General features: G+C 60.0%; 52 protein-coding genes (2 of these 52 only partly in view). 16 read left to right on the top strand and 36 right to left on the bottom strand.

Annotated elements, in window-relative coordinates; all coding sequences use genetic code 11:
* Positions 1-386, top strand: the end of a protein-coding gene (locus ACTJK9_RS07865; protein ID WP_221397883.1) for a GGDEF domain-containing protein. 541 nt of this gene lie to the left of the window's left edge; only the last 386 of its 927 coding nucleotides appear in the window; its start codon lies off the left edge, out of view; it ends in the stop codon at positions 384-386.
* Between the two features lie 61 nt (positions 387-447).
* Here the strand turns inward: ACTJK9_RS07865 and ACTJK9_RS07860 are convergent, their stop codons facing one another.
* Positions 448-1242 (bottom strand): TenA family transcriptional regulator, encoded by a 795-nt coding sequence (locus ACTJK9_RS07860; protein WP_440813205.1) that lies wholly within the window; start codon positions 1240-1242, stop codon positions 448-450.
* A 46-nt stretch (positions 1243-1288) separates the two neighbouring features.
* Complete coding sequence (locus ACTJK9_RS07855; protein ID WP_085612163.1) at positions 1289-3751, bottom strand: EAL domain-containing protein; 2463 nt, start codon at positions 3749-3751, stop codon at positions 1289-1291.
* A gap of 218 nt (positions 3752-3969) precedes the next feature.
* Here ACTJK9_RS07855 and ACTJK9_RS07850 point away from each other — a divergent pair, with 218 nt between their 5' ends.
* A complete protein-coding gene (locus ACTJK9_RS07850; RefSeq protein ID WP_221397885.1) occupies positions 3970-8442 on the top strand; it encodes a hypothetical protein in 4473 nt (1490 codons plus the stop codon).
* A 1-nt stretch (position 8443) separates the two neighbouring features.
* On the opposite strand, the gene ACTJK9_RS07845 is transcribed toward ACTJK9_RS07850, so the two are convergent.
* The 5 genes from ACTJK9_RS07845 to ACTJK9_RS07825 form a co-directional block, all read right to left on the bottom strand.
* Positions 8444-10261, bottom strand: coding sequence for an ABC transporter ATP-binding protein (locus tag ACTJK9_RS07845; RefSeq protein ID WP_440813202.1), 1818 nt, complete (start codon positions 10259-10261; stop codon positions 8444-8446).
* Positions 10254-10856, bottom strand: a complete 603-nt coding sequence (locus tag ACTJK9_RS07840; RefSeq protein ID WP_176504858.1) for a DsbA family protein — start codon at positions 10854-10856, stop codon at positions 10254-10256. The genes ACTJK9_RS07845 and ACTJK9_RS07840 overlap by 8 nt, the downstream gene beginning before the upstream one ends.
* A 35-nt stretch (positions 10857-10891) precedes the next feature.
* Complete coding sequence (gene trhO, locus ACTJK9_RS07835) at positions 10892-11833, bottom strand: oxygen-dependent tRNA uridine(34) hydroxylase TrhO (RefSeq protein ID WP_221397887.1); 942 nt, start codon at positions 11831-11833, stop codon at positions 10892-10894.
* A 117-nt stretch (positions 11834-11950) separates the two neighbouring features.
* Positions 11951-12250, bottom strand: coding sequence for a BolA family protein (locus tag ACTJK9_RS07830; protein ID WP_007950896.1), 300 nt, complete (start codon positions 12248-12250; stop codon positions 11951-11953).
* A gap of 12 nt (positions 12251-12262) precedes the next feature.
* Positions 12263-12781: a DUF2059 domain-containing protein gene (locus tag ACTJK9_RS07825; RefSeq protein WP_007950895.1), complete on the bottom strand. Its 519-nt coding sequence runs from the start codon at positions 12779-12781 to the stop codon at positions 12263-12265.
* Positions 12782-12974: 193 nt separating this feature from the next.
* On the opposite strand from ACTJK9_RS07825, the gene ACTJK9_RS07820 reads away from it, so the two are divergent.
* Positions 12975-14369 carry a class II fumarate hydratase gene (locus ACTJK9_RS07820; protein ID WP_074688044.1) on the top strand — a complete coding sequence of 465 codons (1395 nt, stop codon included), beginning with the start codon at positions 12975-12977 and terminating at the stop codon, positions 14367-14369.
* A gap of 122 nt (positions 14370-14491) precedes the next feature.
* Here ACTJK9_RS07820 and ACTJK9_RS07815 read toward each other — a convergent pair whose 3' ends face one another.
* Positions 14492-15451 carry a DMT family transporter gene (locus tag ACTJK9_RS07815; RefSeq protein WP_085612159.1) on the bottom strand — a complete coding sequence of 320 codons (960 nt, stop codon included), beginning with the start codon at positions 15449-15451 and terminating at the stop codon, positions 14492-14494.
* 214 nt (positions 15452-15665) lie between these two features.
* On the opposite strand from ACTJK9_RS07815, the gene ACTJK9_RS07810 reads away from it, so the two are divergent.
* Positions 15666-15860, top strand: a complete 195-nt coding sequence (locus tag ACTJK9_RS07810) for a DUF6316 family protein (RefSeq protein WP_085647618.1) — start codon at positions 15666-15668, stop codon at positions 15858-15860.
* Positions 15861-15996: 136 nt separating this feature from the next.
* On the opposite strand, the gene ACTJK9_RS07805 is transcribed toward ACTJK9_RS07810, so the two are convergent.
* Both ACTJK9_RS07805 and pap read right to left on the bottom strand, forming a co-directional pair.
* Entirely contained in the window at positions 15997-17181 is a 1185-nt protein-coding gene (locus ACTJK9_RS07805) for a thiolase family protein (protein ID WP_440813199.1), read from the bottom strand.
* A gap of 102 nt (positions 17182-17283) precedes the next feature.
* Entirely contained in the window at positions 17284-18798 is a 1515-nt protein-coding gene (gene pap, locus ACTJK9_RS07800) for a polyphosphate:AMP phosphotransferase (protein ID WP_085612157.1), read from the bottom strand.
* A gap of 172 nt (positions 18799-18970) precedes the next feature.
* Here pap and mnmC point away from each other — a divergent pair, with 172 nt between their 5' ends.
* Positions 18971-20950 carry a bifunctional tRNA (5-methylaminomethyl-2-thiouridine)(34)-methyltransferase MnmD/FAD-dependent 5-carboxymethylaminomethyl-2-thiouridine(34) oxidoreductase MnmC gene (gene mnmC, locus ACTJK9_RS07795; RefSeq protein ID WP_440813196.1) on the top strand — a complete coding sequence of 660 codons (1980 nt, stop codon included), beginning with the start codon at positions 18971-18973 and terminating at the stop codon, positions 20948-20950.
* Between the two features lie 18 nt (positions 20951-20968).
* On the opposite strand, the gene ACTJK9_RS07790 is transcribed toward mnmC, so the two are convergent.
* Positions 20969-25795: an NEL-type E3 ubiquitin ligase domain-containing protein gene (locus ACTJK9_RS07790; protein WP_440813194.1), complete on the bottom strand. Its 4827-nt coding sequence runs from the start codon at positions 25793-25795 to the stop codon at positions 20969-20971.
* A 296-nt stretch (positions 25796-26091) separates the two neighbouring features.
* Here ACTJK9_RS07790 and ACTJK9_RS07785 point away from each other — a divergent pair, with 296 nt between their 5' ends.
* The 4 genes from ACTJK9_RS07785 to ACTJK9_RS07770 all read left to right on the top strand — a co-directional run bounded on the left by ACTJK9_RS07785 (position 26092) and on the right by ACTJK9_RS07770 (position 31152).
* Positions 26092-27864, top strand: coding sequence for an N-acetylglutaminylglutamine amidotransferase (locus tag ACTJK9_RS07785; protein ID WP_440813191.1), 1773 nt, complete (start codon positions 26092-26094; stop codon positions 27862-27864).
* Between the two features lie 3 nt (positions 27865-27867).
* Complete coding sequence (gene ngg / locus ACTJK9_RS07780; RefSeq protein ID WP_085612153.1) at positions 27868-29613, top strand: N-acetylglutaminylglutamine synthetase; 1746 nt, start codon at positions 27868-27870, stop codon at positions 29611-29613.
* A gap of 61 nt (positions 29614-29674) precedes the next feature.
* Positions 29675-30865 (top strand): osmoprotectant NAGGN system M42 family peptidase, encoded by a 1191-nt coding sequence (locus tag ACTJK9_RS07775; protein ID WP_007950879.1) that lies wholly within the window; start codon positions 29675-29677, stop codon positions 30863-30865.
* 59 nt (positions 30866-30924) lie between these two features.
* Positions 30925-31152: a YheU family protein gene (locus ACTJK9_RS07770; RefSeq protein ID WP_003192759.1), complete on the top strand. Its 228-nt coding sequence runs from the start codon at positions 30925-30927 to the stop codon at positions 31150-31152.
* Positions 31153-31158: 6 nt separating this feature from the next.
* Here the strand turns inward: ACTJK9_RS07770 and csrA are convergent, their stop codons facing one another.
* From csrA to ACTJK9_RS07755, 3 genes are all read right to left on the bottom strand, one after another.
* On the bottom strand, positions 31159-31344 hold the full coding sequence (gene csrA / locus ACTJK9_RS07765; protein WP_039770603.1) for a carbon storage regulator CsrA: 186 nt from the start codon (positions 31342-31344) through the stop codon (positions 31159-31161).
* A 138-nt stretch (positions 31345-31482) separates the two neighbouring features.
* Positions 31483-31815, bottom strand: coding sequence for a YnfA family protein (locus tag ACTJK9_RS07760; protein ID WP_007950874.1), 333 nt, complete (start codon positions 31813-31815; stop codon positions 31483-31485).
* A gap of 64 nt (positions 31816-31879) precedes the next feature.
* Entirely contained in the window at positions 31880-32695 is an 816-nt protein-coding gene (locus tag ACTJK9_RS07755; RefSeq protein ID WP_064598482.1) for an SDR family oxidoreductase, read from the bottom strand.
* Between the two features lie 256 nt (positions 32696-32951).
* Between ACTJK9_RS07755 and ACTJK9_RS07750 the strand changes: the two genes are divergently transcribed.
* Positions 32952-33110, top strand: coding sequence for a DUF3309 family protein (locus ACTJK9_RS07750; RefSeq protein WP_169432680.1), 159 nt, complete (start codon positions 32952-32954; stop codon positions 33108-33110).
* Between the two features lie 61 nt (positions 33111-33171).
* On the opposite strand, the gene ACTJK9_RS07745 is transcribed toward ACTJK9_RS07750, so the two are convergent.
* From ACTJK9_RS07745 to ACTJK9_RS07700, 10 genes are all read right to left on the bottom strand, one after another.
* On the bottom strand, positions 33172-35265 hold the full coding sequence (locus ACTJK9_RS07745) for an LTA synthase family protein (RefSeq protein WP_064598484.1): 2094 nt from the start codon (positions 35263-35265) through the stop codon (positions 33172-33174).
* Between the two features lie 313 nt (positions 35266-35578).
* The gene (locus ACTJK9_RS07740) at positions 35579-36184 is read right to left on the bottom strand and encodes an START domain-containing protein (RefSeq protein WP_085612152.1); all 606 of its coding nucleotides are present in this window, start codon (positions 36182-36184) and stop codon (positions 35579-35581) included.
* 41 nt (positions 36185-36225) lie between these two features.
* Positions 36226-36480 (bottom strand): YkgJ family cysteine cluster protein, encoded by a 255-nt coding sequence (locus ACTJK9_RS07735; protein ID WP_007950870.1) that lies wholly within the window; start codon positions 36478-36480, stop codon positions 36226-36228.
* Positions 36481-36646: 166 nt separating this feature from the next.
* Entirely contained in the window at positions 36647-37120 is a 474-nt protein-coding gene (locus ACTJK9_RS07730; RefSeq protein WP_221397891.1) for a translation initiation factor 2, read from the bottom strand.
* Positions 37121-37194: 74 nt separating this feature from the next.
* Complete coding sequence (locus ACTJK9_RS07725; protein WP_039770612.1) at positions 37195-38634, bottom strand: aminotransferase-like domain-containing protein; 1440 nt, start codon at positions 38632-38634, stop codon at positions 37195-37197.
* Between the two features lie 201 nt (positions 38635-38835).
* Entirely contained in the window at positions 38836-39648 is an 813-nt protein-coding gene (locus ACTJK9_RS07720) for an OmpA family protein (RefSeq protein WP_064598489.1), read from the bottom strand.
* Complete coding sequence (locus tag ACTJK9_RS07715) at positions 39645-40001, bottom strand: DUF4398 domain-containing protein (RefSeq protein ID WP_172829501.1); 357 nt, start codon at positions 39999-40001, stop codon at positions 39645-39647. Before ACTJK9_RS07715 ends, ACTJK9_RS07720 begins: the two co-directional genes overlap by 4 nt.
* 9 nt (positions 40002-40010) lie before the next feature.
* Positions 40011-40847, bottom strand: a complete 837-nt coding sequence (locus ACTJK9_RS07710; RefSeq protein ID WP_221397892.1) for a substrate-binding periplasmic protein — start codon at positions 40845-40847, stop codon at positions 40011-40013.
* An 81-nt stretch (positions 40848-40928) separates the two neighbouring features.
* Complete coding sequence (locus tag ACTJK9_RS07705; protein WP_085612148.1) at positions 40929-41873, bottom strand: electron transfer flavoprotein subunit alpha/FixB family protein; 945 nt, start codon at positions 41871-41873, stop codon at positions 40929-40931.
* The gene (locus tag ACTJK9_RS07700) at positions 41874-42623 is read right to left on the bottom strand and encodes an electron transfer flavoprotein subunit beta/FixA family protein (protein ID WP_440813181.1); all 750 of its coding nucleotides are present in this window, start codon (positions 42621-42623) and stop codon (positions 41874-41876) included.
* 525 nt (positions 42624-43148) lie between these two features.
* Here ACTJK9_RS07700 and ACTJK9_RS07695 point away from each other — a divergent pair.
* Entirely contained in the window at positions 43149-44813 is a 1665-nt protein-coding gene (locus tag ACTJK9_RS07695; RefSeq protein WP_064598497.1) for an electron transfer flavoprotein-ubiquinone oxidoreductase, read from the top strand.
* Positions 44814-44879: 66 nt separating this feature from the next.
* Here ACTJK9_RS07695 and ACTJK9_RS07690 read toward each other — a convergent pair whose 3' ends face one another.
* Positions 44880-45770, bottom strand: coding sequence for an AraC family transcriptional regulator (locus ACTJK9_RS07690; RefSeq protein ID WP_085612146.1), 891 nt, complete (start codon positions 45768-45770; stop codon positions 44880-44882).
* A 191-nt stretch (positions 45771-45961) separates the two neighbouring features.
* Here ACTJK9_RS07690 and ACTJK9_RS07685 point away from each other — a divergent pair, with 191 nt between their 5' ends.
* Positions 45962-47014: an NAD(P)-dependent alcohol dehydrogenase gene (locus ACTJK9_RS07685; protein ID WP_011335405.1), complete on the top strand. Its 1053-nt coding sequence runs from the start codon at positions 45962-45964 to the stop codon at positions 47012-47014.
* A gap of 4 nt (positions 47015-47018) precedes the next feature.
* Here the strand turns inward: ACTJK9_RS07685 and ACTJK9_RS07680 are convergent, their stop codons facing one another.
* From ACTJK9_RS07680 to ACTJK9_RS07635, 10 genes are all read right to left on the bottom strand, one after another.
* On the bottom strand, positions 47019-47822 hold the full coding sequence (locus tag ACTJK9_RS07680) for an IclR family transcriptional regulator (protein ID WP_007950852.1): 804 nt from the start codon (positions 47820-47822) through the stop codon (positions 47019-47021).
* Between the two features lie 60 nt (positions 47823-47882).
* Entirely contained in the window at positions 47883-49193 is a 1311-nt protein-coding gene (locus tag ACTJK9_RS07675; protein ID WP_085612145.1) for an MFS transporter, read from the bottom strand.
* 96 nt (positions 49194-49289) lie between these two features.
* A complete protein-coding gene (gene dgoD, locus ACTJK9_RS07670; protein WP_007950849.1) occupies positions 49290-50438 on the bottom strand; it encodes a galactonate dehydratase in 1149 nt (382 codons plus the stop codon).
* Between the two features lie 47 nt (positions 50439-50485).
* Positions 50486-51106: a 2-dehydro-3-deoxy-6-phosphogalactonate aldolase gene (locus ACTJK9_RS07665; RefSeq protein WP_085745040.1), complete on the bottom strand. Its 621-nt coding sequence runs from the start codon at positions 51104-51106 to the stop codon at positions 50486-50488.
* A gap of 19 nt (positions 51107-51125) precedes the next feature.
* The gene (locus tag ACTJK9_RS07660) at positions 51126-52115 is read right to left on the bottom strand and encodes a 2-dehydro-3-deoxygalactonokinase (RefSeq protein WP_221397894.1); all 990 of its coding nucleotides are present in this window, start codon (positions 52113-52115) and stop codon (positions 51126-51128) included.
* A 168-nt stretch (positions 52116-52283) separates the two neighbouring features.
* Positions 52284-52778 (bottom strand): hypothetical protein, encoded by a 495-nt coding sequence (locus tag ACTJK9_RS07655; RefSeq protein WP_143492941.1) that lies wholly within the window; start codon positions 52776-52778, stop codon positions 52284-52286.
* Positions 52771-53511, bottom strand: a complete 741-nt coding sequence (locus ACTJK9_RS07650; RefSeq protein WP_440813175.1) for an alpha/beta hydrolase — start codon at positions 53509-53511, stop codon at positions 52771-52773. The genes ACTJK9_RS07655 and ACTJK9_RS07650 overlap by 8 nt, the downstream gene beginning before the upstream one ends.
* 7 nt (positions 53512-53518) lie before the next feature.
* Entirely contained in the window at positions 53519-54013 is a 495-nt protein-coding gene (locus ACTJK9_RS07645) for a PAAR domain-containing protein (protein WP_085612141.1), read from the bottom strand.
* Positions 54010-54672: a hypothetical protein gene (locus tag ACTJK9_RS07640; RefSeq protein WP_085612140.1), complete on the bottom strand. Its 663-nt coding sequence runs from the start codon at positions 54670-54672 to the stop codon at positions 54010-54012. Before ACTJK9_RS07640 ends, ACTJK9_RS07645 begins: the two co-directional genes overlap by 4 nt.
* A gap of 159 nt (positions 54673-54831) precedes the next feature.
* Entirely contained in the window at positions 54832-55311 is a 480-nt protein-coding gene (locus ACTJK9_RS07635) for a GNAT family N-acetyltransferase (protein WP_041475599.1), read from the bottom strand.
* Positions 55312-55428: 117 nt separating this feature from the next.
* Here ACTJK9_RS07635 and ACTJK9_RS07630 point away from each other — a divergent pair, with 117 nt between their 5' ends.
* The 4 genes from ACTJK9_RS07630 (at position 55429) to ACTJK9_RS07615 (ending at position 57294) form a co-directional block, all read left to right on the top strand.
* The gene (locus tag ACTJK9_RS07630) at positions 55429-56091 is read left to right on the top strand and encodes an HD domain-containing protein (RefSeq protein WP_143491838.1); all 663 of its coding nucleotides are present in this window, start codon (positions 55429-55431) and stop codon (positions 56089-56091) included.
* A gap of 82 nt (positions 56092-56173) precedes the next feature.
* Positions 56174-56518 (top strand): hypothetical protein, encoded by a 345-nt coding sequence (locus ACTJK9_RS07625; protein ID WP_064598512.1) that lies wholly within the window; start codon positions 56174-56176, stop codon positions 56516-56518.
* A gap of 52 nt (positions 56519-56570) precedes the next feature.
* Entirely contained in the window at positions 56571-56825 is a 255-nt protein-coding gene (locus ACTJK9_RS07620; protein WP_011335416.1) for a hypothetical protein, read from the top strand.
* Positions 56826-56913: 88 nt separating this feature from the next.
* Positions 56914-57294, top strand: coding sequence for a Rho termination factor N-terminal domain-containing protein (locus ACTJK9_RS07615; protein ID WP_085607302.1), 381 nt, complete (start codon positions 56914-56916; stop codon positions 57292-57294).
* A gap of 60 nt (positions 57295-57354) precedes the next feature.
* Here ACTJK9_RS07615 and ACTJK9_RS07610 read toward each other — a convergent pair whose 3' ends face one another.
* A protein-coding gene (locus tag ACTJK9_RS07610) for a PfkB family carbohydrate kinase (RefSeq protein WP_085612258.1) crosses the window boundary here: on the bottom strand, positions 57355-57671 show its end. The gene runs 613 nt beyond the window's last position; only the last 317 of its 930 coding nucleotides appear in the window; its start codon lies off the right edge, out of view — the gene reads right to left on this strand; it ends in the stop codon at positions 57355-57357.

Below are 57671 nucleotides of genomic sequence, written 5' to 3'. Positions count from 1 at the left end.
TGCTGATGCTGGATATCGACCACTTCAAACAGGTCAACGACCTTCATGGTCACAGCGCCGGCGATGAGGTCCTCAAAGCCGTGGCCGCGTCAATCAAGGGCCAGTTGCGCAATGTCGACATGGTGTTCCGTTATGGCGGGGAAGAATTTCTGATTCTGCTGTCCAACACCGGTCGCGATGCGGCCGCCATGGTCGGCGAGCGCCTGCGTCAGGCGGCGCAGGCCCAGGATTACTTCGCCAATAATCAATTGATCGAACTGACCGTGAGCCTCGGCTGCTCGACCCTGTTGCCGGGCGAATCCGCCGACAGCCTGTTGCGTCGCGCCGACAGCGCGCTCTATGTCGCCAAGCGCGAAGGCCGCAATCGCCTGACCATGGCAGGCTAGATTTTCTCCGCCAACAAAAAACGGGAGCCAAGGCTCCCGTTTTTTATGGGTGTCGCCGAAATCAGCTCTCGACCAGCGCCCGACGCTCACGCCCGACCAACACCCGCTCCGCCAGCTCAAGCTGCATGCAGCGCTCAAGGAACAGGTACATGTAGTCGTAACTCTTGCAGATGGCCTGTCGCAGTTCCGCCTGCAAGGCTTTGCTCGGGTTTAGCCCGGCGAGGGTGCAGATGATCTCCAGCGCTTCCCACGGGTGGGCGTCATCGTACTGGGCGTGCATCTTCAGCCACTTCATGGCCCGTTTGCGATCTTCTTCAGGGAAAGCGGCGGCATAGACCCCCGTCGAACACACCAGCGCCGACCACTCCCCGGTCGCGCCTTCGATGGCGTAGTTGGTGGCCGCGATGGCCACGATCAGCGAATCCGCCGAACTGGTGTGCCAGCACCAGTGGCTCAGGGCATGCAACTCCGGTGGCACTTGCTGCGCTTGCAGGTCTTCCAGGCTCACCCCATGGGCCCGGCTCCAGTGCATCCAATAATCGGCGTGGTTGAGTTCGACGCGGATGTTGCGCATCAGCCAGCGCCGCGCCATGTCCTCGCCCGGGTGGCGGGCGAATTTGGTTTTGGTCAGGTTCTGCGCCATGTACAACGCGAATTGCTCAACGACGGGCCAGCCCCCGATCAGGTACTGGCGCATGGTTCTGGCGCTGAGCTTGTTATCACGCATGCGCAGATAAAGTTCATGTTCGACAACCCGGCGTTTGCTCTCGCTGCAATCCTGGATCAACTGTTGCGCCCAGGCGGGATAACTTGCAGCTTCCATGAGTGGTCCGGTTCGGTTGAATGTGTCGATCACTGTTCGGCTCCTTTTGATTTGTGATTGTAAGGATCGGCAAGAGACTTCAACGGAATGTGCCAGGCGCCTTGAACAACAACGGCTGCGGTCTGGCGGGCCGACTTTGCAAACTGTCACAGGTAAACAACTGCGGGCGTTCAATAACATAACCCTGAGCGTAATCCACGCCGATTTCAAGCAATGCCTGCTCGATCTGCGCTGTCTCGACAAACTCGGCAATTGTCTGCTTACCCATGACATGCCCGATGTGATTGATCACTTCGACCATAGCGCGGTTAATCGGGTCGTCCAGCATATCCTTTACGAAACTCCCGTCGATCTTCAGGAAGTCTACAGGCAAATGTTTCAGATAAGCGAATGAAGACATTCCGGCGCAAAAATCATCCAGGGAAAAGTAACAACCCAAGCCTTTGAGTTCATTGATAAATCTGATTGCACTACCCAGATTTGCAATGGCACTGGTTTCTGTAATTTCAAAACAAATCATTTCAGGCGGTATGCCGTAGTTATCAAACTGTTCCCGCAGAAAGTGCAAGAACGCGTCATCTCCGATAGTAATGCCTGAAAGATTAATCGCACACATTGCCAGAGGACCCTGACACTTATCGTTAATACATTGGGCAATAACCTTAAATACATTCTGCACAACCCAGCGATCCAGCGATGTCATCAATCCGTAACGCTCGGCCGCCGGTATGAAACTGTCCGGGAGAATCATCCGGCCCGCTTCGTCATGCAGACGCAGCAGAATTTCGATGTGCCCGCGGGCACCACCGGCAACCGAGCCCAATGGCGCGATTTCCTGGGCGTAGAGACAAAAGCGGTTTTCTTCCAGGGCCATGTGCAGACGTTGAACCCAGGCCATCTCGCCGAAGCGCAGGGACAGTTCCGAGTCGTCGGCATGGTAGACCTGCACCCGGTTGCGGCCCTTTTCCTTGGCCATGTAGCAGGCCATGTCGGCAGCCCGCAGCGAGGCTTCGAGGGTGGTCGGCGTCTGCGCCACATGCACCAGGCCAATGCTCACCGTGGTCAGGAACGGTCGCCCCTTCCAGACGAAATGCAGGTTCTGTACGGTCTGGCGCAAACTCTCTGCGATCTTCTCGGCGGCCTCCGGGGCACAGTTCTCCAGCAGGATGCCGAACTCGTCCCCCCCCAGCCGCGCCAGGGTGTCGCCCTCGCGCAAGCCGGATTGCAGCAACGCGCAGATATGCCGCAGCAATTCATCGCCGGCCGCGTGCCCGCAGGTGTCATTGACCAGTTTGAACTGGTCGAGGTCGAGGAACATCAGCGCATGGCGTCCAGCTTGCCGGGTCAGGTTATGCAGGGCCTGTTCGAGGCGGTATTCGAACTCGCGGCGGTTGGCCAGGCCGGTCAGTGCATCGTGGGTCGCCTGCCATGACAGATTGGCGATGTATTGCCGCTCCTGGGTCATGTCATGCAGCACCAGCACGGTGCCGCTGACCTTGTCGGAATTGCGAATCGGTGCCCCGACCAGGGTCACCGACACGGTACTGCCATCGAGCCGCTGGATCAGCTTGGAGTGTTCACTGCCTCCGCTGAGCTGGCCACTGAGAATATGCTCGATCAGGGTCAGTCCTTCGGTCTGGGCGTTGTCGTCCAGCAGATTGAACAGTGCCGCGAGTGGCAACCCGGCCGCCTGCTCGGCTTTCCAGTGGGTCAGGGCTTCGGCGGCCGGGTTCATGTATTCGATGGCCCCGCTCACGTCGGTGGTGATCACCCCGTCGCCAATCGATTGCAACGTGATATGAGCCCGATCCTTTTCCAGCTGCAAGGCCTCGGCGAAGGCATGTCGCTGCTTGAGCAGTTTGCGGGTACGCAGCAATGCCAGCACGATCAGGCCCAGCGCCGTGGCGAGGTTGGTGAACAGCAACAGACGCAGGATCACCCGCGACCCTTCACCCAAGGCATCACTGAAGGCCTTGGCGGCGGGCGTCACGCCGTCGTTGATCGCAAAGATCCGGTCCTTCCAGCGCCGGATATCCGCCTCGGTGGCAGCATTGGCAATGATGGACCGATGCATCTCCCGGGCGACATCATCGAGTTCCACCAGATAGGCGTCACCCAGCGTCCAGCGGTCGATGGCGATTTCCAGATAACTGAAGTGACGGAAATTCAGGTAGAGCCAGATCAGGCTGGAAACATCGTCCGGGTGGTTGCCGCCCTTGAGGATGCCCTCGCGCGCCGATTGCAGATCGGGCGGTTGTCTGTCCAGTGCCAGACGCAACTGATGACCGCCCTGAGGCACGGCGATTGCGTTCTGATATTTGAGGTAAATCGCCTCGTCACGACTGTCGGCATACAAATTGAGGTAATAGATGGCGTCTTTCTGGCCCTTGGACCAGAGACTCTCGCCCGCCACATAACCACGAACGGCCGACAGGACATAGAGGCTCACGCCTCCCAGCAAGGCTTGAAACAACACGACGGCGATAAATGGCCAGACGATGCCCAGCAACCGAGGCGTTCCGAGAGTCCGCTTTTGCTTCATGGGATTCCTTGCGTGAGCACAGTCCGTTCGTCGTCCGGACGAAATCGCTATCACGAGACTAGGTTGGCTTGTGAATCTAGGCAAGCGACAGGCGCTTCAACTCCTTTGCGACAAGACATATGTACCGCCCTTCTGCCTTTTGGAAGCGATCTACTGCAAACCGCCCCCCTGAGGGCTAAAGCCTTACGGATCCCTCCACACCAAAAGGACAATCAAACATGCTGCCCCCTTCGACTTCCAACGCACCGCTCGACGCAGGCTCCTCTTATCCCGCGCGGCATCAGGCCTTACTGGAAGAGTACAGCAGGTTGCTGGAAAAACTGCGAAACACGCCCTCAACCGCTAGTGCCTTGACCAATACCTACCTCAAACCACATCCCGGCTCGCCTCTGGACCTGGATGCAAAAAAACCGTCCATCGCCCGAAAACTGAAACTGACTCTACGCCCGGACGGGCAGTTCAGCCTCGCCCGGATGGCGCTTTATTACGGTATCTCCCCCTGGAATCCTGCCGATAAAGAGGAACACCAAGCCGCATTGCGCGCCCTGGAAGAAAAGCGCGCCCGTCATGGGCTGCAATTGGAACGCGGCATTGACGTCGACTCGCTGGCCTGCACTCCGAACCTCGAGGAACGCCAGGCTTTGCTGAAAAGCCCGAGATTACCACCCAAAGAACGCTTGCCCCTCTCGACCCTGCTGGGCCGTCTGACCGAGAGCAAAATCCGTGAAGCCATCGGACAGTTCTTGCCGGCGTCAGTCAAATCGCTGATCGGCCATCTCGCGAAAAATCTCGCCTCCGATATCACCGCAGCGCGTGTTCGCCAGACCCCCACAGTGTACCTGGAGCAAATCCTTCAATCGGCCGACGCCAGCCAGCTGGCGAAGTCGCTGCTGACAAAACTGGGATGGTACGGCAGCGACACTGAACAAGACGATTCACCGCTCGTTCGCAACAAACTGCTGAGCAGGGCAATCCGCTTGTGGGAGCAACGTGACACTGATGCAGAGAGAGATATCGCAGGGTATCCCTGGCATCAGCGCTCCAACTACGGGAAAAGCTACCAGGCCATATGGAGCGAATTCGAAGACCATCTTCTGAGCAGCAACCGGGTCACTTCGGAGATCGAGGCGGTCCTGCTGGCCTGCCTGTACCGCTGCGAATTTCCAATCGACTTCCATCGCTCCGACATTCCCGTCGACCTGCCTTATAGAAGCTCTCTGGTCTGGGTGAACTTTGTCCATGGACTTCATCTGGCTGACGCCATCGAACCGGACCGTGTGCCTCACATGACATTCCAGCAACTGGTTGACTTTCCTCTGGAGGAATCCACAGAAGCCACTGAACAGGAACTGGCTATTGTCGCCTGGAGCAGGATTGCTCCCGCGATGGACTGGGCTGTCGCCAACGGCATCGTGCAAGAAGACAGATACGCCGAGTACAGCGAGTCCACCAAGGAGCGTGTAATGGAGGCCCTCGACCAGCATACAGAGGTGATGAAAAACACTTTGAAACAACTGGATATCGATCCGCCAAAACGCTGGGAGATCGCAGACCAGGAAATCAAGAAAGTATTCGGTCAACAGGTGTTCACCAGCGATGGTCGAAAACTGGTCAGATATTTTGGGCCCGACACTGGGTCAAGGTTCGTGCCGGATATACGACAGAAAAGCGTGTCCTTTCGCGATGTCTATATGTGGAAGGGACATAAAGACAAAACCTGGCTCATTACCGGAAACGATGGCGAAAGTGTCAGCACCGCCCGTTTCAGCATTCGATCGGACGGGAGCATTGAAACGACCGCCAAATGGATCCCGGAAGCCATCCGGCTCAGGACACTGCCAGACGTCAATGTGTTGTTCGAGAGTCAATACAACAGCTATCTCAACACGACAAAAAGTGCCTACCGGCAATTACTGATCAGCCTGTTCAGCCATCTGCCCAATGATGATCGTCTGGCCATCGAATACGGTGAGACAAAAATCTACACCGTGAGATCGTCGACCAAAGACCTGGAAGCTTCCCAGGAGAAGCCCTCACTCACAATGCCGTTGAGGCTGCGAATGGGCTTTATCCTTTCCATGACCTACAACGACCGGACCTGCTGGTATGAATGCCTGCCGCGCGCCGGAATCATTCGCCAGCGTACCGACTTCACCGCGGACATGCTCAACGGTCGCCTTACAACCGAAGAATGGCGAATGCGCGGCAAGGTGCGGGTAACGGTGCGGCGTGGCAAACCCGTACCACTGGACTGGGATGCCTACGAAAGCGGCCGAGCCCCCAAGAAAGAGGCCACATGCGTCGCTATCATCGAACAACTGGGCGAAGCCTTTTCCCCTCAGGCGCCGACGGGTTATCCCCCTGCCATCACCTCCAGTCGCGCCTCGGAGATCGCTATATTCATCGCACGCGACCACTTTTATGTAGAGGAAGACAAGCTTTACGCCAACGCACGGCAGCAGACGGAACTGGAGAAATCGGAAGATAAGCGTCATACCCTGCTTATCAAGATCGGGAAGTGGGTACCTTTCTTTGGCAACCTCGACGATCTTCATTCCGATGATCCCCGAAAAAGCATTAACGCAATCTTCGGCATGTTGACCGATACACTTTCCTTCGCCCTCCCCCTTGGAAAATTTGTTTCCGGCTCTGCAAGACTGGCCTCCACCGCTGTTCGCCTGGGTTACAAACAAGTACTGCCACAATTTTCCCGCCTGACCCAAAAACTACTGATCACATCCTTACGCAACTTCAACCCAATGGATGGCGCGCCCACTCTGGCGAAAGTACTGGTGCATGGACTTTATGCCGTGAACCGGCTGGCACTGCGGGCCGCCATCAGGCAAATCAACAGGCTGGCCGGGAGAACTGGCTCATACGACTTCGTAAAAGGACTACCGCAAGTCACGGACCCGGGCAGCTACAAGCTGCTTGCCGCTTCTGACAACCTGGTCTCTACCAGAGGGTTCGATGACCTTCCGGTTCGCAGAGTCGACAGCGCGACGCTGCTTGATTATCGAATGCTTGATCCGATGACCGACAAACCCTTTGGACCGCCTCTGGCCGACAAGCTTTACCGGTTGTCGCTGGGCCGCTCTGCCTATCGCCCGATTCAAAAAACCGATCAGCACGTCGTCGTCGAAGTAGCAGAACACGCCAGAATCCGCGAGTTGCCGGAAATCGATGGCCGAATCACCGTTTATATCGACGATGTGCCCTATCGACTGGATGGGGACTGGTTGCGGCGTATCGAACTGATTGATGAAAGCGCGAATATGAAACGTATTCCCTGCCGCAGCAAACGCGCGCCAGGGAGCGACATTTGCGTTAATGAATTCATTACTGGCGATCCCCATCCCGATACCCCGCCGCTTCGCTCATTCGACCCGGACAAAGGTTATGCCCCCTGGTTTGGTGAACGGTTGTGCACGCCAAAAGCGCGGCATTCAGCAGAGGGGGAGTACTTCCTGCGCGATGGCCTGCTCTATCAATTGTTGAATGGCAAACTGAAGAGGTGGACAGGTGATTTCACCCGCTTGGGCTTCCCCAAAAAATGGCCGGTCCCCAAAAGCGCAATCCTGGCCGACCTGCAGTTTCAAAAGGGCATTTATGTACGAATAGAAATCCAGGGAACCTATCAAGGCAGTGATGAACTGCACCGAATAGGCGCGATTGTCGTACCGTCTCTCGTTACCTCCGACAATCTCCTCTTTACTCGCGTAAATACCGATAAATATTACCTGGCGACGTTTCCTGCAGATAAAGACCTGGGCGAGCTGCAGACGCTCACTCTGCAACGACTATTTCAAGCCGATCTCATGGAAGGCAAACAGGGTGCCGAGCTGTTGCGAGCGTATGAAGGCTCACTGACCGCCAACAATCTCGTGGCGGTCTACGGTATAGATGCAGTCGAGCGTGCAATGAAAACCATGAAGCGAATCGCCATCCCCTTGGGCACCCCCCCAAACCCACCCGCCAATATGCAATGGATCAAACTCGATACCAGCCCCGGCGAAGCCCTGATGTTCGATCAAAGGATGAGAATGATCGTCACACAATCGTCCGAAGGCGCAACAACATGGTCACGCAGCCATGAAGCTTCGGAAACATTGCGCCAACGAACAGCCGAAATTTTCGACACATTGTTCATGGAGCAGACGATCCCTCAGAACACAGAAAGCCTGTTCAGGATCGATCGCACGATGAAAAAGCTCAATGACCTGTTGCCTAGATCACAACGACGTTCCAACCCCAGAAACATCGCGTATGCAGAAGTCATCAAGACCGATGGAGTCAGGGAGGTCTATGTCAGTGTTTCCGGGGCGCAGGACATAACAGGAAAACTGCCTCTGTTCAAAACCTATCTGGGAGCCGAGTACGTCCAGAGGGGCGACGCGACTTACTTCAATGTCGACTTGAGCGGTCCACCCACCCCAAGTGGCCTTCTGATGGATAGCCAGGAGAATCTTCTGGCCATTCCGAAAACCTATCCCGCACTGCCAGAGGTACCCACTTCACTGGACAGTGAAAGCAAGTTGATCAGTTTCATCCACCAGAAATATCCCGATAAACAGGCCATCCGCTCAGTCAACATCGCAACCACCATGCCGCCCTGCGAAGCTTGCGCGGTGATCGTAAAGGCGTTCGGTCATACAGGCGCTGACGATTGGCTGAACGTCATCTGGAAATAACCTACAACCGCTGCAAATGCCCATACAGCTTGGCGTACAACCCACCATCGGCAATCAGTTGCTGATGGTCGCCATCCTCGGCTACCTGCCCGCCGTCGAACACCAGCACCCGGTCCGCCTGCTTCACTGCTGACAGGCGGTGGGCGATGATCAGCGTGGTGCGGCCATGGAGAAAACGCGCCATGGCCTGGTGCAGGTTGTATTCGGTGGCGGCGTCGAGGGCTGACGTCGCCTCGTCGAGAATCACCACTTTGGGTTCGGCGAGGATCATCCGGGCGATGGCCAGACGTTGCCGTTGGCCGCCGGACAGCCGCACGCCGGAGCGGCCGACGATGCTGTCCAGGCCGTCCGGCAAGGCGCGGATGGTGGGTTCGAGCTGGGCAACTTCCAGCGCCTGCCAGCAGGCTTCGTCGCTGCGTGTGCGGCCCATGGTCAAATTGGCGCGTACGGTGTCGTTGAACAGCGCCGGATGCTGCAGCACCACCGCGACATTTTCCCGAACCGTTTCCAGGCCGATTTCCTGTTGGGTCGATCCACCAAAACGAATGGTGCCGGCCAGCGGTGTGTACAGACCCAGCAGCAATTGCACGAGGGTGCTTTTGCCACCGCCGCTGGCGCCGACAATCGCCACTTTCTCGCCCGGCGCGATGGACAGGTTCAACTGATCCAGCACCAGTTCGTCACCGTAACCGAAGCTCAGACCCTGCACCTGAATCCCTACGGTATCGCGGCCCTTGAACGGGTCGACGCCGCCGGGGTATTGCGGTTCGTCGGCGCGGGCCAACAGTTCGTTGATCCGCGACAGCGCACCGCCTGCCGCGTAGTAGGCGTATTGCAGGTTCAGCAGTTGTTCGACCGGGCCGATCATGAACCACAGGTAGCTGAACACCGCGAGCATCTGCCCGATCGACAGGTCGGAAAACAGCACCGTCAACATGGCCGCCGCGCGGAAGATGTCGATACCGAACTGGAACAGCAGGCCACTGGCGCGGTTGGAGGCGTCAGTCTTCCACTGCGAATTCACCGCGTAGTTGCGCACTTCCTGAGCCCGCAGGCCGAGGCGCCCGAGGAAGAAGCCCTGGCGGTTGCCGGCGCGCACTTCCTGGATCGCATCGAGGGTTTCGCTCAGCGCCTGAGTGAAGCGCGAGGTGCTGTCGTTCTCCAGTTTCTTCAGATGCTTGACCCGTTTGCCCAACTGCACCGTGGCGTAGATCACCAGCGGGTTGAACAGCAGGATCAGCAGCGCCAGTTTCCAGTGCATCCACATCAGGATGCTGGCGGTACCGACCAGGGTCAGCATCGCCACCAGAAAACGGCTGAGGGTTTCGCCGACAAACTTGTCGAGGGTGTCGAGGTCGGTGACCAGGTGCGTGGTAACGGTGCCGCTGCCCAGGCTTTCGTATTCGCCGAGGGAGATCCGCTTCAGACGCTCGATCAGCCGCACGCGGATGCGATACACGATGTCCTTGGCCAACCGCGCAAACAATCGCGCCTGCAATACGCCAAAACACAGAGCGCTGCAACGCAGGGTCAATGTCACCACCAGCATCAGGCCGATGTAACCCGCCGCCTGCTGCCACATCGAGGGCAGCACATGGTTCATGACTTTCAATGCGGCATCGCCATGGCCGAGCAGGACTTCGTCCACCAGCAACGGCAGCAGCAACGGAATCGGCACGCTGCACAGCGTCGCCAGTACGGCCACGCCGTTGGCGATCCACAGGGATTTTTTGTGATGAAGTGCCAGTCGCCGGACTTCAGTCCAGCTCAGCCGGTCGACACGCTTGACGGCTGGCGTGTCATCGGCTGGGTCAGACACAGGCCGCGCGCTCCAGCCATCGACCGAGCAACGGTGACAGTTCACTGAGCGGCTGGTAGCCGTTGGTCAGCAACGCCAGTTGGCCGTTGCGCTCGGCGAGCAGGGTCGGGAATCCGGCGATGCCCAGATCCTGCACCCAACTGAAATCGGCCTGGGTCGCCTTGTGCTGATCGGCATGATCAAACAGGGCAGCAAATTCAATGCGCGGGACACCGGCCTTCTCGGCCAGCTCCACCAGAACGCTGGCCTGAGTGACATCGCGACCTTCGGCGTAAAACGCGTGCTGGATCAACCCGACCAGTTTCCACGCGCAATCCGGCGCCAGGCTGCGCGCGGTGACGATGGCGCGGCAGGCAGGTTCGGTGTCGTAGACAAAACCGTCCGGCAACGCGCCTTCCAACTTGAACGGCTGGCCGGTGGCCTCGGTGACCGCCTGCCAGTGTTCAAGAATGTAGCGCCGAGTGGTCGGCTCCAGCGCCGCACCGCTGCCGGTGCGTAACCCGCCGACCACCAGGTGCAATTCCACCCCGGCTGCCTGCGCCTGCTCCACCAACGCCTTGGCTACCGGGGCAAATCCCCAGCACCACGAACACATCGGATCCATCACATAGAGCAGGCGTGCAGACATGATTAAGCCTCGGTGGATGCTTGCTTATAGTTGTAGCCGATCGGGTGCGGCATGTTGCGCGCTTTGGCCAGTTCGATCTGTTTCTGGCGGTCGATGGCGCTGCGGCGAGTCTTCTCGCTCAGGGAGTTCCAGCAGTGCGGGCAGCTGATGCCGGCCACGTAATGCTCGGAGGCGCGATCTTCAACGCTGACCGGGGTGCGGCAGGCGTGGCACTGATCGTAGTCGCCTTCGCTCAGGTCATGGCGCACGGTCACACGGTTGTCGAAGACGAAGCAGTCGCCCTGCCATTTGGTTTCTTCCTGCGGCACCTCTTCGAGGTACTTCAGGATGCCGCCCTTGAGGTGGTAAACCTCTTCGAAGCCTTCGCCGAGCATGTAGCTCGAGGCTTTTTCGCAGCGAATGCCGCCGGTGCAGAACATCGCGACCTTCTTGTGCACGGTCGGATCGAAGTGTTCTTTGATGTAGTCGGGGAATTCGCGAAAACTGGTGGTTTTCGGATCGATGGCGCCTTCGAAGGTGCCGATCGAGACTTCGTAATCGTTGCGGGTGTCGATCAGCAGCACTTCCGGGTCGCTGATCAGCGCATTCCAGTCCTTGGGCTCGACGTAGGTGCCGACCTTCTTGTTCGGGTCGACGCCTTCGACGCCCAGGGTCACGATCTCTTTCTTGAGCTTGACCTTGGTGCGATAGAACGGCTGCTCGTCGCAGTACGATTCCTTGTGATCGATGTCGACCATGCGCGGATCATTGCGCAGCCAGGCCAGCAGGCCGTCGATGCCTTCACGGCTGCCGGAAACCGTGCCGTTGATGCCTTCTTCGGCGATCAGCAGGGTGCCTTTGATGCCGTTGTCGACCATCGCTTGCAGCAGGGGCTCGCGCAGGTTGACGTAATCTTCGAGGGTGACGAACTTGTACAGTGCCGCCACGACAATCGGTTGTGTCATGGGTATTTCTCCAGGTGGCTACCCTCGTAAAGGGTGAACCGGATGCGAAAAAAAACGCGCCGGGTGAGCGGCGCGTTGCGGATTCTAGCAAAAAACCTCAGTTCATTGCTGCAAGGCTCAATGCTTGCTGCCGCCGGCACAGGTCGGCGACGCCGGAGCGACGCCTGTCTCTGCCCATTCCTGCGGGGTGTAGGTGTGCAGCGCCAACGCATGGAACTCGCCCATCAGCTCGCCGAGCGTGCCGTAGACTTTCTGGTGGCGCTTGACCCGGTTCAGACCTTCGAACTGCGCACTGACCACCACTGCCTTGAAGTGGGTCTGCAACCCGCGACTGTGCATGTGGCTTTCGTCCAGCACTTGCAGATGCTCAGGCTGAAGCAGCGCCAGCGTCGATTCGATGCGTTGTTGCATGGTCATCACGAACTCCGCTTACTTCTTCTTGGCCGGAGCGGCGCCTTTCGGTGCCAGCTCGTTGGTCATGTCGTCCAGCAGCTTGTTGACCACCGGTACGGCGCTTTCCAGTTTGGCCTGGGTCATCTGGGCCGATTGCTGGGTCAGCTGCGGCATTTTCTCCAGGACTTTCTTGCCCAGTGGCGACTGGTAGAACGCGACCAGGTCTTTCAGCTCGGATTCGCTGAAGTTGCTGGTGTAGAGCTTGACCATGTCCGGCTTCAGCTTGTTCCAGCCAATGGCCTGGTCCAGAGCAGCGTTGGCCTTGGCCTGGTAGGTATCCAGTACGGCTTTCTTGGATTCCGGCGCCTTGGTCTGTTCAAAACGCTGGGCGAACATCTGCTGAACCTGCATGTACACCGGAGTGCCCAGCTTGTCAGCGTGTGCCAGGGTCAGGAAAGCTTCGGCACTGGCGTTGTGGCTGGCGGTATCGGCAAGCACCTGGCCGCTGGCGCAGACCAGGGCAACCGCGGTACAGATGGCACGAAGACGAGTCATCGAGTTTCCTTTTCAGCTAGGCGAGGTAAAACCCCAAGGGCGACCATTCTGCGCCTGAATAACGCTGCGGCTCAACCCCCGGCCCTTGCCGCGCTTGATTGGCGGGGATTTGCCGGTCAACAATCGACCGGATGGAACCACCCGGGCCGACACCGGCCTAAACTGCGCAAACAGACCAACAGGAGTGTGCACGATGAGCCGTATCGAAACCGACAGCCTGGGCCAGATCGAGGTCCCGGACGACGCTTACTGGGGCGCTCAGACGCAACGCTCGCTGATCAACTTCGCCATCGGTCAGGAACGCATGCCATTGCCGGTACTGCACGCCCTGGCCTTGATCAAGAAAGCCGCGGCCCGGGTCAACGACCGCAACGGCGACCTGCCTGCCGACATCGCCCGCCTGATCGAACAGGCCGCCGACGAAGTGCTCGACGGCCAGCACGACGACCAGTTTCCGCTGGTGGTCTGGCAGACCGGCAGCGGCACGCAAAGCAACATGAACGCCAACGAAGTGATCGCCGGCCGCGCCAACGAACTGGCCGGCAACCCACGCGGCGGCAAGACGCCGGTGCACCCCAACGATCACGTCAACCGCTCGCAGAGCTCCAACGACTGCTTCCCCACGGCCATGAGCATCGCCACCGCGCAAGCGGTGCAGGGCCAACTGCTGCCGGCCATCGCCGAGCTGTCGGGCGGTCTGGCCGAGCTGTCGGCGCGGCACATGAAACTGGTGAAGACCGGCCGCACCCACATGATGGACGCCACGCCGATCACCTTCGGCCAGGAAATCTCCGGATTCATAGCGCAGCTGGATTACGCCGAACGGGCGATTCGCGCAGCGTTGCCGGCGGTCTGCGAACTGGCGCAGGGCGGCACGGCCGTCGGCACCGGGCTCAACTCGCCCCACGGCTTCGGCGAAGCGATTGCCGCTGAACTGGCGGCGTTGTCCGGCCTGCCGTTTGTCACCGCACCAAACAAATTCGCTGCCCTCGCCGGCCATGAGCCGTTGACTACCCTCTCCGGCGCCCTGAAAACCCTCGCCGTGGCGCTGATGAAAATCGCCAACGACCTGCGTCTGCTGGGTTCCGGCCCACGCGCCGGTTTTGCCGAAGTGCGCCTGCCGGCCAACGAACCGGGCAGTTCGATCATGCCCGGCAAGGTCAACCCGACCCAGTGCGAGGCGTTGTCGATGCTCGCCTGTCAGGTGCTGGGCAACGACGTGGCGATCGGCTTCGCCGCCAGCCAGGGTCACCTGCAACTGAACGTGTTCAAACCGGTGATCATCCACAATCTGCTGCAATCGATCCGCCTGCTGGCCGATGGTTGCAGCAACTTCCAGCAGCACTGCATCGCCGGGCTTGAACCGGATGCCGAAGTCATGGCGAAGCATCTGGAACGCGGCCTGATGCTGGTGACGGCGCTGAACCCGCACATCGGCTACGACAAGTCGGCGGAAATCGCCAAGAAGGCCTACAGCGAAGGCAAAACCTTGCGTGAGGCGGCGCTGGAGCTGGGTTACCTGACCGATGAAGAGTTCGATGCCTGGGTGCGGCCGGAAAACATGATCGAGGCCGGTGCCAAGGGCTGAGATCTTCAGCGTCTGTAAGTCAGTCTTCGCGAGCAAGCCCGCTCCCACATTTGACCGCGATCCCCTGTGAGGAATGCGGTTAAAAGTGGGAGCGGGCTTGCTCGCGAAGAACGATGACTCGGTTAACCTGCCGCCATGCGCATCCGCCGGGCCTTGAGCCCGGCAATCAGCGAAGGGCCGAGCGCCACCAGCGCCGAACCCAGTACCACCAGCACCGCCCCGCCATACCCCAGCAGATTGATGTGCTCGGCATGCACATACTCGGGCCACACCCCCGCCGCCACGGCCACCGCACCGAACGTCACCAACGGCGTGATCGCCAGCGTCGCGCTGACCCGCGAAGCTTCCCAATGCGCCAGCGCCTCGGCAAATGCGCCGTAGGCGATCAGCGTGTTCATGCAGCACGCCAGCAGCAGCCAGCCCTGCAACGGGTTCAGCGACAGTGCTTCGAGCGGATGCACCCACGGCGTCAGCAACAAGGCGCAGAACAGGTAGATCACCATCATCACCTGTAAAGAATTCCACACCGTCAGCAATTGCTTCTGGCCCAGCGCATAGAAAGTCCAGACAGTCGAGGCCAGCAGCACCAGCAACACACCGGCGGTGTAATCAGATAAAGAGGTGAGCAATTCCGCCAGACGCTGATTGAAGAACAAAGCAAAACCGATCAACAGCACCGCCAGGCCAATGCCCTGACCGATACTGAAGCGTTCCTTGAACACAAACAGACTGGCGATCAGCAACATGATCGGCCCCATCTGCACCACCAGTTGCGCAGTACCGGGGCTGAGCAGGTTCAGGCCCATGAGGTACAGCACGTAATTGCCCACCAGCCCGAGCACCGCCATCAGCACCAGCCAGCCGCCCTTCGGCCCGAGCACCTTGCGGCTCGGCAAGCGTTTGGTCGCGGCCAGATAAATGAACAGACAGCCGCCGGACACCAGCAGGCGAAACCAGGTCACCGTGACCGGGTCCATCACCACCAGCACCTGCTTGAGCTTGATCGGCAGGATTCCCCACAGAAACGCCGTCAATAACGCCAGGAACATGCCGTACACCCAACGACCCGATGAAACGTGCATGAGAACCCCAAGCGCCAGAGACAGAAGCGCTCATTCTAGGCGCACAGACCCTGCGCGACACAGGGACAGTTGCGCTCCAGCCGCAAATGAAACTGTGCAGGTCGCAGCAGAAAATTGACGCTGGGCCGTTGATCGGCTGGCCGGGCGGGATAAGTGATTCAGGCATAAGCTCATTGGATCCAGCCCGGGACATCATTCACCAAGGAGACCCGTCATGTTAGGCATGCGCGCCCAGGACACCGCCCCCGCCACGCACTTTCGCAGCGACCGCGTGTGCCGGGTCAACGGTGAACTGTATTTCAGCACCCGGGAAAACACCCTCGAAGGGCCGTTCGACAGCCACGAGAAAGCCGAGCAGCAGATAAAGGCCTACATCGCGCGGATGCAGTTGCTGGATTCCGGCAGATAAGCCGTGCTGAACCCAATCGCGGGCAAGCCCTCTCCCCCAGGTTCCGGGTTGGCCACTGAATTGTGAGCACACTCGAACACTGTGGGAGCGGGCTTGCCCGCGATTACGATTTGCCGGTCAACGCATCGTTCAAGGCCTAGCGCACAGCCTCAAACAACCCGGTCGCCCCCATCCCCCCGCCCACGCACATGGTCACGATTCCGTAGCGTAGATTGCGCCGCTGCAACTCGCGCACCAGATGCCCGACCTGCCGTGACCCGGTCATGCCGAACGGGTGACCGATGGAAATCGAGCCGCCGTTGACGTTGTACTTCTCGTTGTCGATTTCCAGACGATCACGGGCGTACAGGCACTGCGAGGCAAACGCTTCGTTCAATTCCCACAGATCGATATCCGCCGCCTGCAGGCCTTTGGCCTTGAGCAGCTTTGGCACCGAAAACACCGGGCCGATGCCCATTTCGTCAGGCTCGCACCCAGCGACGGTGAACCCGCGGAAAAACGCTTTCGGCTTGAGCCCCAGTTGCAGGGCTTTTTCCAGGCTCATCACCAGCGTCATCGAGGCGCCATCGGACAACTGCGACGAGTTGCCGGCGGTCACCGAACCGTCCTCGGCGAACACCGGTTTCAACCCGGCAAGGCTTTCATAGGTGGTGTCCGGGCGATTGCAGTCATCGCGGTCGACGATGCCGTCGAGGATCTGCACTTCACCGCTGTTCTTGTCTTCAACCCGGTACTTCACCGTCATCGGCACGATTTCATCGTTGAACAGCCCTGCTGCCTGCGCCTGAGCGGTGCGGATCTGACTTTGCAGCGAGTAGCGATCCTGCGCCTCGCGGCTGACGCCATAACGGCGCGCCACCACTTCCGCGGTCTGGCCCATGGTGTAGTAGATGCCCGGCGTCTGCTGCTTGAGCAACGGATTGATCAGGTGATCGGTGTTGACACTCTTCAGGGTCAGGCTGATCGACTCGACGCCGCCGGCGACGATGATGTCGCTGCAACCCGACGCGATCTGGTTGGCGGCAATCGCAATCGCCTGCAACCCCGAAGAACAGAAACGGTTGAGGGTCATGCCGGCGGTGCCGGTGCCCAATTGCGAGAGCACCGCCACGTTGCGGCCGATGTTGTAGCCCTGGGCGCCCTCGTTGGAGCCGGCGCCGACGATGCAATCCTCGACGCTGGCCGGGTCGATGTCGTTGCGCGAGAGCAACGCATTGACGCAATGGGCCGCCATGTCATCGGGACGGGTCTGGTTGAACTTGCCGCGAAAGGACTTGGCCAGGCCGGTCCGTACGCTGTCGACGATCACCACTTCACGCATGGCATACCTCATTGTTGCAGTCGGTTGAGAGTGGACCGAGCATAAGTCCCCCCCATCGCCGACCGCGACAATCATTCACCTCGCGTATGCGGGCCCATCGGTTCAGTCCTTGTGCTTTTTGGCTCGCTTGTCGGACTTCTCGAAAGCGTCTTCCAGCGCCCGGTTGATCGTGCGCAACACCTTGACCCGGGCCCAGCGCTTGTCATTGGCCTCGACCAGGGTCCACGGCGCGATTTCGGTGCTGGTGCGGTCGACCATGTCGCCCACGGCGGCACGGTAGGCGTCCCACTTGTCACGGTTGCGCCAGTCGTCTTCGGTGATCTTGAAGCGCTTGAACGGGATTTCTTCGCGCGCCTGGAAGCGCTCCATCTGCGTGTCCTTGTCGATCGCCAGCCAGAACTTGACCACGATCACCCCGGCGTCGGCCAGTTGCTCCTCAAAATCATTGATCTCGCCATAAGCGCGCATCCAGTCGGCAGTGCTGCAAAAGCCCTCGACCCGCTCCACCAGCACCCGGCCGTACCACGAGCGGTCGAACACGGTGAACTTGCCCCGCGCCGGAATATGTCGCCAAAACCGCCACAGATACGGCTGCGCCCGTTCCTCTTCGGTCGGCGCGGCAATCGGCACGATGCTGTATTGGCGCGGATCGAGCGCCGCCGCCACTCGACGGATCGAACCGCCCTTGCCCGCGGCATCGTTGCCTTCGAACACCGCCACCAGCGCATGCCGGCGCATGCGTTTGTCACGCATCAGCCCCGACAGCCTTGCCTGCTCGGTGATCAATTGTTCTTCGTAGTCTTTCTTGTCCAGACGCTGGGTCAGATCGAGGCTGTCGAGCAGGTTCAACTGGTCGACGGAAGTCCCCAGCGGTGCAGCGTTGACCTCATGGGGATGCACATCGGGACGCTTCAAGGCATTTTGCAGGCCTTCGAGCAGGATCTTGCCGACCGTCAGGCTGCGGTAGTGCGGGTCGACACCCTCGATGACATGCCACGGCGCGTAATCGCGACTGGTGCGGCGCAACACGCGTTCGCCGTATTTGACGAACTTGTCGTAGGTCTGCGATTGCTGCCAGTCCAGCGGGCTGATGCGCCAGCTGTGCAGCGGGTCGTCGGCCAACGCCTTGAGCCGCGCCTTCATCTGTTTCTTGGACAGGTGGAACCAGAACTTGAAGATAAGCGCGCCTTCATCACAGAACATCTTTTCCATGCGCTCGGCGCCGGCAATCGCCTGATCCAGTCGCGGATCCTTGAACAAACCATGCACCCGGCCCTGCAGCATCTGGCTGTACCAGTTGCCGAAGAAAATCCCCATCCGCCCCTTGGCCGGCAACATCCGCCAGTAACGCCAGGCCGGTGGCCGCGCCAGCTCTTCATCGGTCTGCTGGTCGAAAGTGCGCACTTCGATCAGGCGCGGATCCATCCACTCGTTGAGCAACTTGACCGTCTCGCCCTTGCCGGCGCCTTCGATGCCGTTGATCAAAATGATCACCGGGAAACGCTTCTGCTGCTGCAACTCGAACTGGGCTTCGAGCAAGGCTTCACGCAGGGCGGGCACGGCGGCTTCGTAGGTGTCTTTGTCGATGGCGTGACCGATTTCAGCGGATTCGAACATGGGACGGCTCCTTCCAGGATTCAGCAAGACTAGCGGATTGGGCTCTGACGCGGCACAGAAATTCCCGCCGGCGGCGGATTGTCCTTGAGTGATCGTCGGCAAGGCTTGCCATGGATCAAGCGCCGCCTGCGTGATCGGCTAGAATGGCCGCCTTGCCGTTGCCGAGCCTGCCATGAAACCTGTAATGCCCCACGCCCAACTCGACTGGGATGACCAGGGACGCCCGCGTTCGCGAGTGTTCGACGATGTGTATTTTTCCGACCAGTCGGGGCTGGATGAAACCCGCTACGTGTTCCTCGAACAGAACCGTCTGGCCGAGCGCTTCGCCGCACTGCCGGCGGGTGGGCGACTGGTGATCGGTGAAACCGGCTTCGGCACCGGGCTGAATTTTCTCTGTGCCTGGCAGTTGTTCGAACAGCACGCGGTGCCCGGTGCGCGGCTGCATTTCGTCAGTGTCGAGAAATTTCCGTTGAGCCCTGCCGACCTGCAGCGGGCGCTGGCGTTGTGGCCCGACCTGAAGCCTTTCTGCGATCAACTGCTCAAGCATTACGTCGCCATCCATCAAGGCTTTCAGCGCATTGTTCTGGATAACGGCCGCGTGACCCTGACGCTGCTGATCGGCGATGCGCTGGAGCAATTGCCGCAACTGGACGGGCAGATCGACGCATGGTTTCTCGACGGTTTCGCCCCCGCGAAAAACCCGGACATGTGGACCGCCGAACTGTTCGCCGAACTGGCGCGGCTGGCGGCGCCCGGCTCGACCATCAGCACCTTTACCAGTACCGGTTGGGTTCGACGCCTGCTCAACGCCGCCGGTTTCAAGATGAAGCGCACGCCGGGCATCGGCCACAAATGGGAGATCCTGCGCGGCGAATTTCTCGGCTGGCCGCAGGACGTTCCTTTACCCGCGGCGGACAAACCGTGGTTCGCCCGCCCGGCGCCTTTCAATGGAGAGCGTCGTGCGTTGGTGATCGGTGCCGGCGTGGCCGGCTGTGCCACGGCGGCCAGCCTCGCGGCGCGGGGCTGGCAGGTCAGTCTGCTGGAACGGCATGACGCGGTGGCGCAGGAAGCCTCGGGCAATCCGCAAGGCGTGCTGTACCTGAAACTGTCCGCCCACGGCACGGCGTTGTCGCAGTTGATCGTCAGCGGTTTCGGCTACACCCGTCGCCTGCTGGAAAATCTGCAACGCGGCACCGATTGGGACGACTGCGGCGTGCTGCAACTGGCATTCAACGAAAAGGAACGCGAACGTCAGGCGCAACTGGCGGCCGCGTTTCCCGAAGACCTGCTGCAATGGCTCGATCAACCCGAGGCACAGGCCCGCGCCGGGATCGGTCTGGCCCATGGCGGTTTGTATTACCCCGAGGGCGGCTGGGTGCATCCGCCGGCGTTGTGTCAGGCGCAATCGATACAACCGGGCGTCACGCTGCTGCCCCATCAGGAAGCCGTGGAGTTGCGCAAGGTCGACGGTCAGTGGCAAGCCTTCGACGGTGAACGATTGATCGCAACAGCACCGGTCGTGGTGCTGGCCGGCGCCGCCGACATCAAGCGTTTCCCCCAGAGCGCCGACCTGCCCCTCAAGCGCATTCGCGGGCAGATCACCCGCCTCGCGCAGACCACGCAAAGCCATGCGCTGACCAGCGTAGTGTGCGCCGAAGGTTACGTCGCACCGGCACGCCTGGGCGAGCACACCCTCGGCGCCAGTTTCGATTTCAACAGCGACGACCTGACCCCGACCACCGCCGAACATCTGGGCAATCTGGCGATGCTCGAAGAGATCTCCACCGATCTGGTCGCGCGCCTGCACGTCAGGGAGCTCGACGCCGAAAGTCTTCAGGGTCGGGCAGCCTTCCGTTGCACCAGCCCCGATTACCTGCCGATCGTCGGCCCGCTCGCCGATCGCGAAGCCTTCACCGAGGCCTATCGCGCCTTGAGCAAGGATGCCCGGCAAGTGCCGGACATTGCCTGCCCATGGCTGGACGGTCTGTACGTCAACAGTGGCCACGGTTCCCGGGGGCTGATCACCGCGCCACTGTCCGGTGAACTGCTGGCAGCCTGGCTGGACAACGAACCGCTGCCCCTGCCCAGAGGTGTCGCAGAGGCGTGTCATCCGAACCGGTTTGCCTTGCGGTGGCTGATCCGGGGCAAATGAGCGAATCCGGGATTGGAATCAACCACCGGGCAACAGGCAGATATTGCCCTCGACCAGTCGTAGCACTTGCTCGGTCAACCGCTCGAGCAAAGCGCTTTCCGTCTGTTCCTGCCGGGCGGCACACAGGTTCATTTCGTTGAGATAGTCGGCCGAGCTGAGTTCTTCGGCTTTCTCGAACAACGCCAGGGCTTCTTCCTGGTGAGGCGCGCGCGCATCGTCGAACTGTTGGGCAAAACTGCTTTTCATGTATTCGTTCCACCAAGGCTGGCGAACCAGAAACGCCAGCCACTCGGGAGACAATTCAGCAGTCTGGATTCGATTGATAGCCTCCACCAGATCCGCCCCTGTCACCTCCGCGAGTGAGGCGTAATGCATGTGCGAAGGTTGCCCGGGCAATTCGAGTGCCTGCGCCAGACCGGAGCGGTAGGCAAGGGTCACTTCCAGCGGGTCAGGTGCCGCATGGACCTGCGCGTGTTCCGCGGCGATCCGGTCAATCTGCTCCAGCCGAAACAGTCCTCTCGCCAGCCTCATCAGCGCCTTCGTCGAAGGGCGTTGCCCCCTGGGACCACGGGTCACATGGTGGACCTGCACTGCAACTTCCAGGTGGCTGAAGTTCAACGCCGCATTGTCCGTGCAGTTGATCGGGTTGGCCGCCAGATCGAAAATCTGCTCCCGCAATTCGGCATCGGCCTGCGTAGCATCCAGAACCGTCCAGACCCGCCGGTGCATATCCTCGCGCACATTGGCTGACTCGGCGGAATTGCCCAACTCCGCCAGCAGCGCGAACAGGCCTTCGGCCCTTGGGTCATCCTTGAGTGCGTTCCACATCTGCAGATGCCGGGAGCCCTCGCTTCCTCCCGTCTCGGTCAGCCAGATCGAACGTGCCTGGTTTTCGTCCAGTCGCGCGATATCGTTATCCAGGTAACCCATGCCGACGCCGACCGTCGTGCGGTAGTTTTCAAGGTAAGTTCTGCTGACATCGGAAATCGGGTTACGCCGCAAATTGATCGTTTCACTGAAGCGTCTGGGCGTTTCAAAAAGCCAGGCAGGCAGATCACGGATTTCGTTATCCCGCAGATCCACCCGATCCAGATTGGGTAGAAACTGCAGGCCTTTTGGCAGCTCCGTGGCGCCGGTATTACGCAAGGAGAGGTAAGTCAGATCGAACAGGTTGCGGACATCCACCGTGGCGCCGAGGGGGTTCCCGCTCAGATTCAGACTTTGCAAGGTGCGCAACCCGGCCAGCTTCACCAGGGCGTGCTCGGTGAGTTGAAGCCGATTGCCGGCCAGGCTCAGCCGCCTGAGGTTCGGCATATGCGAAATGATCTCGGGCAACCGGGTGATCTGATTGCGATCCAGTTCAAGGGACTCGACGTTCGTGAACGCTTTGAGGAAATAAGCGGCATCGTCGTCCAGCAACATGTCTTGCAGAGACAATTGCCTGACATGATCAAACGTCAAACCGACCGGCAAGGTCGGAAACTTGCCGAAGCGCATGCCATCGAGCTTCAAACCATAGACGAGACGCCCGGCGTCATCGGGCAGGGAGATCAAACGGCGAAAACAGTCTTCGATTTCAAACGCAACGATTTGCCGGCATTCACGAATTTCGTTCAGATCACCGCCCAGGACCTTCATGGCTGCCTCATCCTGGATCCAGGTATCCATCACGCCCTGCAGTCGGCTCAGATCCTCTCGCAACTGCCGAACCCGGATCGCCCTGGTCAGATGGTCGCTGCCCAACTGGTCAAGAAACTCATTGGCTTGTACGTCGGTAAACAAGGGATAGAGCTTTTTCACCTGCCGCAATAAACGACGCGAATGAGTGTTCGACCCGGCGGGAGAGTCGGCAGGCGTGCACGCAGGCTCGGCGGTCGCCGCTTGCCACTGACCGCCTGCCAACACCCGGGCGCATGCCTCACGTTCGTCCAGAGCACTCTCCAAGAGCTTGCCGCGCAGGCGCCCGCCATTTTCCGGCGTCGGTTGCACAAATCCGATGGCCTTGCGCTGCTGCGCTGAAAGACCTTTGAGAATCGCCTGATAGAGATCTTCCGGCCCGGACGCGATCTTGCCGAGTGACTTCCTGTCGCTGCCAAACACTTCGTAACCATTGTCGAGTCTGACCAGCGTGCATGAGCTCGACGTAACGAGCGGTTTTTCGCCCAGCGTTTCCAGGACATGACCGCTCAAGGATTTCGCCCGCAGTTCCAGATAGAACTCGGGATCCCAGCCTGCGAGACGGGGTAGCAACCGGATCGCCAGTTTCCTTGTATCGGCATTGGCGATGTCGGCCAGGTAAAAACCAGCCAATGCCCGATCCACTCGCCCATCGCTCAAAGCCTGACGCACCCGTTGTGCCAACCCCATGGGCACCCGCCCGGTGCTGCGCAGGCGCATCCGTTCAATGCTCGGCGTCCGTTTGAGCAGCTCCCGGGCGGAGCGCACCGGCAAATCGGGAAAGGCCCTGCGCAACTTGAGCAACTCTCCGGCAACGTCTTGATCGTATCGGCTGTAGAGATGGTCGAAAGTCGACCTTCGATCGGCCTTGATCGCCGCCCCGATCACTTTCGCCAACTGCTGACTGGCATCGGCCGGGGCTACGTCAGCCCCCACCAAGACCTCCACTTCTTTGGGACGCAGAACATCGACGACCGCTTGCAGCAACTCGCCCTTCTCCAGTTGCGCATGCTTCACAATGACGCTCACGGTATCGTCGTCGATCGATCCGGGCGGGTAGGTCGCGGTGATCCGCCCTTGTTCATCCACGACTTTGATGTAGCGATCGGCCGGCCAGTTCGCAAGCCGGGGTAAAGCATGCAGCTGTTCGTTGACGTAACGCGGATCACTCGCCTCGCCACGCTCCATGGCAGCAATGTAGTCGCGCACTCTGCGCTCGATTCCAAAACGCTCGATCATGTCCAGCAAGCGAGAAGGCAGCGGCCGGTTGTCATCGCTCAGGCGATGCAGCTCATCGATCCGGGTGTCGGTCAACCGACGGGCCATCTCCAGACGACTGTCTTCCCAGCCCTCAAGACCAGGATCAGTGCGTTTGAGCGTGTACGCTCCGCTCCATCGCTCGGTCTGTTCGAAGTCATGACGCCAGCCTCCGCGATCATTGCGCTTCAATACCGGCTGATAAGCCTGTGCACGCACAGGGTGTTGGACTTCCCAGGTATTGGATGCAGGCTCCAGCGCTACCTCGTAAGCCCGATTGTCGAAATGGGCAAACTGCTTGCCGTTCGCCCGGAACAAGCCTGCAGTATCAGGTTCGGCACCTGTCGGAAGCGGCTGTTCATAACCGAGTAGCTGCGGTTTCCACAAACGAGGCTGACCGTCACGGTCCAATATGGCCGTGAACGGCTGGAAGAAATCCGGATGCTTGCGCACCGTCTTGATTGCCAGTGTTTTCAGGCCCTTGATACCGGCCCCCACGCTGACCATCAGCACAATGTTTTCAGCAACGCTGAGCAGGTGCGAAAACGCCTCCTCACGATCTCCCCGCGACCAGTCCTCAACGCCCTCATAAACTTCCGCCAGCATCTGCCCCACGGCAACCCCCATCATCAGTTGCCCTACGACCGGCACGAAAATCCCGGCCACATTGGCAACCGTCAGACCGATTTCCAGATACTCGAGCAGGCGCTTCTTGCGCGCCTCTTCATCCACATCGGCAGTCGGTACGGCGAGCGCGCGGGCATCGATCTGCAGTTTGCCGATATGGCTTTGGTGCATGAAGTCGAGCAACGACACGGTTATCGGCAAATATTTGGCACGACCCAGGCTGCGAGCGTCCGCGAAGTTTTTGAAGAAATCCGCCTTGTCGACCTCGCCGATGCAATGAGTGAAGTAGCTCCTGTAACTGGCCACCCCCAATTGGTATTCCAGGTACACGAGAAACGCCGAGAAACTCGCGTACTCGTACAACGGTTGAGAGGGCGCGCCGGGCATGTAAACCAGGCACCATTGATCCGGGTCCGACTCGACCGAGCGCTCGGAAAACACCACAACGCCCCAAATGCAACAGTCGAGCAGTTCGATGCCTTGCATGATCAACGGCCGCCCCTGGTAATTCAGGCTTCTGGCATCGGCGCTACCGCCGGCCTCGAGCAGGCGCTCCAGGCTTTCGTATGCGTCCTGACTGATGTGGGCATTCAACAGCGCCAGATGCAGATCCAGTTGCAGCAATTGTTTTTTCAGGTCGGTGATGTTGCGGACCATGGGACCGGTGGCAACCGGTTTACCGTCAACCTCCGTGATACCGAATACCTGTTGAAAATGCTGTTGGTAGTGCTTCCCCAGATCGAGCTCGCGACAAAGTTCGGCGAATGCGGAGGGTGTCAGGCCCGCAATCCCAGCAGGCTGGCCAGAGATGCGCACCACACTGCCGGCGGGGAAAAAATCGTCCTGTGCCTCCCGCTCCGTGAAGTTCTGCATCGCCGCTTCCAGAAGAGTCGGCGTTGCCGGCGGCGTGACCGGCGATCCTCCGCCGGGCGGCGTCACGGGCTCGCAACCACAGTACTCCCCAGGCAGCTCCAGATAGTCTTTTTCGACATCGAACTGCACTGGCCAGCGAGCTTTCAGGGCACTGCTCAACAGCGCGGCGCAAAAGCTGTTCACGGGTTGCAAGCGGCCAAGATCGGCGTCGACCCTGGCCTGAGCGGCGTGTAAATCACGCGCGGTCTGGTCCAGCGCAGCGAATGTGGAGCTAGAAGCTTTCAGAAGGCTGGAAGGCAGGGTTTTCTGCAAGGCCTGGGCAGTATCCAGATCGCCGGTGGCTTCCAGCAAAAAAACCAGTATCTGTTCCTGGGTCAGCGGTGTCGCAGTATCCGACTGCGTATTCGACATGGGCAATATTCCTTTATCGCACTTTGGAACCATTACCTTAACGATCCTGCCTGCGTAAAAAAAACACGAAAAACTACGTGATCAGGCTGGCAAACAAGCAGACATCCGCATGTTTTCGCTATTTATCTACTACCCATAAACCCAAGCGGAAAGCTAATGGCCCATCGGTCAGGCCGAACCGCTTATAACCGATCGTTCTAAAACTCCCACATCCCAGCCGGGTCAGTTTCTGAGTACCGGCCATTTCGGCGCGGTGCAGTGACACCTTCCCCAACGGAAAAACCGGTAAGGACCTTATGTGCGGATTAGCTGGCGAGTTACGTTTTGATCAACAACCTGCAGACCTTGCAGCCATCGAGCGAATCACCCATCACCTGGCGCCTCGCGGCCCCGACGCGTGGGGCTTCCATGCCCAGGGACCGATTGCCCTGGGCCATCGACGCCTGAAAATCATGGACCTGTCGGACGGCTCGGCGCAGCCGATGATCGACAGCCAATTGGGCCTGTCCCTGGCCTTCAACGGCGCGATCTACAACTTCCCTGAATTGCGTACCGAACTCGAAGCGCTCGGGTACGCGTTCTATTCCGGCGGCGACACCGAAGTGCTGCTCAAGGGTTATCACGCCTGGGGCGAAGCGCTGCTGCCGAAACTCAATGGCATGTTCGCCTTCGCCATCTGGGAGCGTGATGCCCAACGCCTGTTCATCGCCCGCGACCGTCTCGGCGTCAAGCCGCTGTACCTGTCGCGCACCGGCCAGCGCCTGCGTTTTGCCTCGACCCTGCCGGCCTTGCTCAAGGGCGGCGACATCAACCCGATCCTCGATCCGGTGGCGCTCAACCATTACCTGAATTTCCACGCCGTGGTACCTGCGCCGCGCACCTTGCTGGCCGGTATCGAAAAGCTGCCGCCAGCGTGCTGGATGCGCATTGAAGCGGACGGCACCACCGAGCAGAAAATCTGGTGGACCCTGCCCTACGGACCACACGACGACGAAAAAAACCTGACCCTGGAAGACTGGCGTGACCGCGTGCTCGACAGCACCCGCGAAGCCGTGGCGATCCGCCAACGGGCAGCGGTGGATGTCGGCGTGCTGCTTTCCGGCGGTGTCGATTCGAGCATGCTGGTGGGCCTGTTGCGCGAAGTCGGCGTGGAGAACCTGTCGACCTTTTCCATCGGTTTTCAGGATGCCGGGGGCGAGCGCGGTGACGAATTCCAGTATTCCGATCTGATCGCCAAGCACTACGGCACCCAGCACCATCAACTGCGCATCGACGAAAAAGAAATCATCGAGCAACTGCCCGCCGCGTTCCGCGCGATGAGCGAGCCGATGGTCAGCCACGATTGCATCGCCTTCTATCTGCTGTCGCGCGAAGTCGCCAAGTACTGCAAAGTTGTGCAGAGCGGCCAGGGCGCCGACGAGTTGTTTGCCGGTTATCACTGGTATCCGCAAGTCGACGGCGCGGCCGATCCATATGCGGCCTATCGCCAGGCGTTCTTCGACCGCAGCTACGACGATTACGCCGCGACCGTGCAGCCGAAATGGCTGACTGCCAATGACGCCGCCGGCGACTTCGTGAAGGAACATTTCGCACAGCCTGGCGCCGATGCGGCGGTCGACAAGGCTCTGCGCCTGGACAGCACGGTGATGCTGGTGGACGACCCGGTCAAACGCGTCGACAACATGACCATGGCCTGGGGCCTGGAGGCGCGCACGCCGTTTCTCGACTATCGACTGGTGGAATTGTCGGCCCGCATTCCGGGCCAGTTCAAACTGCCGGACGGCGGCAAGCAGGTGTTGAAAGAAGCCGCGAGACTGGTCATCCCCAGTGAAGTGATTGACCGCAAGAAAGGTTACTTCCCGGTGCCGGGGCTCAAGCATTTGCAGGGCGATACCCTGAACTGGGTGCGCGAACTGCTGCTCGATCCGAGTCAGGATCGCGGCCTGTTCAACCCGGTGATGCTCGATAAATTGCTGACCGATCCACAAGGCCAACTGACCCCGTTGCGCGGCTCCAAGCTGTGGCAACTGGCGGCTTTGAACCTGTGGCTCAGCGAACAAGGAATCTGATCGATGAAACCTCACGCCACGGCTTACAGCCAACGCCTGCTGCGCGGTCAGACGCCGTCCTACGAACGCTTGCAGGCGCGCCTGGCCGAAGATGGCAGCGAGCCTGCCGCCGAACCGATCGCGGTGCATTGCGGCTGGGGCCGATTGCTCATCGGGCACACCTTTCCCGATCCAGCCAGCCTTGCCCGGGAACTGCTCAACGAGCAACCAGGCGAGCGCGACATTGCTCTGTACGTCGCCGCGCCGCAGCAGATTCTCGGCCTGGAACCGACCCAGCTGTTTCTCGATCCGTCCGATACCCTGCGCCTGTGGTTCAGCGATTACCGTCAGGCCACCCGCGTGTTTCGTGGCTTCCGCATCCGTCGTGCGCAAAGTGACGCGGACTGGCAGGGGATCAATCAGCTGTATCAGGCGCGCGGCATGCTGCCGATCGACGCCACCTTGCTCACCCCGCACCATCAGGGCGGCCCGGTGTACTGGCTGGCGGAAGACGACGACAGCGGCGCGGTGATCGGCAGCGTCATGGGCCTCAATCACCAGAAGGCTTACAACGACCCGGAAAACGGCAGCAGCCTGTGGTGCCTGGCGGTCGATCCGCAGTGTTCGCGCCCCGGGGTCGGCGAAGTGCTGGTGCGTCATCTGATCGAACACTTTATGAGCCGGGGGTTGAGCTATCTCGATCTGTCGGTGCTGCACGATAACCGCCAGGCGAAAAACCTCTACGCCAAACTCGGTTTTCGCAACCTGCCGACGTTCGCCATCAAGCGCAAGAACGGCATCAATCAGCCGCTGTTTCTCGGCCCTGGGCCAGAGGCGCAGTTCAACCCTTACGCGCGGATCATCGTCGAGGAAGCCCATCGACGCGGCATCGACGTGCAAGTGGATGACGCCGATGCCGGGCTGTTCACCCTCAGTCACGGCGGGCGCCGGGTGCGTTGCCGCGAATCACTGAGCGACCTGACCAGCGCCATCAGCATGAACCTGTGCCAGGACAAGAGCCTGACCCACAAAGTGTTGAAAGCCGCCGGGTTGAATGTGCCGTCGCAGCAGTTGGCAGGGAACGCGGACGACAATCTGGCGTTCCTCGATGAACACCAGCGAGTGGTGGTCAAACCGCTGGATGGCGAACAGGGCCAAGGCGTGGCGGTGGATCTGCAGACCATCGAGGAAGTGCAGCAGGCCATCGAAGCGGCCAGACAGTTCGACACTCGCGTATTGCTCGAAAGCTTCCATGAAGGCTTCGACCTGCGGATTCTGGTGATCGGTTTCGAGGTGGTTGCAGCGGCGATCCGCCGGCCGGCGGAGGTGGTCGGTGATGGCCATCATTCCATCGGCGCCCTGATCGAAGCCCAGAGTCGGCGCCGGCAAGCGGCGACCAGCGGGGAAAGCAAGATTCCGCTGGATCACGAAACCCAGCGCACCCTGCACGCAGCCGGTTACGACTACAGCAGCATCCTGCCGGCCGGTGAGCATCTGTTCGTGCGGCGCACGGCGAATCTGCACACTGGCGGCACGCTGGAAGACGTCACGGCGATTCTGCATCCGACCTTGGCCGAGGCCGCCGTGCGTGCGGCCCGCGCCCTGGAAATACCCATGGTCGGACTCGACCTGATGGTGCCGGCGGCGGATCAACCACAGTACGTGTTCATCGAAGCCAACGAGCGGGCGGGTCTTGCCAACCACGAGCCGCAACCGACGGCGGAGCGGTTTGTCGATCTGTTGTTTCCGCACAGTCAGCCGGCCGTTTGATCTCTCTTCAGCGTCATTCCCGCGTTGAACGCGCGAATGACGCCCCGCAACAGGAGTTTCCATGACCACCCAAATTCCCGAACCAGATTTGAACTACCTGCAAAAAGTCCTGCTGGAAATGCTCGCCATTCCCAGTCCCACCGGGTTCACCGACACCATCGTGCGTTACGTCGCCGAGCGTCTGGAGGAGCTCGGCATTCCCTTCGAGATGACCCGTCGCGGCACGATCCGCGCCACCCTCAAGGGCAAGAAAAACAGTCCCGACCGCGCAGTATCGGCGCACCTGGACACCATTGGCGCCGCCGTGCGCGCGGTGAAAGACAACGGCCGCCTGACCCTGGCGCCGGTGGGCTGCTGGTCAAGTCGATTCGCCGAAGGCAGTCGCGTCAGCCTGTTCACCGACAACGGCGTGATTCGCGGCAGCGTGTTGCCGCTGATGGCTTCCGGGCATGCATTCAACACGGCTGTGGACGAGATGCCGATCAGTTGGGACCACGTCGAATTGCGTCTGGACGCCTACTGCGCGACCCGCGCCGATTGCGATTCGCTGGGCATCAGCGTTGGCGATGTGGTGGCCTTCGATCCGCTGCCGGAGTTCACCGAAAGCGGCCACATCAGCGCCCGACATCTGGACGACAAGGCCGGTGTCGCCGCGCTGCTGGCCGCGCTGAAAGCCATCGTCGACAGCGGTCAGGAGCTGATGATCGACTGTCATCCGCTGTTCACCATCACCGAGGAAACCGGCAGCGGTGCAGCGGCGGCGTTGCCGTGGGACGTCAGCGAATTCGTCGGCATCGACATCGCCCCGGTCGCGCCGGGCCAGCACTCCAGCGAACACGCGGTGAGCGTGGCAATGCAGGATTCCGGCGGCCCGTACGACTATCACTTGTCGCGGCATTTGTTGCGTCTGGCGGGTGAGCACGAACTGCCAGTGCGCCGCGACCTGTTCCGCTATTACTTCAGTGACGCCCACTCGGCGGTCACCGCCGGTCACGACATTCGCACCGCCCTGCTCGCCTTCGGCTGCGACGCGACCCACGGTTACGAACGCACGCACATCGACAGCCTCGCGGCGCTCAGTCGCTTGCTGGGGGCGTACATTCTGAGTCCGCCGGTGTTCGCCAGCGATGCGCAACCGGCCACCGGGTCACTGGATCGCTTCAGTCATCAGATCGAGCACGAGACGCAGATGGAGAGCGACACCCGTGTGCCGTCGGTGGACAGCCTGGTGGGGCAGCGTTCGGACAGTTGAGTCTGGCCCTCGGCGATCATTCGCCGTAGCATCCCGACATTGATTTAGCCGAGGTGCCCATGCTGATTCCCTACGACGCGCTCGAAGTCGACACCCTCACCCGCCTGATCGAGGATTTCGTCACCCGTGACGGTACCGACAACGGTGACGACACGCCGCTGGAAACCCGCGTACTGCGGGTTCGCCAGGCGCTGACCAAAGGCCAGGCGCTGATCGTTTTCGATCCGGAAAGCGAGCAATGCCAGTTGATGCTCAAGCACGACGTGCCCAAGCACCTGTTCGACTGAAAACGGTCAGCGGCCCTTGCCGCTGGCCTGTTTGCGCTGGATCCGTTCGTAGACCTCGGCGCGATGCACGCCGATCTGCTCCGGCGCTTCGACGCCGAACCGCACGCTGGAGCCGTTGACCGCCAGAACGCGCAAAGTGATGTTGTCGCCGATGGAAATCAGTTCCCCGACAACACGGCTGAGTACAAGCATGGGAGGTGTCCTTCAAGGTTTGCGAGCCTTGAAGATGCGCGGCTTTCGAGCGCCCTACAATGCATGCCGGGCAATTCAGTCATTCCCTACGCGCCAAGGCGCGCAAGCCTTCAGACGTTTCCTTCAGGCCTGCAAGATTCAGCTCGCGGAAAACCGCGGCCCGAACAGGATCACACTGGCCCCGATCACACACAGCGCCACACCGATCCAGTCCGAACCCAACGGGCGGATGCGCTCGACCACCGCCAGCCAGCCAATCGAAGCAATGATATAGATGCCGCCATAAGCGGCGTAGGCGCGACCGGCGTAGGTCGCTTCGACGCGTGTCAACAGCAGCGCAAAGAGAGTCAGACTGATCAGTGCCGGGATCACCCACAAGGCGCTCTTGCCCTGGCGCAACCACATCCAGAACGCGAAACAGCCGGCGATTTCGAACAGCGCGGCGAGAAAAAACCACAGGTAGTTGAGCATGCAAGACATCTCGTCAGGGTGACTGTTGCGGCCACCCTAACGATGCGACGAACCCCGGGCAAGTTCAGCCGTTGTTCTGTTTGGCCTTGGCGCGCATCTTCTCGGCCATCGCGGTCATTTCGTTGTACAGCAATTGCGGGTTTTTCTGTTTGAGCGCCCAGGCCATGCGCCCTTGTTCGTGGGGCAGGATCATGAACTCGCCGGCCGCGACTTGCTGGTAGATGTAGTCCGCAATGTCGCTGGCGGTGATCGGCGAACTTTCCAGCAACTTGCCGACCTGGGCTTTCATCGCCGGCGTCGGGCCCCGGAAAGAGTCCAGCAGGTTGGTCTGGAAGAACGACGGACAGACCACATGCACACCGATTTCCTGCTGAGCCAGTTCGATCAACAGGCTTTCCGACAGGGCCACCACTCCGGCCTTGGCCACGTTGTAGTTGCTCATCGCCGGGCCCTGCATCAGCGCGGCCATCGAGGCGATGTTGATGATCTTGCCCTTGCTCTGCTCCAGCAGCGGCAGGAATGCCTTGCAGCCCTTGACCACGCCCATCAGGTTGATCGCGATCTGCCAGTCCCAGTCCTCCAGCGACAACTCGCTGAAGAACCCGCCCGACGCCACACCGGCGTTGTTGACGATGATGTCGATGCCGCCAAGTTTCACTTCGCAGGCCTGGGCGAACGCCGTCAGCTGGCTGTAATCGCGCACGTCGCAGCGCTGGATGAAGCCGTCGCCGCCGGCCTCACGAACCAGTTTCAGGGTCTCTTGCAAACCGGGCTCGCTGACGTCGGACAAGGCCAGTTGCCAGCCTTCACGCGCCCAGCGCAGCGCGATTTCGCGACCCAGGCCAGAGCCCGCGCCAGTGATCATCATGCGATTTTGCATAGCAGACAGCCTTGTTGTTCCGGGGAAGATGCGCGGAGTGTAGCGAAGGATACGCAGCGACCCACGCTCCATCAGATTGCTGAATGGCGAGGGCAAACCGCGACAACAAACGAAATAAGCGAGCGAGCCAAATACCTTAAAAAAACATTGAATTTTCTTTCATGCGCACCAGTCGGAATTTGTAAGCCGGCTGGATTTAGTTCAACTTCCAGCTGCCCTTGAACACCAAGACTTCACAGACACTATCAACAAGGAAATAGACATGGGCACAATTCTAATCATCATCCTGATCCTGTTGCTGATCGGTGGTCTGCCGGTCTTCCCGCACTCCAGAAGTTGGGGTTATGGCCCTTCGGGCATTATCGGCGTAGTGCTGGTAGTCCTGTTGGTGCTGTTGTTACTCGGTCGGATATGACTGTTTGACCGACAAAAAAAAGAGGCCCTGTGAAGGGCCTCTTTTTTATTGTGCCGACTGATCAGTCCGGCTTGCCGTTAACCACACCGGCGGTATTGTCGATCAGGCTCTTGGTGGCCGTTTGCAGAAACGCTTCGAGCTTGAGTTTCAGCTCGGCAGTGCGCGGTGCATCCGGAATGATTTCAGCAGAAGGATTCGCGCCCAGTTGGTACTGGTAGATCTTCGGCGCCATTTCCTTCTCTTTCGGCAGTACCAGGATCTGGTCAGCGGTGACGATGGCAGTGGTCTGCTCGCTGCCCGACGGCTTGATCACACCGAAACCGGTGTCACCCTGCGGCAGGTTCAGCAGATCGCGGCCCCAGCACTGATGGCGCACTTCGCCACCGAGGCGACCCATGATGGTCGGCACGATGTCGATCTGGGTGCCCACGGTGTGGTCACGGGTACCGAATTTTTCCTGGATGCCCGGTGCGATCATCAGCATCGGCACGTTGAAGCGACCCAGGTCCATTTCGGTGATCTGACGCTCGTTACCGAAACCATGGTCGCCGACGATGACGAACAGGGTTTCCTTGAAGTACGGCTCCTTGCGAGCCTTCTCGAAGAACTGGCCCAGCGCCCAGTCCGCGTAACGCATGGCGGTCAGGTGCTCGTTGAGCGGGCCACGGTCGGTGACGCGCTCGACCGGCAAGGGAGTCGGCAAGGCGTACGGCGTGTGGTTGGACAGGGTCTGCAGCAGCGCGTAGAACGGCTTGCCGTTTTCCCGCGCCTTGAGCTCCACCAGACCACGGTCGAACATGTCCTGGTCGGACACGCCCCAGGTCGGATCGGAGAACACCGGGTTCACGAAGTCGTTACGGCCGACGAAGTTGGTCATGCCCTGGTTGCTGAAGAAACCGGACTGGTTGTCCCAGGCAAAGTCACCGTTGTAGACGTAGACATCGTCATAGTCACGCGCACTGAGCAACTGCGGCAGGCCGGACAGTTTGTGGCTGCCTTCCGGGGTCTGCATCAGGTATTCGAAACCCGGCAGGTTCGGGAAGCACGCCATGGTGGCGAACATGCCCTGGTGGGTGTGGGTGCCGTTGGAGAAGAAACGGTCGAACAGCAGGCCTTCCTTCGACAGCTTGTCGAGGTACGGCGTGATGTTGCCCGGCGCGCCCAGTGCGCCCACCGAGTGACCGGCCATGCTTTCCATCAGGATCACGACGACGTTCTTGATCGGCAGGGTCTTGTCGGCAGGCGGCGTGTATTCACGACGCACGGCGGCAATATCGGCATCCACCAGTTTGTCGTCCGGCATCACCAGCATCTCGCGCACCACTTTCTGCGCCTGATCCTGCGGCAGCGTGGCTTTCCAGATGTTGTCACGGTCCTCGCCCATCCGGTCCTTGGCCGCCGCGATCAGCGACAGCGTGCCGTTGAGGCCGAGCTGGTTGGCGAAGTTCGAATCGGTGGTGTAAACGTCACCCCAGCGCAGCGGCGGGCCTTGACGCAGGGTGCCGCGAGCCGCCACCACGCAGATCAGCAGGCACACCACGAACACCGCCAGACGCGCATACCAGGGCGCCACTTGACGGGTGCCGACGTTGCCACCGCTGAACGGGCCACGCGGACGGGTCAGACGATCGGCGCCCTTGAATGCCAGGGTCAGGATCAGCGTGCCCACGGCCCAGGCCAGCAGGTAGCGCACCACCGGAAAACCGTACCAGAGCATGCTCATCACGGTTTTCGGGTCTTCCTTCACGTACTGGAACACCAGGCCGTTGAGGCGCTGGTGGAACTCGCGATAGAAGTCCATCTCCATCAGGCCGAGGAACAGCGCGATGCTCGAAGCAACGGTCAGCCACAGACGGAAGAACCCGCGCGCCGCCATGGCCCGGGCACTGAACAGCGCCAGCACCAGCGGAATGCAGACGTACACCACCAGCCGAATATCGAAGCGCAGGCCGTTGGCGAAGGCTTCGAGGAAAGTCGAGGCCGGGGTGTCGAGGATCATCTCGCGGTTGTAGACCAGCAGCGCGAGGCGCAGCACGGAAAACATCACCATCATGACCAGCGCGCACAGAAGCGTGTAGGCCAGATGCGATTTGACGGTCGGTTGCAGCAGGCGACTGGAAGATCGCTGCTGACTCAGGGCGTCCGGGTTTGCCATGTCGTTTTAGGACCCATTGGAAGTTGAAGTTGCAAAAATTCAGCTGCGCCCTGCCCTCTGTTGGCCATTCCAGGCCCCGGGGCTTGCGCGGAGCGCAAATGTTGCACGATCACCGGCGGCATTGCCATTGATTAGTACCCGCTGCCGGACACTTTCATTCAAGGCACAGCGCCGCGGGACAGGTACAAACAGCGCGGGCGAATTGTCTTGGAGACTTTGTGAAAATTTCGTTCAACGCATATCCGGAAACACAATAAACCTGGAAAACAAAACGCCCCGAGTTCTTCGGGGCGTTTACAGATGAACGCGATGTTTACTTCTCGGCGCGTTCTTTCAAGGCTCTCAGGGTATTGAACGGTGCGTCGACCACAAACTTGTTGGCGATCATGGAAGGCACGCTGCCGCCCGGCTCGGTGTGAACCTGATAGGTCACTTCAACCTGATCGCCCTTTGGCACGAACTTCCAGAAGCCTTTGACCTGAGCGACCCGCACAAAGCCCTTTTCTTCAGGCAGGTATTTCGGCACGCCTTCCAGATTACGGGTCAGGCTGCCATCGGCACCTTCAACGGTGGTGACATGCAGGATGGAGTCGCGCGGGGTAACCGGCCATGGCGTATTGAACTGGGTGTAGGTCCAGCTCTGGTCGCCTTCGTGCTTGAGCAGTTTCTGAGTCTTGCACTCGTGAATCCATGCGCAGGCCCCGGACACGTCTTCCTGCAAGGCGCGCAGTTTGGCAATGGTGGTCTTCATCACGGTCACACCCTGATAAGACTTGTAGTCCGAACCCGGCACTTCGCTCAGGGAGACCTTGATGCCGTCCTCGTTCTTGGCGACTTTCCAGTCTTCAGCCTGGGCAACCGAGGTGGCCAGCGCGGCAGTCAAACCACACAACACAGCGATACGATGCAGCGAACCCATAGTCTTATTCCTTATTGTTGAAGTTCCGTTCGTTTGACACATCACGCCGCCGTCATCTGCTCCCACCAGCCGAGCAGTCTGATCGCGTCTTCCTGGCTGCTGCCGCAGACTTCGGGATCGGCCTTGAATCCTGAACAGACCGCCGGACGTTCCGGTCGGCCGAAAATGTTGCACAGGTTATCGACCGACAACTGCACGCAGCGTTCACCGGCAGGTTTGCCATCGGGCATGCCTGGAATCGGCGAACTGATGGAAGGGGCAATGCAGCAGGCGCCACAGCCTTCACGGCATTTCATGACGACGCGTTCCTCGCAGCGGGCAATGTGTTAAAGGGACGCGGAACAGGGTAACCGCTTAAACGGCTGTTTTAAATTGCCTGAACCGGGGTTTTTACGCAGAAACGAAAGTGACTGACCAGTCTCCGACAAAGCGTCTGGTCTGCGGGTCACCGATGGGGACGATTTATTGCTTGAACTCGAAATCCAGTGCCGCGCCTTCGACTTCGCGGCGCTCCTCATTGCGCAGTTGCAGCTGCATTTCGTTGCTGAGCAAACGGCCGTTGAGCTGGAACCCGCTGTTTTTTTCACCAAACATCTGCGGCAGGACCGGATCGCGCTTGGGCAGCGTCACGGAACCGGGAGGTTTCAACTCCTGAACCATGTCTTTCGGCAGGCTCAAATCGAGCTTCGCAGGCGGCAGCGGCGTCTTGGCCACCTCCTTCGCCGATTTCGACTTGGAGGCTACCGGGGCGCGCTTCTTGGCGGGAGCAGCCTTATTCTGCGGTGTTTTTTTCGCTTGAACGGTTTTCTTGGCCGTGACCGGTTTTTTTGCCGTGGCAGTCGCCGGCGTCTTTTCCTGAGCCGCCATGGCGCCAGGGACCTGACCCATCATCAGCAGGCAGAGCACAACCCAGACGGCAGAAAATTTCGCTTTCATGAACCCAACGAAGCTAACGGCAGAGGGCCATATGCTCGCTTGTTGGGCGTCACATGACAAGCTCCGCCATTGGTTCAAAATCCGCCGGCCATCTCCTGGCAGAGCTGGGTGGCCAACATGCCGAGGGTCATCAGCGCCCGTTCCGCCTCGCGATTCCACGGGATGCCGCAATTCAACCGGATGCAGTGGTTGAACTGTTCGGTGTTGCTGAAGATCAACCCCGGCGCAATGCTGATGCCCTGTTGCAGCGCCCGCACGTGCAATTCCTGGGTGTTGACCCGTCCCGGCAGGCTGACCCACAGAATGAATCCGCCGGTCGGCCGGGTCATCTGTGTGCCTTCGGGAAAGTGCTGCTGAACCGCCAGCTGGAATGCGCTGAGATTTTTCCGGTATTCCTGGCGGATGTACCGTAAATGCCGGTCATAGCCGCCGTTTTCCAGGTAGGCCGCGATAGCCATTTGGGTGACGCTGCACGCGGAATGGGTGCTGAAAGTCTGCAAGCGCTGGATTTCCTGCTGGTACTTGCCGGCGATCATCCAGCCGATGCGCACACCGGGCGATAACGTCTTGGAAAAACTCGAGCAATAGATCACTCGATCGAGCCGGTCGTAGGCCTTGAGCGACTTGGTGCGACCCTGCTCGAACATCAACTCGCCATAGATGTCGTCTTCGACGATCTGGATATCGAAGTCCGAGGCAAGGCGCAGCAGTTGTTTCTGGCGCTCTTCGGGCATGGTGCCACCGAGTGGATTGCTCAGGCGAGTGGTCAGCACCAGCGCCTTGATCGACCATTGATTGGCCGCCAGTTGCAGGGCTTCGAGGCTCATGCCGGTGGCGGGGTCACTGGGGATCTCGATGACTTTCAGGCCCAGAAGGTCGGCCAATTGCAACAGACCGTAATAGGTCGGTGATTCGGCGGCGATCAGGTCGCCGGGGCGGGTCAGCACCCGCAACGACATCTGCAACGCATCGACGCAGCCGTGGGTGATCACCACTTCCGAAGGGTCAACGACCACGCCTGCATCACGCATGCGGATCGCCACCTGCCGGCGCAGCGGCTCGAAACCGGGGCTGAACATGTAGCTGAACGCCCGAGGGCTGTGAAAGCGGGTGACCTTGGCCAACTGCTGATGCAGGGCCCGCACCGGCAAATAATCGACACTCGGCACCGCCGCCCCCAGCGGGAACACGCCTTCACGACGGGATTCGACCAGCACTTGCTGAATGATACTGCTGCGGGTGACCAGGCCTGGCCGCTCGACCCGGGCGATGTCTGGCGTGGGCGCCGTCAGTGCGGGAGTCTGGTGCACGTAGTAGCCGGACTGCGGCCGCGCACGGATCAGGCCCTGATCCTCGAGGTTGGCGTAAGCCTGCAACACCGTGGCATGGCTGACGTTGAGCTGCGAACTCATCTTGCGCACCGAAGGCACGCGCTCGCCCGGTTGATAGACGCCACGGCGGATATCTTCGGCCAGCTGTTGAGCAATACGTTGGTAGAGCAAGAGATTGGTCATGACGCAGCACTCGATTTCACGGGCGTTTTATTCTTGTGTGAAACAATACCGGAACAGTTTGGAAGTGTACTGGGACAGTTGCCATATTAGTCAACCATACAGTGCTGTGTCGGTTAAATCTGTACTGCTTTGTGAGGTAATCGACAGACGTAAAAAAACCCGGTGCTGCCTGACAGCCCGGGCTTTCCAGTAACGCCACCCTCAGCGGGCGGCGCCGAGCTGGCCTTTTTCGTCGGAGAACACGATTTCCACTCGACGGTTCTGCGCACGCCCACGCTCGGAAGCGTTGGCGTCCACGGGATATTCATCACCGTAGCCTTCGACCTGAATGCGTTTTTCGTCGATGCCCAGGTCCGTCAGCACGTCAGCTACCGACTGCGCACGGTCACGGGATAGCTTGAGGTTTTCCTGCTTGCCGCCAGTGCTGTCGGTGTAACCCTCGATCCGCACGATGCGTTTCGGGTTGAGTTGCAGAAACTGCACGATCTTCAGCACCACGCGGTTGGCAGAGTTTTTCAGTTCGGCCTCACCGGTGTCGAACAGCACGTCACCCAGGGTCATCACCAGGCCACGGTCGGTTTGGGTAGTGGCCAGTGCAACGATCTGTTCTTCCAGCCATTTACCCTGCTGTTGCACACTCAGCAGCTTGGACTCGCGCAGGGCCAGTTGCAGGCGCTGGCGTTCAAGTTCCAGCTTCGCCACACGCTCTTCGTTGAGCACCTGATTGGTGTGCTCACGAGCGATTTCGCTATAGCGCTGACTCAGATAGGCGTAATGCACCACGTCCGAGCCACTGCCCCAGTACGTCGACAGACGATCGGCACGGGCCAGCGACTCACCGGCGCGGATCACGTCTTTCGGCGCGATACGCAGCACGTTGGAATCTTCCTTGACCTTCTGGAAGTCGGTGCTGGCCTGCTGCAATGCGGATTCGCTGTGCTGACCGGCGCAGCCGTACAGGCTGGCGCAACCGGCGAGGATCAGAGCACCGAGAGTTTTGGACTTCAGGCTCATTGGGCATCCCCCAGTTGCTTGCGCAGTCGGACGATACGGGTGTTGAGCACGTTCACTTGCTCTTCGCTCTTGCGGGTCAGGACTTTGGCTTCCGCCAGACGTGCGTCGAGTTCGGCCTGTTCGAAGCGCATCCGCGCATTCTTGTAAGACTCACCCGCCATGCTGCCTTTGGCCCGGTTGAACTTGTCCTCGGCCAGTTTCATCTCCGGCACGTCTTCGGCGGTGGCGCCCACGGCTTTGGCTTGCTCAAGGGCCTGCTCGGTCAGGCGCATTTGTTCGTTGGGTGCCGGATCGCTGGCGCAACCGGCCAGGGCCAGAACGGCCATGGCCGCGAAAAGAAGTCGATTACTCACTAAGAATCCCTACTGTTTTGGGGCGCTGACAGGTGGTTGCGGCGGCTGTTGCTGCTGCGCCTTCCAGCGCTCGATGTTGCGTTGCAGCGCGGCTTCCGTCAGGCCGGACGCGGGCAATTCTGTCATCTTTTTGGCCAGCTGTCCGCGCAACCACGGATCGTTGCAGGCCGAGTTGTGCGAAACCGCGAGGAACAGACCGGGCCGGTCGATGGGTTGTTCGAAGGCCAGCAGATCGTTGGCCATGCCCAAGGCCTGCGCGGCCGCCATGCCCGAGTAGCGACCGGCGAGTACATATTCCACTTCGCCCAGCAGAAGTTTCTGAAACGCCTGGGTCAGGTTTGCCGTACGGGTCAGGGTCAATTGCTGCTCGGCGATAGCGCCAAATGCCGGGGTCATTCGAGACTTTTCCGACAAGCCGCCGGTATGCCCGTGCAGGTCCTTGGCTTCGCTGTAGACCAGGGTCGACCCCTTGCGCGTCCACACCAGGTAATCGTTTTCCAGTAACGGCGGGTGTATGTAGTCGAGGTTTTCCAGCTCATTAAAGGTCAGCGGTGCGTCGGCCAGCATGTCCATGCGCCCGCTGCGCACTTCATCGAGGGCCTGGGAGCGCTTGCCGGCGTACAAAAGATCGACCTTGATCCCCAACTCCTTGGCCACCTGTTGCAACAGATCGGCACTTGCACCGATCAGTTGTTTGGGGTTCTGCGGATCCTGCCAGAGGTACGGCGGTGCATCCGGGCTGCCGGTGACGACCAGCCGCTCGCACTTGCCAGCCGCCACTGACAGGCCCGGCAACAATGCCAGCCCCAGCAACCACGAGCAGCTCAACCGACGATGCAGATCCATGGCGAAACGCTCCCACTCAAATCCCGGACAAAAAAAAAGCCCGACTAAAAGGTCGGGCTCTTTATAAGTGAAGCAGCCGGATTAGACCAGCTTCTCCAGCTCAGGTACGGCTTCGAACAGATCCGCCACCAGGCCGTAATCGGCCACCTGGAAGATCGGTGCTTCTTCGTCCTTGTTGATCGCAACGATCACTTTGGAGTCTTTCATGCCGGCCAGGTGCTGGATCGCGCCGGAGATACCGACGGCGATGTACAGCTGTGGCGCAACGATCTTGCCGGTCTGGCCGACCTGCATGTCGTTCGGTACGAAACCTGCGTCGACCGCTGCACGGGAAGCACCGACGGCAGCGCCCAGCTTGTCGGCCAAGGCGTACAGGTGTTTGAAGTTGTCGCCGTTCTGCATGCCGCGGCCGCCGGAAACGACGATCTTGGCAGCGGTCAGCTCAGGACGATCGGACTTGGCCAGTTCTTCGCTGACGAAGCTGGAAGTGCCGGCGTTGTGAGCAGCAGCAACCGCTTCAACAGCAGCCGAACCACCTTCAGCGGCAACCGGGTCGAAACCGGTAGCACGTACGGTGATCACCTTGATCGCAGCGGTCGATTGCACGGTAGCGATGGCGTTACCGGCGTAGATCGGACGCTTGAAGGTGTCAGCGCTTTCGACCGAGATGATCTCGGATATCTGGTCAACGTCCAGCTGGGCAGCAACGCGCGGCAGGATGTTTTTGCCGTTGGAAGTAGCGGCAGCCAGGATGTGGCTGTAGCCAGCGCCCGCGCCTTCATGGGCAAGAGCAGCAACCAGCGGAGCAACGTTTTCCGGCAACTGATGCGCGTAAGCGGCATTGTCAGCATTCAGGACTTTGCTCACGCCCGCGATTTTCGCAGCGGCTTCAGCCACGGCGCCAGCGCCCTGGCCTGCAACCAGAACGTGGATGTCGCCGCCGATTTTGGCAGCAGCAGCCACGGTGTTCAGGGTGGCCGGAGCCAGCACTTTGTTGTCGTGTTCAGCAATAACCAAGATAGTCATTTAGATTACCTTCGCTTCGTTTTTCAGTTTCTCGACCAGTTCAGCCACCGACTTGACCTTGATGCCCGCGCTGCGTGCAGCCGGCGCTTCGACTCTCAGGGTCTTGTTGGTGGAGGCGGTGGAAACGCCCAAAGCGTCCGGAGTCAGCGTCTCGAGAGGCTTCTTCTTGGCTTTCATGATGTTTGGAAGGGACGCATAACGCGGCTCGTTCAAACGCAGGTCGGTGGTGACGATCGCTGGCAACTTCAGGGAGACAGTCTGCGCGCCGCCGTCGATTTCGCGGGTCACGGCAACGCTGTCGCCGGAGACTTCGACTTTCGAGGCGAAAGTACCCTGACCGTAGCCGCTCAGTGCAGCGAGCATCTGGCCGGTCTGGTTGTTGTCGCTGTCGATGGCCTGTTTGCCCAGGATCACCAGCTGAGGCTGTTCCTTGTCGACCACGGCCTTGAGCAGCTTGGCCACGGCCAGGGAAGTCAGGTCTTCAGCGGATTCGACGAGGATGGCGCGGTCGGCACCCAGAGCCAGTGCGGTACGCAGCTGTTCCTGAGCGGTGGACGGGCCGATGGAGACGACGACGATTTCAGTCGCAACGCCTTTTTCTTTCAGGCGTACGGCTTCTTCCACTGCGATTTCGCAGAACGGGTTCATCGACATCTTGACGTTGGCGAGGTCTACGCCGGAATTGTCCGCCTTGACGCGAACCTTGACGTTGTAATCCACAACGCGTTTGACAGCTACAAGAACCTTCATGGATTCCTCGTTACTCTCCGGTGAAAAGAAAGTCGCCTAGGCGAACCTGGCGGTTGATGCTCATCGGGCACAAGGGCACCTCTAAAAACGTCGGCTGAGCGGGATGACCGTTCGTCAGTCGTGACCGACGAGTCATGCCGCCTCGCGGTGTGTAAACTGCGCGCCAAACTTGCGCTGCGCATCACCGGTTACCGCCTACGCCCTGTCTTTAGAGGTGCTCTTGAAACCACCATTCAGCCTACGGCGAGCGCAAAACCGCCCGTATCTTGACCGGAACGCCCATTCTGGTCAATACGCCAAAATGCCCTGTCATAAGCCGCGCTTCTTTGATTTCTCTGGGCTGGAGCCAATTCAAACAAACGTTTGTATTGGACGCTTAGAGTGGTGTAGATATAATGCGCCGCCTAGAGAGAAAGGTGGTTTGCCCATTATTACCCTTGACGTTAACGTAAAGGCAATAACGGATACGACACCGAACCTCCAAATTAGAAAAAAAACTGTTGAGCCTTGAGTAGGAGATAGCCTGTGGAACGCGAATACATGGAATTCGACGTGGTCATCGTCGGTGCCGGCCCCGCTGGCCTGTCCGCCGCCTGCCGTCTGAAGCAGAAGGCCGCCGAAGCCGGTAAGGAAATCAGCGTCTGCGTGGTCGAAAAAGGCTCCGAAGTCGGCGCGCACATCCTGTCCGGTGCCGTATTCGAACCACGGGCCCTGAACGAACTGTTCCCGGACTGGAAAGAACTCGGCGCCCCGCTGAACACGCCCGTCACCCGCGATGACATCTTCGTGCTGAAAAACGCCGAAAGCGCGCAGAAAATTCCTGACTTCTTTGTGCCCAAGACCATGCACAACGAAGGCAACTACATTATTTCCCTCGGCAACCTGTGCCGCTGGCTCGCTCAGCAGGCCGAGAACCTCGGCGTGGAAATCTACCCGGGCTTCGCCGCTCAGGAAGCGCTGATCGATGAAAACGGCGTAGTACGCGGGATCATCACCGGCGACCTCGGCGTCGACCGCGAAGGTCATCCGAAAGAAGGCCTGTACACCCCGGGCATGGAACTGCGTGGCAAGTACACGCTGTTCGCCGAAGGCTGCCGTGGCCACATCGGCAAGCAACTGATCAAGCGCTATAACCTGGACAGCGACGCCGACGCCCAGCACTACGGCATCGGCCTGAAGGAAATCTGGGAAATCGACCCGGCCAAACACCAGCCAGGCCTGGTGGTGCACACCGCCGGTTGGCCGATGGACATCATGGGCACCGAGAACACCGGCGGCTCCTTCCTCTATCACCTGGAAAACAACCAGGTGGTGGTCGGCCTGATCGTTGATCTTTCCTACAGCAACACCTATCTGTCGCCATTTGATGAATTCCAGCGCCTCAAGCATCACCCGGTGCTCAAGCAATATCTGGAAGGCGGCAAGCGCATCAGCTACGGCGCGCGCGCGATCTGCAAGGGTGGCCTGAACTCGTTGCCAAAGATGGTGTTCAAGGGCGGCGCGCTGATCGGTTGCGATCTAGGCACCCTGAACTTCGCCAAGATCAAGGGCAGCCACACCGCGATGAAGTCCGGCATGCTCGCCGCTGAATCCGTGGCCGACGCACTGTTCGCTGACAAGGACGGCACTGAAGAGCTGACCACTTACGTCGACGCCTTCAAGCAGAGCTGGCTCTACGAGGAGCTGTTCGCCAGCCGCAACTTCGGCCCGGCGATCCACAAGTTCGGCGCCATCGTCGGCGGCGGTTTCAACTGGCTGGATCAGAACATCTTCGGCGGCAAACTGCCGTTCACCCTGCACGACACCAAGCCGGACTACGCCTGCCTCAAGCTCGCGGCCGACTGCAAGAAGATCGACTACCCGAAACCCGACGGCAAGATCAGCTTCGACAAGCTGAGCTCGGTGTTCATCTCCGGTACCAACCATGAAGAAGAACAGCCGTGCCACCTGAAGCTGACCGACCCGAGCATTCCGCTCGCGAAGAACCTGCCGCTGTACGACGAACCGGCGCAGCGCTATTGCCCGGCCGGCGTGTATGAAGTGATCACCAAGGAAGACGGCGAGAAACGCTTCCAGATCAACGCCCAGAACTGCGTGCACTGCAAGACCTGTGATATCAAGGACCCTTCGCAGAACATCACCTGGGTTGCGCCGGAAGGCGCCGGCGGTCCGACCTACCCGAATATGTAAGTCGAATCGCTGAACATCAAGGCTCCCGAAACGGGGGCCTTTTTGTTGCCTGCGTTTTGTAAAAGATCAAGCCGCGCGTTCATCCCCTGGACTGCGCTCGAAATAGCGTTTGTACTCGCGGCTGAACTGCGACGTGCTCTGATACCCCACCCGATGCGCTACCTGCGCCACGCCCAGCCCTTCGGCGATCAACAACGTCTGCGCCTTCAACAAACGTAAACGCTTCAGGTACTGCACTGGCGACAGCAACGTGCTGCGTTTGAAGTGTTCGTGAAAGGTCGAAACGCTCATGTTCGCGCAACCGGCCAATGTCTCGACATTCAATGGCTCGGTGTAATGCGCATGCAGATGACTGATCGAAGCCGCCACTCGCGCAAACTGCCCCTGCTGCTCGACCAGTGCCCGCAGCACATCAGCCTGGGGACCGCGCAACGCGACGAACAATAACTCCCGCACCCGCGCCGGGCCGAGAATCTGGCATTCCAGCGGATCGTGCAGACAACGCAGCAAGCGTTCGACACAACCACGCATGTCATCGTCGAGCACCACCGACGTCATCGACTCCGGGGTCTGCGCCGGAATATGCCGCCCCGGCGCCAGCCCCATGGCCAGCACCAGTTCGCCGAGCAGCACCCGGTCGATCGCCACCGATACGCCGAGCAACGGCGCATCCGGCAACGCATAGGTCTCGCACTCGAACGGCACCGGCAAGGCCTGGATCAGGTAATGACCGGCGCCGTACTCCATGGTGCGCGGGCCGAGATACGCCAGTTTGCTGCCCTGGGCGATGATCATCAGGCTCGGTTCATAAATGTGCGGGCCACGGGCGACGTCGCAACTGGCGCGCAACACCTGCACGCCCGGCAGCCCGGTCTGGCTGTAACCATCGCGCAGCGCCAGCGGTTCGATCAGCGAAACCAGGGTGGCGTTGGCATCAAGGTGACGGGTCAAATGCATCGGGTGGCTCTTCAGAAAAAATCACGGAAAAAGGGATGAAAGCATCATCGCAGATCCTTTTGCCAATGCGACCGATCAACCCCGCATGCCGGAGGATTAGGCATGACACCCGGAGGAATCGCCATGGCCGGACAAGCGGACGGCGCCCAGAATGCACCGCCTCACTTGTCACTGCTTTTGCGAGGTTTCACATGTACACCGCCATCGGCTATGCCGCTCAAACGGCCACCACGCCCCTCGCCCCGATGAAGTTCGAACGCCGCAGCCCTCGGGCCGACGACGTCGCCATCGAAATCCTGTACTGCGGCGTCTGCCACTCCGACATCCACCAGGCGCGCAACGAATGGGGCATCGCCGTTTACCCGTTGATGCCCGGCCACGAGATCGTCGGAAAAGTCACCGCCGTCGGTGCGAATGTCACTAAACACAAGGTAGGCGATCTGGTTGGCGTCGGGTGCATGGTCGACTCCTGCCGCACCTGCGAAGCCTGCCAGTCGAACCTCGAGCAATACTGCCTCGAAGGCCCGACCATGACCTATGCCACTCCGGACCGGGTCGATGGCAGCAACACCATGGGCGGTTATTCGGACAGCATCGTGGTCAGCGAGCACTTCGTGGTGCGCATCCCCGAGAAGCTGGACCTGGCGGCCGCTGCACCGATTCTCTGCGCCGGCATCACCACCTACTCGCCGCTCAAGCACTACGGCGTGAAGGCCGGCGACAAGGTCGGGATTCTCGGCATGGGCGGCCTCGGCCACATGGGCATCAAGTTCGCCAAGGCCATGGGCGCTGAAGTCACGCTGTTCACCCGTTCGGCGAGCAAGGCCGAGGAAGGCCGCCGCCAGGGCGCCGATCACGTGATCGTGTCCACCGACGAAGAACAGATGAAAGCAGCGGCCGGTCGGTTCGACTTCCTGCTGGACACCATTCCGGTCCAGCACGATCTCAACCCGTACCTAGACACCCTGCGCTTCGACGGCGTGCACATTCTGGTGGGCCTGATCGAACCGATCGATCCGCCGGTCCACGCCGCGAAACTGGTGCTGGGTCGTCGCGTACTGGCCGGCTCGTTGATCGGGGGCGTCGCCGAAACCCAGGAAGTGCTGGATTTCTGCGCCGAGCACAACATCAGCTGCGACATCGAAATGCTCGACATCCGCCAGATCAACGAAGCCTACGCGCGGATGATCGCCGGCGACGTGAAGTATCGTTTCGTCATCGATATGGCGACTCTGAAGCTCTGATTCCTCAGACCTTCAAGCCAAGCTCCGCCGAAAGCCGGGCCGTGACCCCTTTGATCAGGGGAATCAGCTCGGCCATTTTTTCCAGCGGCATGTACGGCACCGTGCTGGCGATGCTGATCGCCGCGACGATGCGCTTGCTCGCGTCGCGGATCGGCGCCGCCACACACCGGATCGACGGTTCGTTGTCTTCCAGATCGAACGCGTAGCCGCCGGCCACGTACTCGGTCATCCGTTGCTCCAGCTGCTCCCACGACTGCTGGGGATGCTGCGGCCAGAACTGACTTTTCCCACCCGCCGGCAGGCTGATGTCGTACAGGCGCTGCCAGTCCTGCGGCGCGTCATCCAGCATCAGCGCCTTGCCGATCCCGGTCCGCGCCAACGGCATGCGATGGCCGACCCGCGAGCGCATTTCCGGGCCGTTGCGCCCCGGATTCTTCAACAGGTACAGCACCTCGTCGCCTTCACGAATGCCCAGGTGAACGGTGTCGCCGGTCAGCGCCGACAACTCGTCCAGATACGGCCCGGCCAACGTCACCAGCGGCAATTCTTCACGCGCCTGAAAACCCAGTTCGATCAACTTCGGCCCCAGCAGATAACCGACTTGCGGCACGACGCGCAGGTAGCGCTCGTCCACCAGACAACTGGCCAGACGATGGGTGGTGCTGCGCGTGGTGCCGATCAGGCGGGCAATCTCTTTGAGATCGCGGGCGCCACTGGCGACGGCCTGCACCACACCCAACCCGCGAAGCAGGGTTTGGGTGCCAGTCGGCGCGGCGTCCTTGGCGGTTTTTGGGGCGTCTTCCTGCATATCCAGCCTTTAGCGTTGAGCGAGGGAACGGGCGGCATTATGGTCGCCCGACATAGCCGACTACAACTCGATGCGCTCGACCTTGCCCACCAACAGCACGTAGGACAAAGCACCGATCAATGCCAGAACCGCGATGTAGGTGATCGCCGGCGCGAACGAGTCACCGCTGGCGAGGAAGCCGATGACAATCGGCGTGGCAATCGCCGACAGATTGCCGATGAAGTTGAACACCCCGCCGGTCAGGCCCAGCAACCGCGCCGGCGCCAGTGTCGAGACCAGCGACCAGGTGATCGACGCCAGCCCGTTGCCGAAAAACGCCAACGCCAGGAAGGCAATCACCAACGGCGTCGATTCGACGAAGTTGGCGCCGATGATCGAGGTGGAAATCAGCAGCCCGCCAATGATCGGCAGCTTGCGCGCAAACCCGACGGTGCAGCCGCGACGGATCAGGAAGTCGGAAAAGAACCCGGAGCACAGCACGCCGATGAACGCGGCGAGAAACGGCAGCGACGCCAGCAGACCGGACTTGATGAAGTCCATGCCGCGGTATTTCACCAGGTAGGTCGGGAACCACGTCAGGAAAAACCACAGCGTCGAGTTCAGGCAGAACTGGCCTAGATAGATCCCCCACAACTTGCGTTTACTGAGGACGATGCCGAGATCGGTCCAGCTGAATTTTGCCTTCACCTTGGCAGTTTCGGCCGCGATATCCACCAGTCCGCCGCCCTCGCGGATCAGGTCGATTTCGCCTTGGTTGGCGCCTTTGAAATCACGCGGTTCGCGATACACCGCGTACCAGATCGCCGCCCAGATGATGCCCACCGCGCCGGTCGCGACAAATACCATGTGCCAGCCAAATTCATGTTGCAGCCACGCCAGCACCGGGGTCAGGAACGCCAGCCCGACAAACTGCCCGGAGGTGTAGAACCCGATGGCCGTGGCCCGCTCACGCTCGGGGAACCAGGTCGTCACCACGCGGCTGTTGATCGGGTACGCCGGCGCTTCCAGCGCACCGACCGCCATGCGCAGCACGAACAGCGCGATGAAACTGGCGGCGAAACCGAGCATCACCGTGGCCAACGACCACAGCAACAGTGCGACGCTATAAAGGATGCGTGGCGGCACCCGGTCCACCAGCCAGCCGCCGGGGATCTGCATGGCGGCGTAGGTCCAGCCGAACGCCGAGAAGATAAGTCCGACGTGTACCGGATCGATGCCCAGATCCGTCGTCAGTGCAGGGGCGGCAATCGACAGGTTGCTGCGGTCGAGGTAGTTGATGACCACGGTGATGAACAGCAACACCATGATGAAAAATCGCTTGCGGCTGGGCGTGACTAACGTCGCTTGCCCGGTGAGGGTTTGCGGTTGCATGGGGAGCGCCTCTTCTTATGTTTATTGAGGTCGAGGGTATGCAGATCTCCGCTCCCTGGAGATCTGACTTACTGGATGCGGCAGAGAGTCAGCGACTCACCACTCGGCAAAACTGCCATCGGCATGCCGCCAGATCGGGTTACGCCAGCGGTGGCCGACCGCCGCGCGTTCGATCACGTATTCCTCGTTGATCTCGATCCCCAGGCCCGGGCCGTTGGGGATTTTCACGAAGCCCTTGTCGTAGTCGAATACCCGTGGATCCTTCACATAGTCGAGCAGGTCATTGCTCTCGTTGTAATGGATGCCCAGGCTCTGCTCCTGGATAAACGCGTTGTAACAAGCGGCGTCCAGTTGCAGACACGCCGCCAGTGCAATCGGCCCCAGCGGGCAGTGCAGTGCCAGCGCCACGTCGTAGGCTTCGGCCATGTTGGCGATCTTGCGGGTCTCGGTGATGCCGCCGGCGTGGGACGCATCGGGCTGGATGATGTCGACGTAACCTTCGCTCAACACCCGTTTAAAGTCCCAGCGTGAAAACAGCCGCTCGCCGAGGGCAATCGGGGTGCTGGTCAGCGGTGCCAGCTCCTTCAGCGCTTCATAGTTTTCGCTGAGCACCGGCTCTTCGATGAACATCAGTTTGTACGGGTCGAGTTCCTTCATCAGGACCTTGGCCATCGGTTTGTGCACCCGGCCATGGAAGTCGACACCGATGCCGACGTTCGGCCCCACCGCATCGCGCACGGCGGCAACGTTGGCCAGCGCCAGATCGACTTTTTCGAAGGTATCGAGAAATTGCAGCTCCTCGGTGCCGTTCATTTTCACCGCCGTAAAACCACGACCCACCGCCTCTTTCGCGGCCCGCGCCGTGTCCGCCGGACGGTCGCCGCCGATCCACGAATACACGCGGATCTTGTCCCGCACCTGACCACCGAGCAGGTCGCTGACCGACACACCGAGGGCCTTGCCCTTGATGTCCCACAACGCCTGATCGATACCGGCGAGCGCGCTCATGTGGATCGCGCCGCCCCGGTAGAAGCCGCCGCGATACAGCACGGTCCAGATGTCTTCGATATTGCGTGGGTCTTTGCCGATCAGGTAGTCGGACAATTCCTCGACTGCAGCCGCGACGGTGTGGGCGCGGCCCTCGACCACGGGCTCGCCCCAACCGGTCACACCTTCGTCGGTTTCGACTTTCAGGAAGCACCAGCGCGGCGGGACGATGAAGGTGGTGAGTTTGGTGATTTTCATCTGCTTGTCTCTCTTGTTAGATGCAGCGCACGCAGCGCCGAAAAGTCTTAGCGAAGGGCTTTCCAGGCCGCCACGTAGGCCTTGGCATTGGCCGCCACTTGCTCAGTCGTCATGCCCGGTTTGAACAGCCCGGACCCGAGGCCGAAACCTTTGACGCCGGCGTCGATGAACGCCTGCATGTTGTCCGGGGTAATGCCGCCGACCGGCGCCAGAATCGTCCCGACCGGCAACACCGCCAGCCAGGCTTTCACCACTGCCGGGCCCATCTGTTCGGCCGGGAACAGCTTGAGAATGTCCGCCCCCTCCTCCAGCGCCGCAAAGGCTTCGGTCGGCGTGGCGACGCCCGGCGACAAGTACAGCCCCGCCGCTTTCGCGGCCCGCAACACCTTCGCATCGCTGTGGGGCATGACGATCACCTGGCCGCCGGCCTCTTTCACCCGTTCGACCTGTTCCGGGGTCAGCACCGTGCCGGCACCGATCAGGCAATCGGCAGGCAAGGTCTTACGCAGGATGCGAATGCTTTCGTACGGCGCGGGGGAATTGAGCGGTACTTCGATGACGCGAAATCCGGCCGCATACAGGACTTCTCCGACAGCGGCGGCTTCCTGCGGATGCAGGCCGCGCAGGATCGCGATCAGACCGTTTTGCGCCAGTGCTTGCTTGAGCATGTCAGGCCTCCAGTCAGGGTTAACGGGATGAGGAATCGATCAGTCCGGCGGCGAGCGCCAGCTGCCAAAGACCACGCTCGGTAGCCTGCTCGGCCAAAGTCACCCGGGCGAAACCGCAGGCGTCGAGGGCACGGCTGTAGCGGGCGCACAACTGCGCGTTGCCGATGAGGATGATCGAAGGAAGCTGTGCGCTGTTGCGCCGGCGTCGTTGCACGGCGGCCAGCGCCGTCAGTTCATGGCCGATCAGCAGGCCGGACAGATAGTCCGGTTGCGCGGTGGCGCTGAGTTCGCCGGTCAGGCCCAGGCTGCGGGCGCTGAACAGGGTCGACAGCACGCCAATCTCGCCCTCCGCCGATAACGCCACCTGCACGCCGCGATCGAAGGCATCGGCGTCGAACGTCGCGCTGTGCTGTTGGGTACGGCCGAGAATGCTGTGGTCACTGAGCACGGCGAACACTTCGCCGGTCATGAAGGTGTCGAAACGGGTGATGCAGCCGTCGGCCACTTCCACCCATTTCGAATGACTGCCCGGCAGGCCGATCAGCAGATCATTGCCCGCCTCGACCGGCAGATTCTGCAGCACGCCGAGGACCTGGGTTTCCTCGCCGCGCATCACGTTCGGCAGCGTCGAGCGCTGAATCACACCCGGCACGATGTGCACATCGACACCGCGAATACTGCGAACGGTTTGCAGGGATTTTCCGAGATCGGCGACATTAGCCGGCGTATCGCGGTAGGACGCTTCGCGCCAGCCCTGGGCGCTGCCAACCATGCCGCAGGCAATCACCGGCAAGCCGGGTTGCGCGTCGAGCCAGTCGCCGCACGCCTCGTCGAACGCCAGTTCAAAACCCTCGGCGCATTCGCGACCGTTGATGACCCGTGGCGTCTTCGGCAACTGCATGATCCCGAACGACAGCGAACGCTGCGCCAGCACCTGTCCGCCCGCCGCGAGTTTGTAAGCACGTAGTGAGGTCGTCCCCCAATCGAGCGCGATCAATTGCGCCAGCATCGCTTCACCTGTTTTGTTATTGGCAGTGAGTGAGCTGGACTATAGACCTCTCAGGCGTTAAATCTCAATATGTAATTTTGCATCCCATATTTTGGGATTCATCTTTTTTAAAACCCGGACAGCGAACTGAGCAGCGAGCGCCGCCTGTCCGTACGGATCGCAGCCCGTTTAAAACTTATCGATCTCTCTTAATAGATCTGCCGTTGGAACTTTCATGTCCTCCGACAAATATATTTTATAGGAGTAGGAATTAATTCTGACCTTACAGACAATAGACTCTCGGCCCACTAATAAAGACCTCAATGCCTCACCTTCAATGATTTTTTCACTGGTATCGTTTTTTCTTTCGAAAAATAAAACATCCGCCCTGAAAACCGGCCCGGCATTTGAAATTTCAGGCTCGACAAAACCCTCTCCATATCGACCCGCAGAGTGAGGTGCCGAAAAATCAAAATCGTCCTCAAAAGAACACAGCAGCGTCTGGCTTATTTTTGATTTGAAAAGATTGACAACATCAACATCAGACGAAAAACGCACCTGATAAATGTTCCTATCCAAATAACGTTCAACACCAACGTATTGTAAATGAGCAATGGGCTTACCATGATTCATCGCACAGGAAGTGCAAAGCAAGAAAGCTATACATAAAATTATATTACGCACATTTCCGTCCTTTAAAATAAGTAACAACAACCTGCATCAAAGCGTCTCTGGCCGAGATGCCACTTTGCAGGACTGATGTGTAGATAACCCAGGCATCGGCGTGATTCACATTCACTCGCCCGTTCATATTGGGCCCACTTTTCATATCCCATTGTTCTCCAAAATCGGCTACGAGATCGGAAAAATTCCAGTCTTTGGCATCGGCTCTGACGTTAACCCAATATTCCGCCTTCGGCTTCGGCTCCTGACGGTAGATGTTAGAAACCCCCCACACGATTTTTCCTTCGCCAACCGGATCGAGTGTAACCAGACACGGAATTCGATACCCCTTATCAGTCAATACAGCTGACAGGTGCGCACCATTCCATCCGCCCAAGCTATGCCCAATGATATATACAGGCGTGGCCATATCAGTAATTTTCTCCAGCACATTCTTTTTCAGATCATCATCACTAATAAAATAGTTATAACCAATATGGTGGGCATCATAATTATCAGAACAAACACCCTCAGCCTCCATATCCCTAACGAACACCTTCATGACGTCAGCAACGTTATTATTGGGGCCTGTGCCGTAATAACTTTCTTTATCACCCGCACCACCCACAAAAAACAGAACAATCCTTTTGGGAGTGATCGTGGCCTGCTTGACTGTTCCGTCCGTTTTGCAGGTCAGGTCGTGGGTCACGACCAGTCTTTTACACCCTTTCAGAGCAGGATTTTCAGCGGTCATATCTTTCCTACTCCACGAACAGCTTGATCGACTCAGGCAAATGCGAACTCACCGTATGGGTGAAGCCCGCGTCATTGGTTACGCCGTGCTCCACGCTCCCATCAGCGCGTTGAATCGCGTAAGGGTGATTTGGCATGGGCTCACCAGTAATTTCGTTAATCACCTGCATTCGATCATTGAAATGCACCGGCATCGGCGACAACCCACTAAACGCCGCCCCTCCCCCGCTCTGTCCAATAATCACCGTCCCCGACCCACCGACCACGACATTGCCGTGCCCGCCGGTGCTGTCGAGCATCGCGGCATTCAGGCCGTTGATGAAGACCGTGGCGGAAACACCGCCGGTTATCGGGCTGCCGCACGCCGATTTATCGGTCATGCGCGCAGCGGGGAGTCCGTCGAAGAACACGTCCGGCGAGCCGGAGACGATCGGGTTGTTACCGTGGCCTGGCAGTGGGCAGGCGGTTGGGTCGGTGACGCGTGCAGCGGGTTTACCACTCAATTCAAAGCTCCTTGCTTCAGAGGTTCCAGGTGTGGCTGATAGAGGTCGACATCAGTCGCGGCGAAACGCCAGCGGTTTTCGACGGAATCAAACAGCGCGTGACAATGCTCGCGGCTGTTCGGGGGTGTGAGGGTTTGCAATTGTTGCCAGGCTTCGTCGGCAAACCAGTTCAGATCGGCAGGTGTGGCGTCGTCGAGTTGGTTGAGCCAGGTGTTGTAGCCGGTCAGTCGATGCTGGTCGTAGGTGGTTTGCAGCAGCTCGGCCATTTGCGGGCCGAAATCCAGATAGCGCTCGGCTGTCCAGCGGCCGGTTTCCGAGTAGACGTACCAACCCATCGGCAACAGCCCGCCTTGGTGGAAAATCGATTGCCCCGCAGGCGCGACAAAACCGCAGCACACGTGCAGGGTCAGCCAGCCTTGATGGGCATCAATGAATCCGTTCGGATCGAACGTGCGCAGCGGTATTACGCGGTAGTCATCGAAGCCCGCACTGCGCGTCATCAGCTCGGCATCGAGGCGCGAGACAAACGCACGGATGGCTTTGCCACCGAGGCGGTTGACGGTGCAGAGGATGTCCACCGGTTGGCGGTTCGGGTTGTCGCTTGAACCGAGGTTTTTGACCAGGCCGTACAGGCGGATCGACGCCCGTAGTCCGCTCATTGCCGGTCACTCGTTGACGCGGCGAAGGCTCCACGGGCGTGGAGAAAGAGTGCCAGAGGCATTGCAGGTGTCGTCCATGAGCGCGCAAAAATGGCGCGTAGGATGCCGGACTAGAGCGGTTTGAACAATCAAATCAGCAATCAGATTGCCACTATTTGTTCAGCCCTCGGCAAACTCCCGCAATACCTTGCCATCCATGCGGTAACGCACCCACTCTTCCTGCGGCTGGGCGCCGAGGGATTTGTAGAATTCGATGGCAGGGGTGTTCCAGTCCAGCACGCTCCATTCGAAGCGGCCGCAGTCGTTGGCGCAGGCGATTTTCGCGAGGTGGCGCAGCAGGGTTTTACCGGCGCCACCGCCCCGTTGTTCCGGGGTGATGTAGAGGTCTTCGAGGTACAGGCAGTTGCTGCCCAGCCAGGTCGAATAGCTGAAGAAGAACACCGCAAAACCGATTGGCAAGCCGTCGCGCAGGCAAATCAGGCCATGGGCCGTGGCGCCTTCGCTGAACAGGCTGCGCTCGATGTCGGCGACGCTGGCGATGACTTCGTGACGGGCCTTTTCGAAGTCTGCAAGTTCAGTGATGAACGCGAGGATTTGCGGTGCATCGCTGGGGGTCGCCGGGCGGATTTCGATCGTCATGGACGGGCCTTGTCGGAAAAAGGAAAACGCCATACTAAGGCGGCGCGCGGCGCTCGTCACATGGCAAAGCAAACACTACCCTCCCACAGGGATTTTTGACTGGTCTGAAGGATATTCATGAACGCATTCGAACCACTGGCCTCACTCGCCGCCGAACTGCTGCCCCACGCGCTGGAACCGTCGGAAGACGGCGCTCATGATCTGTCGCATCTGCAACGGGTCTGGCACAACGCGCGCACCTTGCAGGCCGACGAAGGCGGCGACCTTGAAGTGCTGCTCGCAGCCGTGCTGCTGCACGATTGTGTGGCGGTGGAAAAGAACTCGCCGCTGCGCTCACAGGCATCGCGTCTGGCCGCGGAAAAAGCCTCGAAGGTGCTGGCGAACATGCATTGGCCCGAAGCCAATATCGACGCTGTCACCCACGCCATCGAGGCCCACAGCTTTTCCGCCAACATCGCCCCGCTCACCCTCGAAGCGCGACTGGTGCAGGACGCCGACCGTCTCGACTCCCTCGGCATGCTCGGCGTCGCCCGCACCTTTTACACCGCCGGACGCATGGGCAGCGCGCTGTACGACCCGCACGATCCCGAGGCCCGGGAAAGGGACTACGACGACAAGCGATTCTGCCTCGACCATTTCCAGACCAAACTGCTGCACCTCGCCGACGGATTCCAGACCGTTGCCGGCCAACGTCTGGCACAGCTCCGTCATCAACGCCTGAAAGGTTTCATGGACCAATTCAAGGAAGAGATCGGCCTCGAAAGCGCTCAGCCCTTCTGAACCGTTCGTCGATCATCAGGCACCAATCTTTCACTAGGGCAGACCAAAAGGAGGTAAGGATTTCAATCACTGGAGACACCCTATGATCTCGTCAAGGTTGACTGCGCTCGTATTCGCTACCCTCCTCAGCCCGGCGGTATTCGCCGCCTCGACTACCGCCGCCGGTACCGGGCCGACCGATCCGGTTACCCAGCCAAGAGCACCCGCCATCAACAGTGCCCCCGGTATGAATACCGACGGTTCCGGTGTACCGCTGATCAATCAGCCACCCGCCACCGGAACCGATCCTCGCACTCAAGGCAGCGATCCCGGACGCCAGGGCGGCATGAACACCCCCGACTCTCCGGCTGCCCCCGACAACGCCGGTCCCGGCGTCGGCTCGAAAACCACCACGGGTGGTTCGGGCTCTGAAGGCGCAGGACAGTGATCCGTGCTTCATCCACGCAACGTGTCTTATCCACTTCCCTGAAGAGGTAACCATGAACGTCGATAAAAACCTGGAAAAAGAAGTCCTCACCCGCCTGTTGCATGCCCACCCGAGCGGCCTCGGCAAAGAGGTGCTGGACAATTATCGCGGCGAGAAAGTCGTGGCCAGTGCCCTCGCCGCATTGCAGGAGCGTGGACTGATTCACCACGGACACATCACTTGCAATGAAGCGGGAGAACATTCGCTGAATCTGCCGATCAAGCTCAGCGCTGCGGGTGTGGAAGCGGCGCGTAAACTCGATACCTGACGCTTGCGGTCACTGGCGCAGGCAGTGTTCGAATGCATAGCCTGCGCCGGTTCATACCGAGATTCATCCAACCACCAGGAGACTCGCCATGCCTCGTGGAAGCAAAGCCAAATACACTGAAGAACAGAAGCGCAAAGCCGAACACATTGAAGACAGCTATCAAAACAAAGGGATGTCCAAGGATGAAGCCGAGGCCCGCGCTTGGGCGACAGTGAACAAACAGTCCGGCGGCGGCGAGAAGGCCGGAGGTTCCGGGCGTCGGAAACCGGCCAATGCCAAGGCCGAGGATCGCAAGGAATCAGCACGGCGCGCGGCGGTGAGTCGTGAGGGACATTCGCGCGACAGCAAGGCTTCCCGCGAAGTGCAGACGGTCGACAGCCTGCGCAAGGAGGCCCGGGAGCGGAAGATTCCCGGGCGTTCGTCGATGCGAAAGGATGAGTTGATTGCGGCGTTGCGCAGAGCCGGCTAGGTCCAGACTGGATGTAACGGCTGAAGGCCTTATCGCTGGCAAGCCAGCGATTGCGATCGTTCAGTCAGTGCATTTTTTGCTGATCAGCACATCAACCTCGGCAGTGCCAGGCGCGGTCGCCGGGCCCCAGCGGGTAACGGCCAATGCAGCCGCAGCGTTGGCGCGCCGTGCAGCTTTCTGCGCAGACAACCCTCGCGCCAGCCCGGCCACAAACACCCCGGCATGCGCATCGCCCGCGCCGTTGCTATCCACTGCCTGCACCTTGAAACCCGGCACATGCTGACGCTCGCCGCGCTGATGAATCCAGCAACCCTGCGGGCCGTCGCGTACCACCATCAGCACCTCCGGCGGCAGGTGCACGGCCAAGCGGTCCAGCG

This window comes from Pseudomonas sp. 22082 (genome assembly GCF_052046055.1).
In the GTDB taxonomy this organism is placed as follows: domain Bacteria; phylum Pseudomonadota; class Gammaproteobacteria; order Pseudomonadales; family Pseudomonadaceae; genus Aquipseudomonas; species Aquipseudomonas pharyngis.
This window is presented reverse-complemented; position numbering and strand designations above follow the sequence as displayed.

Coding starts and splice junctions, on each gene's coding strand:
- ACTJK9_RS07855 (WP_085612163.1), bottom strand. CDS start 3,751: ATGAAGCAAAAGCGGACTCTCGGAACGCCTCGGTTGCTGGGCATCGTC.
- ACTJK9_RS07850 (WP_221397885.1), top strand. CDS start 3,970: ATGCTGCCCCCTTCGACTTCCAACGCACCGCTCGACGCAGGCTCCTCT.
- ACTJK9_RS07840 (WP_176504858.1), bottom strand. CDS start 10,856: ATGTGTTCGTGGTGCTGGGGATTTGCCCCGGTAGCCAAGGCGTTGGTG.
- trhO (WP_221397887.1), bottom strand. CDS start 11,833: ATGACACAACCGATTGTCGTGGCGGCACTGTACAAGTTCGTCACCCTC.
- ACTJK9_RS07830 (WP_007950896.1), bottom strand. CDS start 12,250: ATGACCATGCAACAACGCATCGAATCGACGCTGGCGCTGCTTCAGCCT.
- ACTJK9_RS07825 (WP_007950895.1), bottom strand. CDS start 12,781: ATGACTCGTCTTCGTGCCATCTGTACCGCGGTTGCCCTGGTCTGCGCC.
- ACTJK9_RS07820 (WP_074688044.1), top strand. CDS start 12,975: ATGAGCCGTATCGAAACCGACAGCCTGGGCCAGATCGAGGTCCCGGAC.
- ACTJK9_RS07815 (WP_085612159.1), bottom strand. CDS start 15,451: ATGCACGTTTCATCGGGTCGTTGGGTGTACGGCATGTTCCTGGCGTTA.
- ACTJK9_RS07810 (WP_085647618.1), top strand. CDS start 15,666: ATGTTAGGCATGCGCGCCCAGGACACCGCCCCCGCCACGCACTTTCGC.
- ACTJK9_RS07805 (WP_440813199.1), bottom strand. CDS start 17,181: ATGCGTGAAGTGGTGATCGTCGACAGCGTACGGACCGGCCTGGCCAAG.
- pap (WP_085612157.1), bottom strand. CDS start 18,798: ATGTTCGAATCCGCTGAAATCGGTCACGCCATCGACAAAGACACCTAC.
- mnmC (WP_440813196.1), top strand. CDS start 18,971: ATGAAACCTGTAATGCCCCACGCCCAACTCGACTGGGATGACCAGGGA.
- ACTJK9_RS07790 (WP_440813194.1), bottom strand. CDS start 25,795: ATGTCGAATACGCAGTCGGATACTGCGACACCGCTGACCCAGGAACAG.
- ACTJK9_RS07785 (WP_440813191.1), top strand. CDS start 26,092: ATGTGCGGATTAGCTGGCGAGTTACGTTTTGATCAACAACCTGCAGAC.
- ngg (WP_085612153.1), top strand. CDS start 27,868: ATGAAACCTCACGCCACGGCTTACAGCCAACGCCTGCTGCGCGGTCAG.
- ACTJK9_RS07775 (WP_007950879.1), top strand. CDS start 29,675: ATGACCACCCAAATTCCCGAACCAGATTTGAACTACCTGCAAAAAGTC.
- ACTJK9_RS07770 (WP_003192759.1), top strand. CDS start 30,925: ATGCTGATTCCCTACGACGCGCTCGAAGTCGACACCCTCACCCGCCTG.
- csrA (WP_039770603.1), bottom strand. CDS start 31,344: ATGCTTGTACTCAGCCGTGTTGTCGGGGAACTGATTTCCATCGGCGAC.
- ACTJK9_RS07760 (WP_007950874.1), bottom strand. CDS start 31,815: ATGCTCAACTACCTGTGGTTTTTTCTCGCCGCGCTGTTCGAAATCGCC.
- ACTJK9_RS07755 (WP_064598482.1), bottom strand. CDS start 32,695: ATGCAAAATCGCATGATGATCACTGGCGCGGGCTCTGGCCTGGGTCGC.
- ACTJK9_RS07745 (WP_064598484.1), bottom strand. CDS start 35,265: ATGGCAAACCCGGACGCCCTGAGTCAGCAGCGATCTTCCAGTCGCCTG.
- ACTJK9_RS07740 (WP_085612152.1), bottom strand. CDS start 36,184: ATGGGTTCGCTGCATCGTATCGCTGTGTTGTGTGGTTTGACTGCCGCG.
- ACTJK9_RS07735 (WP_007950870.1), bottom strand. CDS start 36,480: ATGAAATGCCGTGAAGGCTGTGGCGCCTGCTGCATTGCCCCTTCCATC.
- ACTJK9_RS07730 (WP_221397891.1), bottom strand. CDS start 37,120: ATGAAAGCGAAATTTTCTGCCGTCTGGGTTGTGCTCTGCCTGCTGATG.
- ACTJK9_RS07725 (WP_039770612.1), bottom strand. CDS start 38,634: ATGACCAATCTCTTGCTCTACCAACGTATTGCTCAACAGCTGGCCGAA.
- ACTJK9_RS07720 (WP_064598489.1), bottom strand. CDS start 39,648: ATGAGCCTGAAGTCCAAAACTCTCGGTGCTCTGATCCTCGCCGGTTGC.
- ACTJK9_RS07710 (WP_221397892.1), bottom strand. CDS start 40,847: ATGGATCTGCATCGTCGGTTGAGCTGCTCGTGGTTGCTGGGGCTGGCA.
- ACTJK9_RS07705 (WP_085612148.1), bottom strand. CDS start 41,873: ATGACTATCTTGGTTATTGCTGAACACGACAACAAAGTGCTGGCTCCG.
- ACTJK9_RS07700 (WP_440813181.1), bottom strand. CDS start 42,623: ATGAAGGTTCTTGTAGCTGTCAAACGCGTTGTGGATTACAACGTCAAG.
- ACTJK9_RS07690 (WP_085612146.1), bottom strand. CDS start 45,770: ATGCATTTGACCCGTCACCTTGATGCCAACGCCACCCTGGTTTCGCTG.
- ACTJK9_RS07685 (WP_011335405.1), top strand. CDS start 45,962: ATGTACACCGCCATCGGCTATGCCGCTCAAACGGCCACCACGCCCCTC.
- ACTJK9_RS07680 (WP_007950852.1), bottom strand. CDS start 47,822: ATGCAGGAAGACGCCCCAAAAACCGCCAAGGACGCCGCGCCGACTGGC.
- ACTJK9_RS07675 (WP_085612145.1), bottom strand. CDS start 49,193: ATGCAACCGCAAACCCTCACCGGGCAAGCGACGTTAGTCACGCCCAGC.
- dgoD (WP_007950849.1), bottom strand. CDS start 50,438: ATGAAAATCACCAAACTCACCACCTTCATCGTCCCGCCGCGCTGGTGC.
- ACTJK9_RS07665 (WP_085745040.1), bottom strand. CDS start 51,106: ATGCTCAAGCAAGCACTGGCGCAAAACGGTCTGATCGCGATCCTGCGC.
- ACTJK9_RS07660 (WP_221397894.1), bottom strand. CDS start 52,115: ATGCTGGCGCAATTGATCGCGCTCGATTGGGGGACGACCTCACTACGT.
- ACTJK9_RS07650 (WP_440813175.1), bottom strand. CDS start 53,511: ATGACCGCTGAAAATCCTGCTCTGAAAGGGTGTAAAAGACTGGTCGTG.
- ACTJK9_RS07640 (WP_085612140.1), bottom strand. CDS start 54,672: ATGAGCGGACTACGGGCGTCGATCCGCCTGTACGGCCTGGTCAAAAAC.
- ACTJK9_RS07635 (WP_041475599.1), bottom strand. CDS start 55,311: ATGACGATCGAAATCCGCCCGGCGACCCCCAGCGATGCACCGCAAATC.
- ACTJK9_RS07630 (WP_143491838.1), top strand. CDS start 55,429: ATGAACGCATTCGAACCACTGGCCTCACTCGCCGCCGAACTGCTGCCC.
- ACTJK9_RS07625 (WP_064598512.1), top strand. CDS start 56,174: ATGATCTCGTCAAGGTTGACTGCGCTCGTATTCGCTACCCTCCTCAGC.
- ACTJK9_RS07620 (WP_011335416.1), top strand. CDS start 56,571: ATGAACGTCGATAAAAACCTGGAAAAAGAAGTCCTCACCCGCCTGTTG.
- ACTJK9_RS07615 (WP_085607302.1), top strand. CDS start 56,914: ATGCCTCGTGGAAGCAAAGCCAAATACACTGAAGAACAGAAGCGCAAA.